55 protein-coding genes (2 of these 55 cut by a window edge) are annotated in these 57,671 nt (G+C 55.7%); 27 read left to right on the top strand and 28 right to left on the bottom strand.

The features are described from left to right. Both polA and HV242_RS24585 read left to right on the top strand, forming a co-directional pair. A protein-coding gene (polA, locus tag HV242_RS23375) for a DNA polymerase I (RefSeq protein WP_041162918.1) crosses the window boundary here: on the top strand, positions 1-901 show its final stretch. Its footprint begins 1,892 nt before the window's first position; the window shows 901 of its 2,793 coding nt (coding positions 1,893-2,793); its start codon lies beyond the left edge, outside the window; the stop codon is at positions 899-901. A gap of 166 nt (positions 902-1,067) precedes the next feature. Continuing rightward, entirely contained in the window at positions 1,068-1,115 is a 48-nt protein-coding gene (locus HV242_RS24585; RefSeq protein ID WP_071892919.1) for a spot 42 RNA, inhibition of DNA synthesis, read from the top strand. 98 nt (positions 1,116-1,213) lie between these two features. Here the strand turns inward: HV242_RS24585 and yihA are convergent, their stop codons facing one another. Further along, on the bottom strand, positions 1,214-1,843 hold the full coding sequence (gene yihA, locus HV242_RS23370; RefSeq protein ID WP_014172255.1) for a ribosome biogenesis GTP-binding protein YihA/YsxC: 630 nt from the start codon (positions 1,841-1,843) through the stop codon (positions 1,214-1,216). A 578-nt stretch (positions 1,844-2,421) separates the two neighbouring features. On the opposite strand from yihA, the gene yihI reads away from it, so the two are divergent. Together yihI and hemN are read left to right on the top strand one after the other, a co-directional pair. Further along, positions 2,422-2,937 carry a Der GTPase-activating protein YihI gene (yihI, locus tag HV242_RS23365; protein ID WP_014172254.1) on the top strand — a complete coding sequence of 172 codons (516 nt, stop codon included), beginning with the start codon at positions 2,422-2,424 and terminating at the stop codon, positions 2,935-2,937. 188 nt (positions 2,938-3,125) lie between these two features. After that, a complete protein-coding gene (gene hemN, locus HV242_RS23360) occupies positions 3,126-4,499 on the top strand; it encodes an oxygen-independent coproporphyrinogen III oxidase (protein ID WP_050737758.1) in 1,374 nt (457 codons plus the stop codon). Positions 4,500-4,563: 64 nt separating this feature from the next. Here the strand turns inward: hemN and HV242_RS23355 are convergent, their stop codons facing one another. From HV242_RS23355 to glnA, 4 genes are all read right to left on the bottom strand, one after another. Next, entirely contained in the window at positions 4,564-4,674 is a 111-nt protein-coding gene (locus HV242_RS23355; RefSeq protein WP_032670298.1) for a YshB family small membrane protein, read from the bottom strand. 110 nt (positions 4,675-4,784) lie between these two features. After that, the gene (gene glnG / locus HV242_RS23350; RefSeq protein ID WP_020883985.1) at positions 4,785-6,197 is read right to left on the bottom strand and encodes a nitrogen regulation protein NR(I); all 1,413 of its coding nucleotides are present in this window, start codon (positions 6,195-6,197) and stop codon (positions 4,785-4,787) included. 11 nt (positions 6,198-6,208) lie between these two features. Then, positions 6,209-7,258: a nitrogen regulation protein NR(II) gene (gene glnL / locus HV242_RS23345; RefSeq protein ID WP_014172250.1), complete on the bottom strand. Its 1,050-nt coding sequence runs from the start codon at positions 7,256-7,258 to the stop codon at positions 6,209-6,211. Positions 7,259-7,443: 185 nt separating this feature from the next. Then, the gene (gene glnA / locus HV242_RS23340) at positions 7,444-8,853 is read right to left on the bottom strand and encodes a glutamate--ammonia ligase (protein WP_014172249.1); all 1,410 of its coding nucleotides are present in this window, start codon (positions 8,851-8,853) and stop codon (positions 7,444-7,446) included. 387 nt (positions 8,854-9,240) lie between these two features. Between glnA and typA the strand changes: the two genes are divergently transcribed. Then, positions 9,241-11,064 carry a ribosome-dependent GTPase TypA gene (typA, locus tag HV242_RS23335; protein ID WP_014172248.1) on the top strand — a complete coding sequence of 608 codons (1,824 nt, stop codon included), beginning with the start codon at positions 9,241-9,243 and terminating at the stop codon, positions 11,062-11,064. Positions 11,065-11,147: 83 nt separating this feature from the next. Here the strand turns inward: typA and ompL are convergent, their stop codons facing one another. From ompL to yihU, 7 genes are all read right to left on the bottom strand, one after another. Further along, entirely contained in the window at positions 11,148-11,834 is a 687-nt protein-coding gene (ompL, locus tag HV242_RS23330; protein WP_032680058.1) for a porin OmpL, read from the bottom strand. 74 nt (positions 11,835-11,908) lie between these two features. Beyond that, complete coding sequence (locus HV242_RS23325) at positions 11,909-13,333, bottom strand: MFS transporter (protein ID WP_050737756.1); 1,425 nt, start codon at positions 13,331-13,333, stop codon at positions 11,909-11,911. Positions 13,334-13,376: 43 nt separating this feature from the next. Then, entirely contained in the window at positions 13,377-14,759 is a 1,383-nt protein-coding gene (locus HV242_RS23320) for an MFS transporter (protein ID WP_050737755.1), read from the bottom strand. Positions 14,760-14,804: 45 nt separating this feature from the next. Then, positions 14,805-16,829, bottom strand: a complete 2,025-nt coding sequence (locus tag HV242_RS23315; RefSeq protein ID WP_050737754.1) for an alpha-glucosidase — start codon at positions 16,827-16,829, stop codon at positions 14,805-14,807. A gap of 16 nt (positions 16,830-16,845) precedes the next feature. Beyond that, positions 16,846-18,087, bottom strand: coding sequence for a sulfoquinovose isomerase (gene yihS, locus HV242_RS23310; RefSeq protein ID WP_032680059.1), 1,242 nt, complete (start codon positions 18,085-18,087; stop codon positions 16,846-16,848). 14 nt (positions 18,088-18,101) lie between these two features. After that, positions 18,102-18,977 (bottom strand): sulfofructosephosphate aldolase, encoded by an 876-nt coding sequence (gene yihT, locus HV242_RS23305; protein WP_050737753.1) that lies wholly within the window; start codon positions 18,975-18,977, stop codon positions 18,102-18,104. Positions 18,978-18,994: 17 nt separating this feature from the next. After that, complete coding sequence (yihU, locus tag HV242_RS23300; RefSeq protein WP_050737752.1) at positions 18,995-19,885, bottom strand: sulfolactaldehyde 3-reductase; 891 nt, start codon at positions 19,883-19,885, stop codon at positions 18,995-18,997. A 155-nt stretch (positions 19,886-20,040) separates the two neighbouring features. Between yihU and HV242_RS23295 the strand changes: the two genes are divergently transcribed. The 6 genes from HV242_RS23295 to fabY all read left to right on the top strand — a co-directional run bounded on the left by HV242_RS23295 (position 20,041) and on the right by fabY (position 24,789). Beyond that, entirely contained in the window at positions 20,041-20,937 is an 897-nt protein-coding gene (locus HV242_RS23295; RefSeq protein WP_050737751.1) for a sugar kinase, read from the top strand. 34 nt (positions 20,938-20,971) lie between these two features. Next, positions 20,972-21,772, top strand: coding sequence for a DeoR/GlpR family DNA-binding transcription regulator (locus tag HV242_RS23290; protein WP_050737750.1), 801 nt, complete (start codon positions 20,972-20,974; stop codon positions 21,770-21,772). Positions 21,773-21,894: 122 nt separating this feature from the next. Then, positions 21,895-22,494, top strand: a complete 600-nt coding sequence (gene yihX / locus HV242_RS23285) for a glucose-1-phosphatase (protein ID WP_014172238.1) — start codon at positions 21,895-21,897, stop codon at positions 22,492-22,494. Continuing rightward, positions 22,488-23,369: a virulence factor BrkB family protein gene (locus HV242_RS23280; RefSeq protein ID WP_014172237.1), complete on the top strand. Its 882-nt coding sequence runs from the start codon at positions 22,488-22,490 to the stop codon at positions 23,367-23,369. The genes yihX and HV242_RS23280 overlap by 7 nt, the downstream gene beginning before the upstream one ends. Further along, the gene (gene dtd / locus HV242_RS23275) at positions 23,366-23,803 is read left to right on the top strand and encodes a D-aminoacyl-tRNA deacylase (protein ID WP_050737749.1); all 438 of its coding nucleotides are present in this window, start codon (positions 23,366-23,368) and stop codon (positions 23,801-23,803) included. Before HV242_RS23280 ends, dtd begins: the two co-directional genes overlap by 4 nt. Positions 23,804-23,847: 44 nt before the next feature. After that, positions 23,848-24,789, top strand: a complete 942-nt coding sequence (fabY, locus tag HV242_RS23270; protein WP_020883976.1) for a fatty acid biosynthesis protein FabY — start codon at positions 23,848-23,850, stop codon at positions 24,787-24,789. A 28-nt stretch (positions 24,790-24,817) separates the two neighbouring features. Here the strand turns inward: fabY and HV242_RS23265 are convergent, their stop codons facing one another. The 5 genes from HV242_RS23265 to fdnG all read right to left on the bottom strand — a co-directional run bounded on the left by HV242_RS23265 (position 24,818) and on the right by fdnG (position 31,521). Continuing rightward, positions 24,818-25,732 (bottom strand): alpha/beta hydrolase, encoded by a 915-nt coding sequence (locus HV242_RS23265; protein WP_050737748.1) that lies wholly within the window; start codon positions 25,730-25,732, stop codon positions 24,818-24,820. A 265-nt stretch (positions 25,733-25,997) separates the two neighbouring features. Then, complete coding sequence (gene fdhE / locus HV242_RS23260; protein ID WP_014172233.1) at positions 25,998-26,927, bottom strand: formate dehydrogenase accessory protein FdhE; 930 nt, start codon at positions 26,925-26,927, stop codon at positions 25,998-26,000. Next, a complete protein-coding gene (fdoI, locus tag HV242_RS23255; protein ID WP_044867284.1) occupies positions 26,924-27,559 on the bottom strand; it encodes a formate dehydrogenase cytochrome b556 subunit in 636 nt (211 codons plus the stop codon). The genes fdhE and fdoI overlap by 4 nt, the downstream gene beginning before the upstream one ends. Continuing rightward, complete coding sequence (gene fdxH / locus HV242_RS23250; RefSeq protein WP_014172231.1) at positions 27,556-28,458, bottom strand: formate dehydrogenase subunit beta; 903 nt, start codon at positions 28,456-28,458, stop codon at positions 27,556-27,558. Before fdxH ends, fdoI begins: the two co-directional genes overlap by 4 nt. A gap of 12 nt (positions 28,459-28,470) precedes the next feature. Beyond that, positions 28,471-31,521 carry a formate dehydrogenase-N subunit alpha gene (gene fdnG, locus HV242_RS23245; protein WP_088202997.1) on the bottom strand — a complete coding sequence of 1,017 codons (3,051 nt, stop codon included), beginning with the start codon at positions 31,519-31,521 and terminating at the stop codon, positions 28,471-28,473. A 383-nt stretch (positions 31,522-31,904) separates the two neighbouring features. On the opposite strand from fdnG, the gene fdhD reads away from it, so the two are divergent. Further along, a complete protein-coding gene (fdhD, locus tag HV242_RS23240) occupies positions 31,905-32,741 on the top strand; it encodes a formate dehydrogenase accessory sulfurtransferase FdhD (RefSeq protein WP_020883973.1) in 837 nt (278 codons plus the stop codon). A gap of 114 nt (positions 32,742-32,855) precedes the next feature. Further along, positions 32,856-33,068, top strand: coding sequence for a YdgH/BhsA/McbA family protein (locus tag HV242_RS23235; RefSeq protein ID WP_008501827.1), 213 nt, complete (start codon positions 32,856-32,858; stop codon positions 33,066-33,068). Between the two features lie 40 nt (positions 33,069-33,108). On the opposite strand, the gene HV242_RS23230 is transcribed toward HV242_RS23235, so the two are convergent. After that, positions 33,109-33,432, bottom strand: a complete 324-nt coding sequence (locus HV242_RS23230) for an AzlD domain-containing protein (protein ID WP_040018299.1) — start codon at positions 33,430-33,432, stop codon at positions 33,109-33,111. Further along, complete coding sequence (locus tag HV242_RS23225; protein ID WP_040018298.1) at positions 33,432-34,091, bottom strand: AzlC family ABC transporter permease; 660 nt, start codon at positions 34,089-34,091, stop codon at positions 33,432-33,434. The genes HV242_RS23230 and HV242_RS23225 overlap by 1 nt, the downstream gene beginning before the upstream one ends. A gap of 104 nt (positions 34,092-34,195) precedes the next feature. Here HV242_RS23225 and HV242_RS23220 point away from each other — a divergent pair, with 104 nt between their 5' ends. The 4 genes from HV242_RS23220 (at position 34,196) to HV242_RS23205 (ending at position 39,295) form a co-directional block, all read left to right on the top strand. Continuing rightward, a complete protein-coding gene (locus HV242_RS23220; protein ID WP_014172225.1) occupies positions 34,196-34,744 on the top strand; it encodes a helix-turn-helix domain-containing protein in 549 nt (182 codons plus the stop codon). A gap of 17 nt (positions 34,745-34,761) precedes the next feature. Beyond that, complete coding sequence (locus tag HV242_RS23215; RefSeq protein WP_063858708.1) at positions 34,762-35,757, top strand: LacI family DNA-binding transcriptional regulator; 996 nt, start codon at positions 34,762-34,764, stop codon at positions 35,755-35,757. A gap of 104 nt (positions 35,758-35,861) precedes the next feature. Beyond that, positions 35,862-37,985: an alpha-galactosidase gene (locus tag HV242_RS23210; protein ID WP_063858709.1), complete on the top strand. Its 2,124-nt coding sequence runs from the start codon at positions 35,862-35,864 to the stop codon at positions 37,983-37,985. A 44-nt stretch (positions 37,986-38,029) separates the two neighbouring features. Then, the gene (locus tag HV242_RS23205) at positions 38,030-39,295 is read left to right on the top strand and encodes an MFS transporter (protein ID WP_044857714.1); all 1,266 of its coding nucleotides are present in this window, start codon (positions 38,030-38,032) and stop codon (positions 39,293-39,295) included. 37 nt (positions 39,296-39,332) lie between these two features. Here the strand turns inward: HV242_RS23205 and rhaM are convergent, their stop codons facing one another. The 4 genes from rhaM to rhaB form a co-directional block, all read right to left on the bottom strand. Next, a complete protein-coding gene (rhaM, locus tag HV242_RS23200; RefSeq protein ID WP_032679248.1) occupies positions 39,333-39,647 on the bottom strand; it encodes an L-rhamnose mutarotase in 315 nt (104 codons plus the stop codon). Between the two features lie 27 nt (positions 39,648-39,674). Then, complete coding sequence (rhaD, locus tag HV242_RS23195; protein WP_014172220.1) at positions 39,675-40,505, bottom strand: rhamnulose-1-phosphate aldolase; 831 nt, start codon at positions 40,503-40,505, stop codon at positions 39,675-39,677. Between the two features lie 109 nt (positions 40,506-40,614). After that, positions 40,615-41,874, bottom strand: a complete 1,260-nt coding sequence (gene rhaA / locus HV242_RS23190; protein ID WP_181616875.1) for an L-rhamnose isomerase — start codon at positions 41,872-41,874, stop codon at positions 40,615-40,617. Then, positions 41,871-43,340, bottom strand: coding sequence for a rhamnulokinase (gene rhaB, locus HV242_RS23185; protein ID WP_063858711.1), 1,470 nt, complete (start codon positions 43,338-43,340; stop codon positions 41,871-41,873). The genes rhaA and rhaB overlap by 4 nt, the downstream gene beginning before the upstream one ends. A gap of 302 nt (positions 43,341-43,642) precedes the next feature. Between rhaB and rhaS the strand changes: the two genes are divergently transcribed. Further along, a complete protein-coding gene (gene rhaS, locus HV242_RS23180) occupies positions 43,643-44,479 on the top strand; it encodes an HTH-type transcriptional activator RhaS (RefSeq protein WP_041162912.1) in 837 nt (278 codons plus the stop codon). Between the two features lie 73 nt (positions 44,480-44,552). Continuing rightward, entirely contained in the window at positions 44,553-45,401 is an 849-nt protein-coding gene (gene rhaR, locus HV242_RS23175; protein ID WP_072126549.1) for an HTH-type transcriptional activator RhaR, read from the top strand. On the opposite strand, the gene rhaT is transcribed toward rhaR, so the two are convergent. Next, positions 45,402-46,436, bottom strand: coding sequence for an L-rhamnose/proton symporter RhaT (rhaT, locus tag HV242_RS23170; RefSeq protein WP_020883962.1), 1,035 nt, complete (start codon positions 46,434-46,436; stop codon positions 45,402-45,404). Between the two features lie 289 nt (positions 46,437-46,725). On the opposite strand from rhaT, the gene sodA reads away from it, so the two are divergent. Together sodA and yiiM are read left to right on the top strand one after the other, a co-directional pair. After that, a complete protein-coding gene (gene sodA / locus HV242_RS23165; protein WP_014833772.1) occupies positions 46,726-47,346 on the top strand; it encodes a superoxide dismutase [Mn] in 621 nt (206 codons plus the stop codon). Between the two features lie 70 nt (positions 47,347-47,416). Beyond that, the gene (yiiM, locus tag HV242_RS23160; protein ID WP_040018289.1) at positions 47,417-48,091 is read left to right on the top strand and encodes a 6-hydroxyaminopurine reductase; all 675 of its coding nucleotides are present in this window, start codon (positions 47,417-47,419) and stop codon (positions 48,089-48,091) included. Between the two features lie 54 nt (positions 48,092-48,145). Here yiiM and cpxA read toward each other — a convergent pair whose 3' ends face one another. Then, positions 48,146-49,519: an envelope stress sensor histidine kinase CpxA gene (gene cpxA / locus HV242_RS23155; RefSeq protein ID WP_010436910.1), complete on the bottom strand. Its 1,374-nt coding sequence runs from the start codon at positions 49,517-49,519 to the stop codon at positions 48,146-48,148. Then, positions 49,516-50,214 carry an envelope stress response regulator transcription factor CpxR gene (gene cpxR / locus HV242_RS23150; protein ID WP_014172213.1) on the bottom strand — a complete coding sequence of 233 codons (699 nt, stop codon included), beginning with the start codon at positions 50,212-50,214 and terminating at the stop codon, positions 49,516-49,518. Before cpxR ends, cpxA begins: the two co-directional genes overlap by 4 nt. Positions 50,215-50,364: 150 nt before the next feature. On the opposite strand from cpxR, the gene cpxP reads away from it, so the two are divergent. From cpxP to HV242_RS23120, 6 genes are all read left to right on the top strand, one after another. Further along, positions 50,365-50,871: a cell-envelope stress modulator CpxP gene (cpxP, locus tag HV242_RS23145; protein ID WP_020883960.1), complete on the top strand. Its 507-nt coding sequence runs from the start codon at positions 50,365-50,367 to the stop codon at positions 50,869-50,871. Between the two features lie 153 nt (positions 50,872-51,024). Then, a complete protein-coding gene (gene fieF, locus HV242_RS23140) occupies positions 51,025-51,918 on the top strand; it encodes a CDF family cation-efflux transporter FieF (protein ID WP_020883958.1) in 894 nt (297 codons plus the stop codon). Between the two features lie 173 nt (positions 51,919-52,091). After that, positions 52,092-53,054, top strand: coding sequence for a 6-phosphofructokinase (gene pfkA / locus HV242_RS23135; protein ID WP_014172210.1), 963 nt, complete (start codon positions 52,092-52,094; stop codon positions 53,052-53,054). Between the two features lie 209 nt (positions 53,055-53,263). After that, positions 53,264-54,253: a sulfate ABC transporter substrate-binding protein gene (locus tag HV242_RS23130; protein ID WP_050737744.1), complete on the top strand. Its 990-nt coding sequence runs from the start codon at positions 53,264-53,266 to the stop codon at positions 54,251-54,253. Positions 54,254-54,362: 109 nt separating this feature from the next. Continuing rightward, positions 54,363-55,106: a CDP-diacylglycerol diphosphatase gene (locus HV242_RS23125; protein ID WP_025202751.1), complete on the top strand. Its 744-nt coding sequence runs from the start codon at positions 54,363-54,365 to the stop codon at positions 55,104-55,106. Between the two features lie 73 nt (positions 55,107-55,179). Continuing rightward, positions 55,180-56,484, top strand: coding sequence for an SLC13 family permease (locus HV242_RS23120; RefSeq protein WP_044866137.1), 1,305 nt, complete (start codon positions 55,180-55,182; stop codon positions 56,482-56,484). 34 nt (positions 56,485-56,518) lie between these two features. Here the strand turns inward: HV242_RS23120 and tpiA are convergent, their stop codons facing one another. After that, the gene (gene tpiA / locus HV242_RS23115; protein ID WP_014172206.1) at positions 56,519-57,286 is read right to left on the bottom strand and encodes a triose-phosphate isomerase; all 768 of its coding nucleotides are present in this window, start codon (positions 57,284-57,286) and stop codon (positions 56,519-56,521) included. Positions 57,287-57,397: 111 nt separating this feature from the next. Beyond that, on the bottom strand, positions 57,398-57,671 hold the end of the coding sequence (locus HV242_RS23110; protein WP_044866136.1) for a DUF1454 family protein. The gene runs 323 nt beyond the window's last position; 274 of the gene's 597 nt are visible here — the last part of the coding sequence; its start codon lies off the right edge, out of view; the stop codon is at positions 57,398-57,400.

Raw genomic sequence — 57,671 nt, 5'->3', positions numbered from 1 at the left:
GTACCGTGGTCTGGCGAAGCTGAAGTCTACCTATACCGATAAACTGCCGCTGATGATCAACCCTAAAACGGGCCGCGTGCATACCTCGTATCATCAGGCTGTGGCGGCGACCGGTCGTCTCTCCTCGACCGATCCAAACCTGCAGAACATCCCGGTACGCAATGAAGAAGGCCGTCGTATCCGTCAGGCGTTTATCGCGCCAGACGACTACCTGATCGTCTCGGCCGACTACTCGCAAATTGAGCTGCGTATTATGGCGCACCTGTCACGCGACAAGGGGCTGCTGACGGCCTTTGCGGAAGGAAAGGATATCCACCGTGCAACGGCGGCTGAAGTCTTTGGGCTGCCGCTGGACAGCGTGACTCACGAGCAACGTCGCAGTGCTAAGGCGATCAACTTCGGTCTGATCTACGGCATGAGCGCCTTTGGCCTTTCGCGCCAGCTCAACATTCCGCGTAAAGAGTCGCAGAAGTATATGGATCTCTACTTCGAGCGTTATCCGGGCGTGCTGGAATATATGGAACGCACCCGTGCGCAGGCGAAGGAGAAAGGCTATGTCGAAACCCTGGATGGCCGTCGCCTTTATCTGCCGGACATCAAATCAAGCAACGCCGCACGTCGTGCCGGTGCAGAACGTGCTGCCATCAACGCCCCGATGCAGGGGACGGCGGCAGATATTATTAAGCGTGCGATGATTGCGGTTGATGCCTGGCTGGAAAAAGAGAAGCCACGCGTGAAGATGATCATGCAGGTACACGATGAACTGGTATTCGAAGTCCACAAAGATGATCTGGACGCTGTGTCGAAGAAGATCCACGAACTGATGGAAAGCAGCATGACGCTTGACGTGCCGTTGCTGGTGGAAGTGGGCAGCGGTGAAAACTGGGATCAAGCTCACTAAGGGTTCTGCCAATAACGCGCTTTTTATGTAAGTTAGCAACATAACAAAGTGCGTTTTGTGACGATCATTAGAATTCCCTATGTAAAGAATGAAAAAAAACTACAAAAAGTGCTTTTTCTACAGCAAAAAAAGGGGTAGAGTTATTCGCGTAGGGTACAGAGGTAAGATGTTCTATCTTTCAGACCTTTTACTTCACGTAATCGGATTTGGCTGAATATTTTAGCCGCCCCAGTCAGTAATGACTGGGGCGTTTTTTATTGCGGCAAAGAAAAATCCAGGCAAAAAAAAGCGCGGACATCGCCGCGCTCAGTATTACTCTTCTTCCGCTTCCGTCGCGGGTTCCAGCTCGTTGAACCAGCTATCGAGCTTCTGACGCAGCTTGTCGACACCCTGCTTTTTCAGCGAGGAGAACGGCTCCACCTGTACGTCGCCGTTAAAAGCCAGCACCGCTTCGCGAACCATATTCACCTGCGCTTTACGCGCGCCGCTCGCCAGTTTATCCGCTTTAGTCAGCAGTACCAGCACGGCTATCTCACTTGAGACAGCCCAGTCGATCATCTGCTGATCGAGATCTTTCAGGGGATGGCGGATATCCATCAGCACCACCAGACCTTTCAGGCACTGGCGTTTTTCCAGGTATTCACCCAGTGCGCGCTGCCATTTGATCTTCATCTCTTCCGGTACTTGCGCGTAACCATATCCCGGTAAGTCGACCAGGCGTTTGCCTTCTGCCACTTCAAACAGGTTAATCAGCTGAGTACGGCCAGGTGTTTTTGAGGTACGCGCCAGGCTCTTCTGATTGGTCAGCGTATTCAGAGCGCTGGATTTCCCCGCGTTAGAGCGGCCAGCAAAAGCCACTTCAATGCCAGTATCAGAAGGAAGGTGGCGGATGTCGGGCGCACTGGTGACAAAATGCGTCTGTTGGTAGTTCCAGGTAGTCACGTGGTCGTCTCCAAAATCGTAATCTGAGGGGGATTATACCTGAATGCCGGCAAAAGACTTTTTTGATTGCACAGTGCCTGTAGGTTAAAACCCTGGCGGTTGTGAGAGATCGGCTATGAATACTATGGGAGATTTCAGAGAATTCGCAGGCGTTAAAAAATCCAAATTGTTTTAAATCATAAGCTTATTCTCGGGTAATTATCTGAAAATCCGTTTTTGTGCCGTTTCGTTGCTTGTCAGTTTAACTGAACAGGGTAAAGTGTGCGTCAGGGCGAGGAAGCCAACAGGAAACAGACTTAAGGATTAGGGTCAGGAGCGCCAGGAGGCGAAGACGCAGGATTGTCAGGATGACCAACGCCTGGAGGCGTTTTAACAGGAAACGGAACCGTATCACGGATGGTATTAGCCAAGGGATAAACAGGGTTTGTTGTTGGCAAACACGGAATGTCTGACCCGTTAAGGGTTGTGAGTCAGGAAAAAAGGCGACAGATTGCTCTGTCGCCTTTTTTCTTTGCTTGCTTTCTGCTAGATTTCGCCGCAATTCTATACTGAAGAAAACGACTTAAAGATAAAACATCATGAAAAAACCGACCTCCGCTGCGGGCGCTAAACGCCCTGCAAAAGCACACCGCAAAACGCGCGAAGAACTGAACCAGGAATCGCGCGATCGCAAACGCGATAAAAAACATCGCGGTCATGCTGCGGGTAGCCGTGCAAACGGTGGTGATGCGTCTGGCGCTTCTGCGAAAAACAAGCAGCAGAAAGACCCACGTATTGGCAGTAAAACACCTGTTCCACTGGGCGTGACAGACACCCCGGTCACTAAGCAGCACAAACCAAAGAGCGAGAAACCTATGCTTTCACCGCAGGCTGAGCTGGATTTGCTGGAGAACGATGAGCGCCTGGACGCGCTGCTGGAACGTCTTGAAGAGGGTGAAACCCTGACCGCCGAAGAGCAGTCATGGGTTGATGCCAAACTGGACCGCATTGATGAGCTGATGCAGAAGCTGGGTCTGTCTTACGACGATGACGAAGACGAAGAAGAAGACGAAAAGCAGGAAGATATGATGCGTCTTCTGAAGGGTGGAAACTAACATTTGCATCCGGCAGGGACGATAGTCCTGCTAATAACCCTTCCGGTTATATGTTATCTGGTGTGGTTATTCGTTAAACTACGGCGGTTGTCGCGGCGACAGAAGTGGCTGCGCACCCGAGTGATGGCCCGCGATGGGGCCAGAACGGGCCGCCGTATGCGAACGCGACACCAACGGAAGGAGTGAGCATGTCTGTACCAACTATCGACTGGGATTTGGCCCTAATCCAGAAATATAACTATTCCGGGCCGCGTTATACGTCATACCCCACCGCGCTGGAGTTCTCCGATAGTTTCGGCGAAGCGGCGTTTCAGCAGGCTGTCGCGCGCTACCCCGAGCGTCCGCTGTCGCTCTATGTCCATATTCCGTTCTGCCACAAGCTCTGCTACTTCTGCGGCTGCAATAAAATCGTTACCCGTCAGCAACATAAAGCCGATCAGTATCTGGATGCGCTGGAGCAGGAGATTCTGCACCGTGCCCCGCTGTTTGCCGGCCGTCACGTCAGCCAGCTTCACTGGGGTGGGGGGACGCCAACGTATCTGAATAAAGCGCAGATCAGCCGTTTAATGACGCTCCTGCGCAACAACTTCCGTTTTAACGACGATGCTGAAATCTCGATCGAGGTCGATCCGCGCGAAATTGAGCTGGATGTACTGGATCACTTACGCGCTGAAGGTTTCAATCGCCTGAGCATGGGCGTGCAGGACTTCAACAAAGAGGTGCAGCGGCTGGTGAACCGTGAGCAGGATGAGGAGTTTATCTTTGCCTTACTCAACCACGCCCGCGATATCGGCTTTACGTCGACCAATATCGACCTGATTTACGGCCTGCCTAAGCAAACGCCGGAGAGCTTCGCCTTCACGCTGAAACGCGTGGCCGAACTCAACCCGGACCGCCTGAGCGTCTTTAACTATGCGCATCTGCCGACGCTGTTTGCCGCTCAGCGCAAAATCAAAGATGCCGACCTGCCTTCTGCCCAACAGAAGCTGGATATTCTGCAGGAAACCATCGCCTCGCTGACCGAAGCCGGTTATCAGTTCATCGGCATGGATCACTTTGCTCGTCCGGATGACGAGCTGGCTATTGCCCAGCGCGAAGGCGTACTGCATCGAAATTTCCAGGGCTACACCACCCAGGGCGACACCGATTTGCTGGGGATGGGCGTCTCCGCCATCAGCATGATCGGTGACTGCTACGCGCAGAACCAGAAAGAGCTGAAGCTTTACTATCAGCAGGTAGATGACGCGGGCAACGCGCTGTGGCGCGGTATCGCGTTAACGCGCGATGACTGCATCCGTCGTGACGTGATTAAGGCGCTCATCTGTAACTTCCGTCTTGATTTCAGCGAGGTGGAAGCGCAATGGGATCTGCATTTCAGCGATTACTTTGCTGATGACCTGAAGCTGTTAGCGCCTCTGGCAAAAGATGGGCTGGTGGATGTTTCAGAACGTGCAATTGACGTGACACCCAAAGGGCGCCTGTTGATTCGTAATATCTGCATGTGCTTCGACGCCTATCTGCGTCAGAAAGCGCGTCTGCAGCAGTTCTCACGCGTCATTTAAGACGTGCCAACATATTTGGCCGGGTAAGGCGAAGCCGCTACCCGGCTTTTTTGTTAGCGACTCTCTAGCTAAACAGCCCAACCAGCGCCGCGCACAGCACAGCAGCAACGGCTGTTTGTGGCGTGTGGCTTTCAGCTGCTCCACTTGAGAGCATATTCACTAATGTTTCCAGCATGATGATTACCCTCACTTTCCGGGCACGATCATACAAAAATCATTGATACAGTAAAGCGCAAAATAGCAGCAATTTGCGCTCAATTAATAACCTTTACACAAGGGTAAAGATCACTCCATGCCCAGCTCTTTCAGCTTACGCGTCAGGGTATTACGTCCCCATCCCAGCAGGCGTGCCGCTTCCTGCTTATGGCCCTGTGTATGGCGGAGTGCGGTGGTCAACAGCGTGCGCTCCATCTCGGGCTGGGCTTCAGACAGCAAGTTTTGATGACCGGAACGCAGCGCGCGATCGGCCCACTGTGCCAGCAGCGTCGCCCAGCTGTCCGGCAATGCATGTCCGGTGCTGCTTTCTGGCGCAGTCGCTTCAAACAGTTCAGCCGGTAAATCCTGAATCAGGACTTCCTGTCCGGCGGCCATTACGGTCAACCAGCGACAGGTGTTTTCCAGCTGACGCACGTTGCCCGGCCATGCCAGGCGGGTGAGGGCGGCATCGGTTTCCGGGTGCAGCTGCTTGGCTTCCACGCCCAGCTCGCGGGCAGCGACCTGCAGAAAATGGCGCGCCAGGCGGGGAATATCTTCACGGCGTTCACGTAGCGGTGGCAAATGAACGCGGATCACGTTCAGGCGATGGAATAAATCCTCACGGAATTTACCTTCCTGGACGCGCTGCTCCAGATTCTGGTGCGTCGCGGCAATAATGCGTACATCGACCTTCACCGGCGCATAGCCACCTACGCGATAAAACTGTCCGTCGGCCAACACGCGCAGCAAACGGGTCTGGACATCCAGCGGCATATCGCCGATTTCATCCAGGAAGAGTGTTCCACCGTCAGCCTGTTCGAAGCGACCCTGGCGAATGGTATTCGCGCCGGTAAAAGCCCCTTTCTCATGGCCAAACAGTTCGGATTCAATTAAATCCTTTGGGATGGCGGCCATATTTAGAGCGATAAACGGTGCTTTTGCCCGCGGGCTGTGGCGATGTAAGGCATGCGCTACCAGCTCTTTACCGGTTCCCGATTCACCGTTAATCAGTACGCTGATGGACGAGCGTGACAGACGGCCAATGATACGAAACACATCCTGCATGGCTGGCGCTTCGCCAATGATGTCCGTCGTGGGCCCGAAGTCAGGCGTGTGACGAGGCTGCTGCTGCTCCTGGTAGTGGCTGATCGCGCGCTCAACCAGGGCGACCGCTTCGTCGATATCAAACGGTTTGGGCAGGTAATCGAACGCCCCTTGCTGATAGGCGCTCACCGCGGCGTCCAGATCGGAATGCGCCGTCATTATGATGACCGGAAGCATAGGATGGCGTTGTTTGATCTGCTTTAAAAGCGCCAGCCCGTCCATTCCCGGCATGCGAATATCCGAAAGCAGCACATCCGGCGTTTTGGTGGTGAGTGCGTCGAGCACTTCGCTGCCGCTCTCAAACGTCGTGCAGCTTAATCCTGCCCCTGTGAGCGCGCGTTCAAGCACCCAACGGATGGAGCTATCGTCATCGACTACCCAGACTATCCCTCGTTGCATAAACGTCACCTTTATTTTTTAATCGGCAGGAAAACCGAAAACTCGGTATGTCCCGGCCAACTGGTAAATTCAATTTTTCCAGAGTGTTGATCGATCAAACTACGGGCAATGGATAACCCCAGGCCGGTACCGCCTTCGCGACCGCTGACCATCGGGTAGAACAGGGTGTCCTGAAGATGCGACGGAATACCCGGCCCGTTGTCCTCAACGTCGATGCGAGCAGCCAGACGATAGCGCACGCCGTGCAGTGTGAGCTGGAACGCGGTGCGGGTGCGCAAAATAATTTCGCCCCCTTCCGGCCCCAGCGCCTGCAGGGCATTACGCACAATATTCAGCAAGACCTGCTCAATCTGATCCGGGTCGTGCGCCAGTTCCGGCAGGCTTGGGTCGTAGTCACGGACCAGCGTGACGTTCTCCGGCAGCTCCATCGAGACGAGTTTCACAACCCGCTCAGCTACTTTATGAATACTTTCTGAGACATGCATGCCGGGCTGTTGTGGCCCGAGCAGACGGTCAACCAGGTTACGCAGGCGGTCTGCCTGCTCAATAATGACGTTGGTGTACTCCGCCAGCGCAGGGTCGGGCAGCGCTTTGGTCAGGAGTTGTGCCGCACCGCGTAAGCCACCCAGCGGGTTCTTGATTTCATGCGCCAGGCCTCGCACCAGGTCACGGGCGGCAATTTGCTGAGCATGCTGAAGTTGTTCCTGGCTCAGGCGGCGCTGATTATCCATCGGCGCCATTTCAAGCAGGATCAGCCCTTCTGGAAGCCGTTGTGCGGTAAGCGATAAAATATGTGAGCGCCCGTCGATCACCAGCGTGACTTCGTTATCGGTAAAGCCCTGACCGGCCTGCAGACTTTCCTGCATCAGGCCAATATTCAGCGAGAAATAGCTCAATAATTCCGGAAGCGGGGTGCCAAACAGTTTGCGTGAGCTCTGGGCGAGCAGCTGCTGCGCCGCCGGGTTGGCGTAATGTACGGCCAGCTCGTCGTCGACCAGCAAAATACTGTTAATTAAAGAATTGAGGATCTGCCCAGCATCGGGCAGCGTGCCAGTTGCCATTCAGCAGTCTCCTGGAGTTGGTTGCACTAATTTAGTGCAGTATAGCTTTTTCGTCGTAAAAAGCGCGTGAAATCAGTTTGTTGGTGGAGAAAAAAGCCCATCCGGAGATGGGCTGAAAGTTTCCACGGCAACAAATAAAAGCTTGTGAGATCGCGCGTAAAAGGGCGCGCGAAACTCATTGAAACTTAAACGCTGTAGTACAGTTCGAACTCAACCGGGTGTGGCGTCATACGCACACGGTCGTTCTCTTCAGTACGCAGGGCGATGTAAGCATCGATAGCGTCGTCAGTGAACACGCCACCCGCAGTCAGGAACTCGCGGTCTGCGTCCAGCGCCTGCAGGGCTTCTTCCAGAGAGCCTGCAACCTGTGGGATCTCTTTCGCTTCTTCTGGCGGCAGGTCGTACAGGTTTTTGTCCATGGCTTCGCCTGGGTGGATCTTGTTCTTGATACCGTCCAGACCCGCCATCAGCAGTGCTGCGAAGCACAGGTATGGGTTAGCAGCTGGATCCGGGAAGCGAACTTCGATACGACGCGCTTTAGGAGACGCTACCACAGGGATACGGATAGAAGCAGAACGGTTACGCGCAGAGTACGCCAGCATTACCGGTGCTTCGTAGCCTGGGACCAGACGCTTGTAGGAGTTAGTGGTTGGGTTCGCCAGGGCGTTGATCGCTTTAGCGTGTTTGATTACGCCGCCAATGTAATACAGAGCCTGCTCAGACAGACCGGCATATTTGTCGCCAGAGAACAGGTTGGTTCCGTTCTTGGACAGAGACATGTGGCAGTGCATACCGGAACCGTTATCGCCAAACATTGGTTTTGGCATGAAGGTCGCGGTTTTACCGAAACGGTGCGCAACGTTGTGCACAACGTATTTGTAGATCTGAATTTCGTCTGCTTTTTTGGTCATGGTGTTGAAGCGGGTTGCCACTTCGTTCTGACCCGCAGTCGCCACTTCGTGGTGGTGAGCTTCAACCACCAGGCCCATCTCTTCCATAACCAGACACATGGTGGAACGGATGTCCTGAGCGGAGTCGACCGGAGGAACCGGGAAGTAACCGCCTTTAACGCCAGGACGGTGACCTTTGTTACCACCTTCGTATTTGGTGGAGGAGTTCCATGCACCTTCGATATCGTCGATGGCAACGTGGGAGCCAGAAATAGAGGCACCGAAACGGATGTCATCAAACAGGAAGAATTCTGGCTCTGGCCCGAACAGTACGGTGTCTGCGATACCGGTTGAACGCAGGTACTCTTCAGCGCGTTTCGCGATGGAGCGTGGGTCGCGGTCGTAGCCCTGCAGTGTGCCTGGCTCGAGGATGTCGCAACGGATGATCAGGGTTGGTTCTTCGAAGAACGGATCAATGACCGCAGTGGAAGCGTCAGGCATCAGAACCATGTCAGATTCGTTGATACCTTTCCAGCCGCCAATGGAGGAGCCGTCAAACATTTTGCCTTCTTCAAAGAATTCGGCGTTTACCTGATGAGCAGGAATAGTGACGTGCTGTTCTTTACCTTTGGTATCGGTGAAGCGCAGATCAACAAACTTCACTTCATGTTCGTTCAGCATCGTCAAAACGTGTTCAGCGGACATACTTAACTCTCCAGATTGGTCATTGTCGTCGTGGTAACGAGGTCTTCAATTTCTGTCTTGGGCTGGCTGTGTGCCATTTTTTTGCCGTATTTTTATAAAGCGAAATCTGTGCCAACTTTTAAAACACCCCAAAAAGGCGTTATCATGCGCACCATAGTGCAAAAGTGCTGCACCACAATGGTTATGTTGCACCAGTATAGTGCTTCAGTGTGAACACTGAGCACCATATTGGTGCAATTTTCGTTAAAGTGCCCTTTTTACGCTCCGTGAAAGCGATCACAAAGCATCTCTGCAATACTTGTTTGCGGGGGATGTTTGTGATCCTGTTTTGTAGTGCGATTAATCCGTGTACAATAACGCGCTATTTCTAATGCCTGAGGCAAAGTTGTGATCGAAAATTTGCGTAACATCGCCATCATCGCGCACGTCGACCATGGTAAAACCACCCTGGTTGATAAGCTGCTGCAGCAGTCCGGTACGTTTGATGCTCGTGCCGAAACTCAAGAGCGTGTGATGGACTCCAACGATTTGGAGAAAGAGCGTGGGATTACTATCCTCGCGAAAAACACCGCTATCAAATGGAATGACTACCGTATCAACATCGTTGATACCCCAGGGCACGCCGACTTCGGTGGTGAAGTTGAGCGCGTGATGTCCATGGTGGATTCCGTGCTGCTGGTGGTTGACGCATTTGACGGCCCAATGCCGCAAACGCGCTTCGTGACCAAAAAAGCATTTGCCCATGGCCTGAAACCTATTGTTGTTATCAACAAGGTTGACCGTCCGGGCGCGCGTCCTGACTGGGTTGTTGATCAGGTGTTCGACCTGTTCGTTAACCTCGACGCGACCGACGAGCAGCTGGACTTCCCTATCATTTACGCTTCGGCGCTGAATGGTATCGCGGGTCTGGATCACGAAAATATGGCGGAAGACATGACTCCGCTGTATCAGGCGATTGTCGATCACGTACCGGCTCCGGATGTTGATCTTGATGGTCCGCTGCAGATGCAGATCTCCCAGCTGGACTACAACAACTACGTTGGCGTTATCGGTATCGGCCGCATCAAACGCGGTAAAGTGAAGCCGAACCAGCAGGTTACTATCATCGATAGCGAAGGCAAAACCCGTAACGGTAAAGTGGGCAAAGTGCTGACTCACCTGGGTCTGGAGCGTATCGACAGCGAACTGGCTGAAGCGGGCGACATCATCGCGATTACCGGTCTGGGCGAGCTGAACATCTCTGACACCATCTGCGACCCGCAGAATGTGGAAGCGCTGCCAGCCCTGTCCGTTGATGAACCAACGGTAACCATGTTCTTCAACGTCAACACCTCTCCGTTCTGTGGCAAAGAAGGTAAATTCGTTACCTCTCGTCAGATCCTTGACCGCCTGAACAAAGAGCTGGTGCACAACGTTGCGCTGCGCGTTGAAGAAACTCAGGATGCTGACGCATTCCGCGTTTCTGGTCGTGGTGAGCTGCACCTGTCTGTTCTGATCGAAAACATGCGTCGTGAAGGTTTCGAAATGGCGGTTTCCCGTCCGAAAGTTATCTTCCGCGAAATCGACGGCCGTAAACAAGAGCCGTTCGAGAACGTAACGCTGGACGTTGAAGAGCAGCATCAGGGTTCTGTTATGCAGGCTCTGGGTGAGCGTAAAGGCGACCTGAAAAACATGAATCCAGATGGCAAAGGCCGCGTACGTCTCGACTACGTGATCCCAAGCCGTGGTCTGATCGGTTTCCGTTCAGAGTTCATGACCATGACGTCCGGTACCGGTCTGCTGTACTCCACCTTCAGCCACTACGACGACGTGCGTCCGGGTGAAGTTGGTCAGCGTAACAACGGCGTTCTGATCTCCAACGGTCAGGGTAAAGCGGTTGCGTTTGCGCTGTTCGGTCTGCAGGATCGCGGTAAGCTGTTCCTGGGTCACGGTGCTGAAGTTTATGAAGGCCAGATCATCGGTATTCACAGTCGTTCTAACGACCTGACTGTAAACTGCCTGACCGGTAAGAAACTGACCAACATGCGTGCGTCCGGTACTGACGAAGCAACGGTTCTGGTTCCACCGATCAAGATGACCCTGGAGCAAGCTCTGGAGTTCATCGATGACGACGAACTGGTAGAAGTGACCCCACTGTCTATCCGTATCCGTAAACGTCACCTGACCGAGAACGATCGTAAACGTGCAATGCGCGGTGCGAAAGAAGAGTAATACGGTCAATCCGTAGGCCGGGTAAGCGCATGCGCCACCCGGCACGTAAAAAGCCGCTGAGCGATCAGCGGCTTTTTTTATTATCAGAACGAATACCTTAACCCCAGGCGGATACGGTACTGCTCGCGGTTGTAATCATTCCATCTGTCCAGCCACTGAAGCTCGAGATAGGGCAGCCAGTTTTTATCGATTTTATAGCTAAATTTGTGGGTGATTTCCCAGTGATGGTCTTTGCCATTTTTGCTGTGGTAATCGTTCACGCGCTGGAAAAAATGCGGTTCAAAGGTATAGAAAAACGCATCCGTGACCTTGAAATTCCAGTAGTTAGCGAATTCGTGGGTGTCGTTTTTATCCATCTGGCCATTGTAGTCCGGCGTATCGTAATTGTTGTGGTTATAGCGATAACGGAAGGTCAGGTTAAACCAGTCGAGAAATTTATAATTGGTATCCAGATAGATAGCGCCTCCGGACCCGGCGCTGCTGTCATTCAGTAAACCGCCAGGCTGAAAGGTGAGTTTATCGGTCGGTTTAAAAAGCGGATACCACCCTTCAATTTCGTTATAGCTGTGCTTAAGTTCGTCCCATTTGCCCACGTTATAGGCGTTAGTGAACATCAGCCCCGCGCCGTTATCGAAGTTATAGCCGGCACGCAGGATCACTTCGTGCAGTTCAGAGGCCGTATTATAGGCTTCGCGCGTTTCGACATAGGCGCTGGCAACTGCCGAGCAGGACACAGACGACACAACCAGTGCAGTAACGATTCTTTTCATAATCAGTCCATGTATGAGGTACAGAAAGGCCCCCCTCCTGTTACACAGGAAGGGAATCAGGGCCGGATTTATTGTTATAAAGTGACTGCTGACGCTTTATTGTTGGTGGTTAACTCAGGGGGTTTTGCGGGTTGTTTTTTCCGTTTTCCAATCTCCTCAATAATAAAGGCGAAGCGTGCTTCGTTGAGTTTATAAAAGAGTCCCATGGTTATCGCGGCAACGATCGCCAGGCCGCACGGCCAGAGAAAAATTAGCTGACGGAGCCCCAGTAGCGTGCCCGGACTCTGCACGGCATGTGGAATGTAGCCAATCTGCGTCAACATAATGCCCGGCAGGAAACCGGCGAGGGCGGCGGAGATTTTGCGCGAGAAGGTATAACCGGTATAAACCGACCCTTCGGCGCGAATGCCTGTTTTCCACTCGCCATAATCCACGGTATCGGGCACCAGCGCCCAGTTGAGGCTGTTTACGAATGCCGTACCGAAAAAGGCCATGCAGGAAAAGAGCACAAAGAGCAGGGAGCTGGTTCCCCAGAGGAAGTTCATCACGTCGCCCACGGCCCACAGCGTCAGCCCGCCAAGGTAGACCGGCTTCTTGCCGAAGCGCTTAACCGCGCCAGGCACCAGAAACACGCCAACCAGAATGCAGCCCATACTGAAAAAACCCATCCACGACAGCAGATGCAGATCGTTTAGCACGTACTGGGTGTAGTAGACCTGAATCGCCAGTTTGATATTAAACGCAGCGAGGGTGCAGAGGTTGGCGATACACAACACCAGCAACGGCGGGTTGCGGAAAATGGCACAGAAGGATTTCAGGATGCCGGGCTTATGATGATCGGGCGTAACCTCCACATAGCGCTCTTTCACACCGCTGTAGCACCACCACATGCAGAACAGACCGCCGGTGACGAACACCAGTGCGGCCACCAGATAGCCGAGAGAGGGCTGGCTGACAAACAGCGCCTGGATTGGCATAAACCCCACGGTACAGAGCAATAAACCAACCGTTGCGCCGCCCTGGCGCCAGGCCGCAAGCTGCGCCCGCTCGTTCGGATTTTTAGTGATGGCGGGAACCATCGCGCCGTAAGAGCAGTTCATCAGGCTATAACAGAGGCCAAACATCATGAAGAGCAGGGTGGCAATAGCGGTTTTCACCGTCAGGCTAAAATCGGTGGCCACAAACTGCGCCGTGGCCACCAGGGCAACCGGCACCGAGGCATAAAGAATAAACGGCCTGAATTTGCCTCTGGCACCGATGTTACGCCGCGAATCCAGCAACACCCCGGTCAGCATGTCGGTGAATGCGGTAAAGAACTTCGCCACCAGGAAAATAATGCCGCCATAAAAAGCGGGCATGCCCAGTTCATCAGTATAAAACTTCAGCAGATACAGCGTGCCAATACAGAGCATCAGGTTAGAGCCAAAATCGCCCATCCCGTAGGCGCACTTTTCGCGCAGGCTCAGCTTCAGGATTAACGGATCACTCTTGTGTGTCATGGTCGATCCTCACAGCGCCCCGCAGGGCGCTCTCTCAAGTCAGTTATGCTGTACGTTTGCGCAGTTCAATTTCTTCCACGATGCGCACATACATCTTCTCGTTGAGGTTGTAGAAACAGCCCATCGCCACGATGGTGATGACGGCCAGCAGACTGGGGTAGATAAATATCAGTTGCCGCAGCCCTTCAACCGTTCCGGCGGATTGCACCACGTTTGGCACATAGCCGATTTGCGTGAGCATGATGCCGGGGAAGAAGCCGGCCAGCGCCTGTGAGACCTTCCGGAAGAAGGTAAAGCCGGTATAGACCGTCCCTTCGGATCGCACGCCGGTACGCCACTCGCCGTACTCCACGGTATCGGACACCAGCGCCCAGTTGAGGCTGTTCACAAAGGCTGAGCCGAAGAAGGCCAGACAGGAGAACGCCACAAAGCTCACCGAACCACCGCCAAAGAAGTAGTTGAGCAGGTCGCCTGCCACCCAAATCAGCAGCCCGCTGATATAGACCTTTTTCTTGCCGAAGCGACGCACCGCGCCGGGCATCATAAAGACGCCGATAAAAATGCAGCCCATGCTGAAAAAGCCCATGTAGGACAACAGAATAGGGTCGTTCAGCACGTACTGCGTGTAGTAAACCTGAATGGCGAGCTTGACGTTAAAGGCCCCCAGCGTGCACAGATTGGCGATGCAGAGAATAAACAGCGGTCGGTTACCGGCGATGGCGCGAAACGACTGCAGCAGGCCGGGCTTCTGGGCTGGATTGGCGGGCTGCATCTCAACGTAACGCTCGGTCACGCCCTTATAGCACCACCACATAAAGAACAGCCCGAACAGAGAGAAGAGGGTCGCGGCAAAGATATACCCAAGCTGGTCATTGCCTTCAATCAGGTTCATTACCGGCACAAACCCGACGGTACAGAGCAGCAGGCCAAGCGTGGCGCCGCCCTGACGCCAGGCGGCCAGCGAAGCGCGCTCGTCCGGGTTTTTGGTAATGGCCGGCACCATCGCACCGTAGGAGCAGTTCATCATGCTGAAGAACAGGCCGTAAAGCATGAACAGCACGGTCGCCATCACCGTTTTGCCGGTGATTTCAAACGGCGTGCCGACAAAGTTTGCGATGGCCAGTAACGTCACCGGGAACGCCGCATACAGCACGAACGGGCGGAATTTGCCCTTAGGACCGATCTTGCGTCGGGAATCGAGTATGATACCCGTGCCCATATCGGTGAAGGCGGTGAAGAACTTGGCAATCAGGAAGATGATCCCGCCGTAGGTACCAGGCAGGCCAAGAACGTCGGTGTAGAACTTCAGCAGATACAACGTGCCGATATCCAGAAGGATGTTAGAGCCGAGATCGCCCATCCCGTAGGCGAGTTTCTCTTTAAACGGCAGGCGTAGCGTTGCCGGATCGGAAGCGTGTTGACGCATTATTGTTCTCCATCTGCCCGCAGGTTTCCCCGCGGGCGAGCCTTATCAGATATGACGTAAGGTGCTAAACAGGTCTGCCCATTCGCTTTGCTGGCGATAAAACACCGGCGGTTTGCCGAGCGGAGCGTCAACGGTGATGTCACCGCCCTCATGCGTTTCACCCGTCCAGGCATTCACCCAGGTGTCCTCAGGCAAATAGAGCGTCCAGTCACGACGGCCTTCTTCATGGACCGGTGCCACCAGCAGATCGCGGCCAAACAGATACTGGTATTTCAGCGTGTAGCTGCGCGCATCGTTTTCGTAATGCAGGAACAGCGGACGCATCACCGGCAGGCCGCTTTTCGCGTTCTGCGCAACGGCGGCTTTGATGTAGGGCTTCAGGGTAGTGAAGACGGTCGTCATACGCGCAAAGTGGGCGATGGTTTCGCCGTCGCCATCAAACTGCCAGTTATCGCCAGGGCGGTTGCCCTCGTGGGTACGCATCATCGGTGTGAAGGCGCTGAAGTCGCACCAGCGCAGCAGCAGCTCTTTGCTGCGTTTCATCTCAAACAGCGTGGTATAACCGCCGATGTCGCTGTGATGCAGCCCGTGCCCGGTCATTGCCAGTGAGAGTGCCGCAGGAACCACTGACGCCAGACCGTCGTCCAGGCTCCAGTCGACGTTCTGATCGCCGGCCCACATCATCACCGAGTGTTTCTGGCTGCCGGTATAACCCGCGCGCATAAAGAACAGGATCTCGCCGAGCTTGCCGGTCTCTTCCAGCGCCTCGTAGTTACATTTCGCCCATAGCGCAGGCCAGGCGTTGTGCATGATTTCCGCGCTCACGCCGTTGTGCAGGAAGGTATCAGTCGGCAAATATTCACCAAAATCAGCCATCCAGCCGCCACAGCCCAGCGCTATCAGGTTCTTTTTGATGACCTCTTTGTACCAGTCGTAGGCTTCCGGATTCGTCAGGTCGATAACGCCCGCGTAGAACTCGCCGAACTCGACGTGATAGTCCTGCCCGTCGGCGTTTTTGGTCAGATAGCCGCGTTTCGCCGCCTCTTCACAGAGGTCTCTGTCGCTGGCCACGTAAGGGTTGATATAGGAGAGGAACTGCACGCCTTCCTGCTTCCACTGCGGGATACGTGTATCCAGCTGCGGATACAGATCGCTGTTCCACTTCCAGTTCCACATCACGCGTTTGCCAAAGGAGGTCATCCGGATGCCGGACCAGTCCTGCGCCCAGATACCGTTCACCTTCACTCCGCCGTTGCGCATGGTGTCGAGCTTTTGCTGGCACACGTCGGTGCCGCCCTGAACGCCCAGCGTTACCCCGTCGTAAACCCAGTCCGGCAGTTCGGGCTGACGACCCAGTAACCCGGTCAGTTTTTCCAGCAGATCGACATACGATTGCGCGCATTCGAAGCGCAGCGTGGCGTTATCCTCCCAGAAGGCCAGCTCGTGGAACCCCGGCGCGCTGAAGTCGAAATTCATATAACAGCTGTTATCCACGTGGCAGTAGTACTTCTGGGTACTCACAAAGGTGGGTTGCGGGAAGAAGGTCCAGTAGTAATCGCCGCCCGCGTTCTCTTTGCAGTCTGCCTGCCAGGTGACGTAGGTCTGCTTATTACGGCCCACGCCCTGCTCGCTGGTCCACAACGGGAACGGCTTGCCGCGCAGGTCGAAGTAGGAGAACTGCTCTCCGCAACCATAGATATGATCCTCGGGCTGGGCCGCCAGCCGCAGCCAGATGCGGTTATGGCAGGTGGCATCATTTTTGAGTTTCAGCTCCAGGCGTCCTTCGGCATCCACACCCACCAGTAGCGTGGCGCTGACGGCGTCACCCCGGGTAAAGCGAATCGCCCAGCCCGCATTTTGCGGCGCGACGGTGGCCTCGGTCAGGGCAATTTTTTCATTAAGTTTGTCTTTGATGCTGAAGTTGCCGCGAAACATCTCGATATCGGCTTCACCTGCGCCGATCCACAGGCACGGGGTGTCGGCGGTGTGGGACAGAATCAGACGATCCTGCCAGCTCAGGGTGAAACCATGTTCACTGCTTTTAAGAATAATATTGTGTAGGGTACGCATAAGATCTCCGTTTTTATTATTTGGCCTGGCTATCCAGTAATCCGGCGGCAACGGCCGGGGCTAACCCTGGCGCCAGCGGTAAGCGAGGGATCACCAGGCAATGCAGCAGATGATAAATATCCTGCTTGCCGTCCCAGACTTTGGTGGTCACTTCGTTATGGATATCCAGCTCCTGCCACCATGAACCGTTCTCGTAGTCGATCAGGTATTTGATGCAGTAATCCCACCATTTCTGATACCAGGCTTCGTACTGCGCCTCGCCGGTGACGGTATAGAGCGCATAGGCCGTTCCCATCGCTTCGACAATCGGCCAGCGCACGCGCTCGCGAACGATGGGTTTACCGTCCCAGCCAACGGAATAGACAAAACCGTCGGCACCATCGGGTGCCCAGGCGTCGCGGATTGTGGCGTGGAACAACCCTTTTGCATCTTCCAGCAGCCATGCGGGTGGTGTTTCAAAACGCGCTTCCAGCGCAGCGCGCAGGTGCAGCATCAGGCGGCCCCACTCGATCCAGTGGCCTGGCGTACCGCCGTAGGCGCGAAAACGGTGAGCGGGGTTATCAATGTTGTAATCGCGGATGGGGTTCCACTGTGTATCGAAATGCTCATTAACCCGGTACTCGCCCTTGCGTGCCACGTCGTGAATGATCACCGAGGCAATGCGCAGGGCGCGGTCGAGCCATTTACGGTCATGCGTCACGTCATACACAATCAGGAAGGCTTCGACAGCGTGCATATTGGCGTTGCCGCCACGGTACTCTTCGGTTTTGCTGAAGGCCTCATCCCAGGATTCCAGGCACATCTGTTCCTGTTCGCTCCAGAAATAACGCTCAATCACCTCAATGGCATCGTCTAGTAACTTGCGAGCCTGTGGATGGCCGGTGGTGACGGCGCTGGCTGCGCCCAGCAAAACAAAGAAGTGCTGATAGCCCTGCTTGGAGGCATCCATAACGCCTCCATCGTTAATACAGGCGTACCAGCCGCCATATTGCGGGTCACGCAGCGGACCATTCAGGGCGTTGATGCCATGCTCCACCAGGGCATATGCGCCGGGACGCCCCATGTTTGCCGCCACGGCATAAACGTGCAGCATACGGGCGGTGATCCACAGATGCGTGCCCATATCGCTGCGCACCTGACCGTTATTGCCCAGCCAGCCAAAGCCGGTCGGCACGGCGGCGTTTTTACCGAAATCGAGAATGCGGTCAGTCTCTTGTTCAAGCCAGCGGTTATGGCTCAGGGTGTTAAACCATTTCATGTTCGGGTCCTTTCTTAACGGCGAGCCATCATTTCGTCGACGATCTCACCCAAACGCTGCAGTTTCGGCACAGAAATATCACGGAGCATCAGTTCCGTGTCCGGCAGGCCAATCACTGATGACCAGACGGCGCGGCCGGCTAAAAAGCCGGATGCACCCGCCTGCATCGCAACACTCACCGCCCTTGGGAACAACTTATCGTCCACGCCGGATGAGAGGATCACCCACGGCATGGCGATGTTCTCGTTCAGTTTTTGCGAGGCAGTCAGCAATTCCTGCTGAGAGCCTTTGCCGAACAGAGGCATCTCCACTTTGTAGAGATCAGCTCCGCTGTCTCCCAGCTCTTTTGCCGCGTCGATAATGGCCTGTTCACGATTAAACGTCGCGCCGCGACGCGGCGGGCGGACTACCGGCTCAATAATGCTGAGCAGTCCATTGTTATGGCACAGCTGATTGAACGCCTTCACCATCTCCAGACGCTGCTGCGGATCTTCGTCGCTACGCCACAGCACCAATAGCTTCAGCGCTTTACCGCCATCGCGCCTGACCGCCTGAGCATCAACGTTTTTATCGATGACGACGCTGTCAACGGGGATCCCGTTTCCCGGAATAAATTCGTCTGCTGCCACAATCATCGCGCAGCTTTTGGCAACGGCCTTTTGCTCAACGATCTGCTGGTAGCAAAACTGCTGATCGACAAGAATGGCGGAGGCATACGGCGACAGAATTTTGGCCGCGTTGACCTTAAAGTCGGTGAGATGCCGATCGGTGACCGGCACCGGTGCGCCCGCCGCAGCAAACATCAGGCGCATCGCTTCGCGCTGGTCAACGGCCAGCATCGCAAAACCGCCGGAAGGTCGGGTGATATCTTTCAGGGTGTACATCGTCATTCCTCAGTCCTTTCGTATCAGTGTGTTTTTTTCAGCCCGGCGGATGCGCGAACCTGTTCAAGAATGGCTGTCCAGTCTTCGCGCCCGCGTCCGGCGGCTCGCGCCTGGTTGTAGACTTCACGGGAGGCTGCGCCCAGCGGCATCGGGACGTGGAGCTGGTTTGCCACGTCCAGCGCGATCCCCAGATCTTTATGCGCGAGGTCGATCATAAAGGCCGGTGTAAGATCGCCTTTGAGCACCTTGTTAGGCCATGAGGTGGTGAAGTGGCCTTTGCCTGCTGGCGTACCGCTCATAACGCTGAGCGCCACATCGAAAGAGAGGCCGAGGGCTTCACACAGCACGGCGGCTTCAGCGGACAGCGCGTTCAGGGCAATGCTCATGTAGTTGTTAATAAGCTTCACGCGGATGCCCATGCCTGGCCCACCTGCGTTTATCAGTTCATTGCCCATCGCTATCAACACCGGCGTGGCTCGTTCAACCTGCTGCGCGCTGCCGCCAGCCAGAAGGAGTAATGTTCCGGCGACGGCATGGTCCGATGTGCGTCCGACAGGCACATCCATCATGCTGAAACCACGTTCAGCCATGTCGCGGATCAGGGCATCGGTCTGTAGCGGGTGAATGGTGGACATATCAATGACCAGCGCTTCGCGGGATAACCCTTCGCAGACGCCCTGCTCACCAAACAAGACTGTGCGAACCAGGTCTCCGTTTGGCAGCATGGTGATGACAAATTCGGCCTCCTTTACTGCCTGTGCAGGCGTGGCTGCAGCCCGGGCTCCACGCGCCACCAGAGCCTGTATCGCCTGCGGGTTTACATCAAAAACGTGAAGCTGGTGGCCCTGTTTAAGCAGATTCGTTGCCATGGGCGCACCCATCTGTCCTAACCCGATAAAGGCAATTGCTGACATGCTTCTCTCCTGTCACATCGTGTCAATTATTGAGCGTTTGTGTTGTCTGTTTTTGATCGTATTTGTAATTTATAGTCAAAAAATTGACAGGGGTCACTTTTTAAACATTTCGTGAAATTAAAATGAGAGCATCAGAAAACGCAGAAGGAATCACCATGACTCGCATCGTTTGTGTCGGCATTACCGTGCTGGATCGCATCTGGTATCTCGATGATTTACCGAAAGAAGGTGGCAAATATGTCGCAAAAGACTATACGGAGGTGGGCGGCGGTCCTGCGGCGACTGCGGCGGTGGCGGCAGCGAAACTGGGGGCTGAGGTGGACTTTATTGGCCGGGTGGGTGATGACGATACCGGCAGAAGACTGCTCGCGGAACTGGAGTCCCTGGGGGTAAACACGCGCTATACGCGGATGGTGAAAGGAGCCCGTTCATCGCAATCGGCCGTGCTGGTGGATGGCCACGGGGAGCGTGTCATTGCTAACTACCCCAGCCCCGATCTCCCGACTACAGCGGCATGGTTGCAGGATATCGATTTTTCGCAATGGGATATCGTATTAGCCGACGTGCGCTGGCACGAAGGGACTAAACAGGCGTTCACCCTTGCCCGCCAGCAGGGTGTCAGCACGCTGCTTGATGCCGATGTCACCCCGCAGGATATTGCTGAGCTGGTTGCCTTAAGCGATCACGCGGCCTTCTCCGCGCCGGGTTTGCGGCGTTTAAGCCAGCTGGACGACACGGAAAGCGCGCTGAGAAAAGCACAAACGCTCACAAATGGACATGTCTACGTCACGCAAGGGCGTGAAGGGTGTTACTGGCTGGAGCAGGGCGCGCTTCGTCATCAGCCGGGATTTGCGGTCGACGTGGTGGATACCACAGGTGCAGGGGACGTCTTTCACGGCGCGCTGGCGGTGAGTCTGGCGCAGCAGGGGGCGTCACCAGACGCGGTACGTTTCGCGAGTGCGGTTGCGGCACTGAAATGTACCCGGCCCGGAGGACGGGCGGGTATACCTGACTGTGATCAAACCCGCTCTTTTTTGTCACTTTTTGTATAAAATGCGGGGCGTGATGGTTTTCAGAGGACAGCCCATGAGCCTTACCGAACTGACCGGCAACCCGCGGCACGATCAACTGCTTACGTTGATTGCTGACCGCGGCTATATGAACATTGATGAACTGGCGCAACTGCTGGACGTCTCAACGCAAACCGTGCGCCGGGATATCCGCAAGCTGAGTGAGCAGGGGCTGATCACGCGTCATCATGGCGGCGCGGGCAGGGCATCCAGCGTGGTGAACACCGCGTTTGAGCAACGTGAAGTCTCCTTGACCGAAGAGAAGCGGGCCATTGCCGAAGCGATTGCCGACTACATTCCCGATGGTTCAACCATCTTCATTACTATCGGGACGACGGTGGAGCACGTTGCCCGGGCGCTGCTCAACCATCATCATCTGCGCATCATCACCAACAGCCTGCGGGTGGCGCATATTCTGTATAAGAACCCGCGCTTTGAAGTGATGGTGCCTGGCGGTACGCTGCGTCCGCATAACGGAGGCATTATCGGGCCTGCAGCGACGGCGTTCGTGTCAGGCTTCCGTGCCGATTACCTGGTGACCAGCGTCGGAGCAATTGAACACGACGGCGCGATGATGGAGTTTGACGTTAATGAAGCCAGCGTGGTGAAAACCATGATGGCCCACGCGCGACATATTTTACTGGCGGCCGATCATACGAAATACCACGCCTCTGCTGCCGTTGAAATTGGTAACGTGTCGCAGGCAACCGCGCTCTTCACCGATGAGCTACCGGGATCTGCGCTGCACAATCATCTCAAATCCAGCAAGGTTGAAGTCGTTGAGGTGAATTCAGGCGACGAACAGCAGGCAGGCTAACCCTTCTTAATGGCCCGATATTCAGGCTCGGGCCTTTCCTTTCTGTAAGCTGAATCTGGCGCATAGCCAAACCTTATCTTTCCCGCTACAGTTACTTTTCCACGGCGAGCAGGAGATAAAAAATGCTTTATATCTTTGACTTAGGAAATGTAATCGTCGATATCGATTTTAATCGGGTGCTGGGCGCATGGAGCGACTTTAGCCGTGTCCCGCTGGCGACGTTAAAGCAGAGTTTCGCCATGGGCGAGACCTTCCATCAGCACGAGCGCGGCGAAATTAGCGATGAAGAATTTGCTGAACGTCTGTGTCATGAAATGGATGTGCCGTTAAGTTACGAGCAGTTTTCCCATGGCTGGCAGGCAGTATTCGTCGCGATCCGCCCGGACGTGATCGCCATTATGCATAAACTCCGCGAGCAGGGGCATCGGGTTGTGGTGCTGTCGAATACTAACCGTCTGCATACCACGTTCTGGCCTGACGAGTATCCTGAGGTGCAGGCGGCGGCCGATAAAATCTACCTCTCCCAGGAGATGGGGATGCGTAAACCCGAAGCGCGTATCTATCAGGCGGTTCTGCAGGCGGAAGGATTCACCGCGGCCGATGCGGTCTTTTTCGACGACAATGCCGATAATATAGAGGGAGCTAACCAGTTGGGTATCACGTCAATTCTGGTGACCGGAAAGGAGACGATACCAAACTATTTTGCGAAGCAGTTATGCTAAAAACCGTTCATCAAAAAGCCACGCATCATACTCGTCCGCTCAGGGCGTGGCTGAAACTGCTCTGGCATCGCATTGATGAGGACAACATGACCACGCTGGCGGGTAACCTCGCCTACGTGTCATTGCTCTCGCTTGTGCCGCTGGTGGCCGTCATTTTTGCGCTATTTTCCGCTTTTCCAATGTTTGCAGATGTCAGCCTGCAGCTTCGCCACTTTGTCTTTGCGAATTTTATTCCCGCCACCGGGGATGTCATACAGAACTACATTGAACAGTTTGTCGCTAACTCAAGCAAAATGACGGCGGTCGGGGCGTGTGGCCTGATCGTCACGGCGCTGTTATTGATGTACGCCATAGATAACGCGCTGAATGCCATCTGGCGGAGTAAAAAGGCGCGGCCCAAGGTTTATTCCTTTGCGGTGTACTGGATGATCTTAACGCTGGGACCCTTGCTGGCCGGTGCGAGTCTGGCTATCAGTTCGTATCTGCTTTCGCTGCGCTGGGCCAGCGATCTCAACGGCGTTATCGATAACCTGTTGCGTATCTTCCCGCTGATTTTATCGTGGCTCTCTTTCTGGCTGCTGTACAGCGTGGTACCGACCACGCGCGTGCCTAACCGCGATGCGGTCGTGGGCGCGCTGGTCGCGGCATTGCTCTTTGAACTGGGCAAAAAAGGTTTTGCCCTTTACATCACCATGTTCCCGTCTTATCAGCTGATTTATGGCGTGCTGGCGGTGATCCCCATTTTATTTGTCTGGGTCTACTGGACCTGGTGTATCGTCTTGCTTGGTGCCGAAATAACTGTCACTCTCGGCGTATACCGCGAACTTAAAAAAGCAGCAGAAGCTGAAAAACAACAAGAAGCAGACCAACCATGATTGCATTGATACAGCGCGTAACCCGTGCCAGCGTCACCGTGGAGGGAGAGGTGACGGGTGAAATTGGCCCAGGACTTTTAGTGTTGTTAGGTGTCGAAAAGGATGATGACGAACTGAAAGCCAACCGCTTGTGCGAGCGCGTGCTGGGCTACCGCATTTTCAGCGATGCGGAAGGTAAGATGAACCTGAACGTTCAGCAGGCGGGTGGCAGCGTGCTGGTGGTCTCCCAGTTTACGCTGGCGGCCGATACCGAGCGCGGCATGCGCCCGGGTTTCTCTAAAGGTGCCGCACCGGATCGTGCAGAAGCCCTTTACGAGTACTTTGTGGCGCGTTGTCGTCAACAGGACATGAATACGCAAACCGGACGATTCGCTGCAGATATGCAGGTATCGCTGGTGAACGATGGCCCCGTCACATTCTGGCTCCAGGTATGAGCCAACTGGCGGCGTGGCCGCGGGTAACAAGAGAGAGTACAGCTATGTATCACCTTCGAGTACCGCAAACGGAAGAAGAGTTAGAAGCCTATTACCAGTTCCGCTGGGAAATGTTACGCAAGCCATTACATCAGCCAAAAGGGTCTGAGCGCGACGCCTGGGATGCGATGGCTCATCACCAGATGGTGATGGACGAAGAGGGTAACCTCGTCGCCGTCGGGCGTTTGTACATCAATGCCGATAACGAAGCTTCAATCCGCTTTATGGCGGTTCATCCTTCCGTGCAGGATAAAGGCCTCGGCACCTTGATGGCGATGACCCTTGAGTCCGTCGCCCGTCAGGAAGGGGTTAAACGCGTCACCTGTAGCGCCCGCGAAGACGCCGTCGAATTCTTCGCCAAACTCGGTTTTGTTAACCAGGGTGAAATCACCGCCCCGCAAACCACGCCGATTCGTCACTTTTTGATGATCAAACCCATCGCTACGCTGGATGATATTCTCCATCGCGCCGACTGGTGTGGGCAGCTCCAGCAGGCCTGGTATCAGCACATCCCCCTGAGTGAAAAAATGGGCGTGCGTATTCAGCAGTACACCGGGCAAAAATTCATTACCACCATGCCGGAAATCGGCAATCAGAACCCCCATCACACCCTGTTTGCCGGCAGCCTGTTTTCACTCGCCACGCTGACCGGCTGGGGGCTAATCTGGCTGATGCTCCGCGAACGCCATCTTGGCGGCACCATTATTCTGGCCGATGCCCATATTCGTTACAGCGCGCCGATCAGTGGTAAGCCGAGCGCCGTTGCCGATCTTGGCGCACTTGGGGGCGATCTCGACCGCCTGGCGCGCGGGCGTAAAGCGCGCGTACAGATGCGCGTTGAGCTGTTCGGCGATGAAACGCCGGGTGCCGTCTTTGAAGGTACCTACATCGTTCTTCCTGCGAAGCCGTTTGGCGCGTTTGAAGAGGGTGGAAACGAAGAAGAGTAGGCTCCGTCGTCCCGGCATGATTGCCGGGCTAATTCCCCGCGCCGATCCGTCTGGCAATATCCCTCAGAAGATCGCGCGCAGACGGGCTGACCCCGCCAAGCTGGAAAAATCCATGGATAACCCCCAGCCACCGCTGAGCCGTACACGTGACGCCTTGCTCAGTCAGGCGCTGATATAGCGCCTCACCTTCGTCGCAAAGCGGATCAAACTCGGCAGTAATGATGTGCACGGGAGGCAGGCCGCTAAAATCCTTTCGCCAGAGCGGGCTCGCTTCAGGATGCTGGCGTTCCGTGTTGGCCAGATAGAGCTCATATCCGCTCAGCAGCGTATCGCGGGTAATGACGTAATCCGCGCCGTTACGGGTATAGCTTTCAAAAGAGGCCGTGGCATCCAGCATCGGGTAGATAAGAATGAGCTGCGCCGGCTGCCAGAGTCCGGAAGACGTGAGCCGCAGGGCCGTCACCAGTGCCAGATGGCCTCCCGCGCTGTCCCCGCACAGGGTGATACGGTTTTTATCCACGCCAAACATATCCGCGTATTGCCAGACCAGATGTGCGCCTCTTTCTGCATCATCATGGGCGGCAGGGTAGGTATGTTCAGGAGCAAGTCTGTACTGGATCGCAATGACGCGGCAGTTGCCATAAAACGCTAACTGGCGCAGTTGATTATCGTGAGTATCGAAGCCGCCGCTGATAAAGCATCCCCCGTGGTAGTAGATAACGGTCGGCAGCTTTTCAGCAGCATCTGGCGGAGAGAAGACGCGATATGTGATGCCTTCGAGGTTCAGCGTTTCTACGTCAACGCGCGTTTCTGTCTCACCGGCAAGCGCCGTGCTGGCAATATAGCCTGCTCTCCGGTCATCAATACTTTGGCTACGCGCAGAAGGACGTCCTGCTGCGATGAACGCCTGAACCAGCGTATCAATCCCTTTTTCGAGTGCCATGTGGGTCCCTTTAATCTGTATAAATATACAGTGTTATAACTCAGTTTGTTGTCGAGTGAAACAGGGAAAACGAGGCTGAAAACGATTCTGGAAAGCGGCTCGCAAAAGTAAACATGGATATTAAATTTGGCTTTAGTCCTGAATAACGCACGTGTAGTTTGCCTGCACAGTGATGCTGGAAGATATGCGAGAGGAAGGCGAGGATGTTTCAGTCAACCAGATACAGGCCGGGCAAACCAACGTTGCCCGGCACTGTGAGTGGGGATTACTCCCCTTCACCCGGGAACAGGAACGGGTTAATAGAGCTGCGGGCAAAGCCCTCTTGCTCCATTTTGGCGTCCAGAATCAGCGAGGCGAGATCGTCGGCGACGGCTTCGACTTTCGGGTCTTTTTCCTGATAAAGGATCTTCAGGTAGGTACCGCAGTCGCCGCAGCTTTCAGCTTTGACCGCCGCGTCTTCATTTTCCAGCGACCAGTAGTTGAGATCGCGCGTCTGCTCGCAGTTGCTGCATTTAATGCGCACCACGTGCCACTCGGTTTCACACAGGTTGCAGTGCAGATAACGCAGCCCCTGAGTGGTACCGATCTGCACCATGCTGGACACCGGCATTGAGCCGCATACCGGGCAGAATTGACGCGCTTCACCGTATTCGGCACGGGCTTTACCCGGGATCAGGCTGGCCATTTGCGCCCAGTAAAGCGACAACGCTGCCCAGATGAACGGCGCTTTGTCGCTGCTGACCAGGGAGAAATCGGACGCAAACAGCGCGCTCGCCATCTCTTCCAGCTCCTGATCGGAGGCTTTTTCCAGATTCTCAATGACCGCCAGCGCGGTACCGCTCATCTCGGGTTTCAGCTCGGCAATCAGGGAGTGCAGCAGCGTATGCCAGTGCTTATCGCGCGGCAGAACGTGGATATCCAGCGGAGGCTTACCCTGCTCGCTGGCCTCTTTGATGCGCGCGGTCAGGTCAATTTGCAGCGGGTGGTCGTACAGCACCACTTCCTGCGCATGGGCAACCAGCGCGGCAAAACGCAGAAAATCGCCCAGTGGGTTGTTCTCTGCCAGCTCGCGCAGACGCTCTGCGCGGCGGTTATAGAGGTTCTTGAGTCTGGGGAATAACAACGGCGGAATATAATCCGCCGTGCGTTTCTCGCTCGAACCCAGCTCATCTTGCGGGATTATGCGAATACTCATTCAGATGACTTTTCCTGTTTCTGGCGGACCTCTCGGTACCAGTGCGGGTGATGTTTCTTCGCCCACGTACTGGTTACCCAGCCTTCCACCATCGCGGTAATGGTGCCTTTCACCCAAAGGGCGGCGTAAATATGCACCATGATAACCACAATTAACGCCACTGCGGCAAATGAATGCAGCATCAGCGCGAATCGGATCACCGGGATTGAGAAAGCAGGCGCAAAATACGGACGCCAGATGATCACGCCGCTCACCAGCAACAGGACCAGGAAGATAATCGCCGCCCAGAATACGCACTTCTGGCCGAAGTTATAACGCCCGGTATCACCCACTTCCTCGTTGACGACGATCTTACGAATATTCTTCGCCCAAAAGATATCATCCCGATTGATTAGGTTATGGTGCCAGTATCGGAAAAACATGATGATGAACGACGCGAACATGATGACGCCAACAAACGGGTGCAGTATACGCGCCAGCTGTGGTGTCCCCATGATCTGCATCAGCCAGTTGAAGGAGGGGAAGAAGAACCCCAGCCCGCTTATTGCCGCCAGCATGAAGCAGAAGGCGGTGACCCAGTGGTTGATGCGTTCCGGCGCGGTATAGCGCACGATGGTGTCACGTTTTTTCATTTGCGCACCTCGTCTTTCTCTTCATGCAGGTTGTCGTCTTCCTCTTCCGCGCGGTTCGGACCAACACCGACATAGTGGAAGATGCTCGCTGCGAAGGTGGCAGCAAAACCCACCGCTGCCAGCGGTTTCCAGATGCCTTTCCAGAACTTCACGGTCGCGCTGATTTCCGGGTTCTCCGGCAGGCCGTGATACAGATTCGGCTTGTCTGCGTGGTGCAGCACATACATCACGTGCGTGCCGCCCACGCCGGCCGGATCGTACAGGCCTGCGTTGTCGTAGCCACGGGTTTTTAGTTCGCCCACGCGTTCAGCCGCCAGCGTTTTCATATCCTCTTTGGAACCAAAGTGGATAGCGCCCGTCGGACAGGTTTTCACGCACGCAGGCTCCTGGCCGACGTTTACGCGGTCTACGCACAGCGTGCATTTGTAGACGCGGTTGTCTTCCGGGTTCATGCGAGGGACATCGAATGGGCAGCCCGCTATGCAGTAGCCGCAGCCAATGCACTGCTCGGACTGGAAGTCGACGATACCGTTAGCATACTGAATGATAGCCCCTTCTGACGGACATGCCTTCAGGCAGCCCGGATCCGCACAGTGCATACAGCCGTCTTTGCGGATAAGCCATTCCAGTTTGTCGTTCTGTTCCACTTCCGAGAAACGCATCACCGTCCAGGACTTGGCGGTCAGGTCAGCCGGGTTGTCGTACACCCCGACGTTGTGACCCACTTCATCACGGAGGTCGTTCCACTCAGAACAGGCCACCTGGCAGGCTTTACAGCCGATACAGGTGGTCACGTCGATAAGCTTCGCCACTTCCTGCTGGTGGTCCCGCGCCTGAGGCGCGGGCGTGAAACCGTTAGTCGCGGAACGACGGATAATGTCTTGAGATTGATAAGCCATAAGTCGTCTCCGTTACACCTTTTCCACGTTCACGAGGAAGGCCTTAAACTCCGGCGTCTGCGTGTTCGCATCACCGACGAACGGCGTCAGGGTGTTCGCAATGAACCCTTTCTTCGCCACGCCCTCATAACCCCAGTGAATCGGAATACCGATGGTATCCACCTGCTGACCGTGAACGTTCAGCGTGCGAATACGCTTGGTCACCACCGCCTTGGCCTTGATGTAGCCACGGTTAGAAGAGACCTTCACGGTATCGCCATGGGCAATGCCGAGCTTGTTCGCCAGCTTCTCGCCGATCTCCACAAACTGTTCCGGCTGCGCGATAGCGTTAAGCAGCGCGTGCTTGGTCCAGTAGTGGAAGTGTTCGGTCAGACGGTAAGTGGTGCCCACATACGGGAACTTGTCTTTTTTACCCAGCGCGTCGAAATCGCCCTTAAAGATGCGGGCTGCCGGGTTAGAGACCACGTTCGGGTGCAGCGGGTTGGTGCCCAGCGGCGTCTCAAACGGCTCGTAGTGTTCCGGGAATGGCCCTTCCGCCATCTTATCGATAGCAAACAGGCGTCCCATCCCTTCAGGCTGCATGATAAACGGCCCGACATCGCTGCCTGGAGGGGCAGTACTGTAGTCCGGAATATCCACACCGCCCCATTTCGCGCCGTCCCATTTCAGCAACTGACGCTTCGGATCCCACGGATTACCCTGCGGGTCAGCGGAAGCACGGTTGTAGAGAATGCGGCGGTTCAGCGGCCATGCCCAGGCCCAGCCCAGCGTATTGCCGAGGCCTGACGGGTCAGCATTATCGCGGTTGGCCATCTGGTTACCTTTCGGCGTCCAGCTACCGGCAAAGATCCAGCAGCCACTGGCGGTCGTGCCGTCATCACGCAGGTGCGCGAAGGTACTGAGCTGATCGCCTTTCTTTGCCAGCACCGTCCCGGTAGCCGGGTCGATAACATCTGCCAGCGCTTTACCGTTGCTCTCCATCGCCACTTCTTCCGGCGCTGGGTTTTCCGGCGTCGAGTAGTTCCAGGTCATGTTCAGCACCGGTTCCGGGTTCGCACCGCCTTCTGCCGCATACATCTTACGCAGGCGTAAGAAGATACCGGCCAGGATCTCGCCGTCGTTCATGGCGATGCCCGGGGCGTCCGCACCTTTCCAGTGCCACTGCAGCCAGCGGCCGGAGTTCACGATGGAACCGTTCTCTTCCGCGAAGCAGGTAGAAGGCAGACGGAACACTTCAGTCTGAATCTTCGATGGGTCAACGTCATTCGACTCACCGTGGTTCTGCCAGAAGGTCGACGTCTCGGTGTTGAGTGGGTCAATCGTCACCAGGAACTTCAGTTTCGACAGCGATTCAACCACCTTGTTCTTGTTCGGGAATGAGGCGACCGGGTTAAAGCCCTGGCACAGATAGCCATTCACCTTGCCCTGATGCATCATCTCGAAGTACTGCAGAACGTCGTAACCTTTGTCCCACTTCGGCAGCCAGTCAAAGCCCCAGCTGTTTTCCGCTGTCGCTTTGTCACCGAAGAAGGCTTTCATCATCGAGACGAAGAACTTCGGATAGTTGCCCCAGTAGTTCACCTGACCTTCGAGCAGCGGTTTAGGCGTACTGGCTGTGAGGTAGGTTTGCAGGTCGGTCTGTTTTTCGCTTGGCAGGTTCATGTAACCTGGCAGGCTTTGAGACAGCAGACCAAGGTCGGTCAGACCCTGAATGTTGGAGTGACCACGCAGGGCGTTCACGCCGCCGCCTGCCATCCCCATGTTGCCGAGCAGCAGCTGAACCATCGCCATGGTACGGATGTTCTGCGCGCCGACAGAGTGTTGGGTCCAGCCGAGTGCGTAGAGGAACGACGCCGTTTTGTCTTTCGCGCTGGTTTCGGCGATAAGCTCGCACACCTTCAGGAAGTCTTCCTTCGGCGTACCACAGATGTTTTCGACAACGTCCGGCGTGTAGCGGGAAACGTGCTCTTTCAGCAGGTTCCACACGCAGCGCGGATGCTGCAGCGTCGTATCACGCTTCGCAAAGCCTTTCTCGTCCAGCTCATAGTTCCAGCTGGTCTTGTCGTATTTGCGTTTTTCGGCGTCATAACCGCTGAACAGTCCATCTTCGAAGTGGTAATCCTCACGCACGATCAGGCTGGCGTTGGTATAGGCTTCGGTGTATTCGCGGTTATATTTTTCGTTGGTCATCAGGTACAGCAATACGCCTGACAGGAAAGTGATGTCAGTACCTGAACGAATAGGGGTGTAGAAATCCGCCACTGACGCAGTACGCGTAAAGCGGGGATCGATCACAATCAGTTTCGCACCGTTGTGGATTTTGGCTTCCATCGCCCAGCGGAACCCGACAGGGTGCGCTTCAGCGGCGTTACCGCCCATCACCACAATAAGGTTGGCGTTCTTGATGTCGACCCAGTGGTTGGTCATCGCACCGCGACCAAATGTTGGAGCAAGACTTGCTACCGTTGGTCCGTGTCAGACACGCGCCTGGTTGTCGACCGCGAGCATACCGAGTGCACGCGTAAATTTCTGGGTTAAATAGCCGGTTTCGTTACTGGAAGCAGACGCACACAGCATCCCGGTGGAGAGCCAGCGGTTGACGGTGACGCCTTCAGCGTTCTTCGCAATAAAGTTGGCATCGCGGTCTTCTTTAATCAGTTTAGCGATGCGGTCAAATGCGTCTTCCCAGCTGATTTGCTGCCATTTATCGGAACCTGGCGCACGATATTCAGGGAATTTCAGGCGGCTTTCGGAGTGGATAAAGTCAACCAGGCCGGCACCTTTCGGGCACAGCGCGCCGCGGTTGACCGGATGGTCCGGGTCACCTTCGATATGGAAGATAGACGCTTTGGCGTTTTTAGCACCGTCGCCGAGGCTATACATCAACAGCCCGCAACCGACAGAGCAGTACGTACAGGTATTACGGGTTTCACGGGTGCGCAGCAGTTTATATTGCCGCGTCTCCGCCAGCGCTACACCGGGTGCAAAACCCAGTGCCGCCGCCGTGGTGCCTGCCATACCGCCAGCGCAGATCTTAAAGAACTGCCTTCTGCTGACCTGCATGGGTCACTCCTTGTTTCGACATTGCTTACATATGTAGTTTTGACTTCGCGGTTGAACAGTGACCGCAAAGGAGAAAAATTTGCGTTAATCCCTCAGTTCTACGAGGGATATCATCAGAATACCACAATGTCGGTACGCCTGTTCCAATGGCGTTAATACAAAGTGAACGTATTATCACTGTGTTGATTATAAAGTGTGACACGAGTCACATTATTGCCCCGGCATGTTAAAGGGCTGTATCACCGCCTCGGTTGCGCCTCTCCCAAATGAGTAGGTAAACTTGATGAGGATGGGTGCTGAAAAGTTGATCCATACTATGCGTATGGCCTGCGGTTTGTGATGCAATAGCAGGCTCACCTCCGTGGTTGTTCAGGAATACCGCTGTGTCTAAACAAAACCGTGTTACCCACTCGTCGCCACTGCCTGCCGGTATCGTGGAACTGTCGGTACACAGACCGCCCCACATTACCCACACCACGCCTGATTTTCTGGCGGAGGAAGTGCCCGTTGCTCTGGTTTACAACGGTATTTCCCATGTGGTGATGATGGCCTCGCCCAAAGATCTGGAGCTGTTTGCGATTGGTTTTTCCCTCTCGGAAGGCATCATTGAGCACCCGCAAGAAATTTACGGCATGGATGTGGTGAAGGCCTGCAACGGCCTTGAAGTGCAAATCGAACTCTCAAGCCGCCGCTTTATGGGGCTCAAAGAGCGGCGACGCGCGCTGGCCGGGCGTACCGGATGTGGGGTTTGCGGGGTAGAGCAGCTCAATGATATCGGTAAGCCTGTCGCACCTCTGCCGTTTACCCAGACTTTCAATCTGGCCCATCTCGACCATGCCCTTGAACATCTGAATGACGTGCAACCTGTCGGCCAGCTGAGCGGATGCACGCATGCGGCGGCATGGGTTCTGCCATCGGGCGATATTGCCGGGGGGCATGAGGATGTCGGCCGCCATGTGGCGCTGGATAAACTGATGGGCCGCCGGGCGCGCGAAAGCGACCTCTGGCAGCAGGGGGCGGCACTGGTCTCCAGCCGCGCCAGCTACGAGATGGTGCAAAAGTCGGCGATGTGCGGCGTTGAAATCCTTTTTGCCGTATCGGCCGCGACCACGCTGGCGGTGGAAGTGGCGGAGCGCTGTAATCTGACGCTGGTGGGGTTCTGTAAGCCGGGAAGGGCGACGATTTATACCCATCCGCAGCGTTTAATAGTTAATCAGTAAATTTGAAAAAGAATAGCAAATCCTTCCGCTTTCAGTTGTTCATGATGAGGTCTACTATTTATCTCATCAAGGCACGGTGCCTTAAACAAACAACTAATTGAAAGGGTTTATATCATGAAAAGCATCAAAACTTTTGTCGCAGTAATCGCTCTGGCTACGTCTTTCGGTTCTTTCGCTGCACAGACTGTGACCGCAACCGCCTCTACCATTGATGGCGCAGAAGCGAAAATTGCTGCACAGGCTCAGGAAGCGGGCGCGTCATCTTACAAAATTACGCAGGCGTTTACGGGTAACCGCGTACACATGACCGCTGAACTGAACAAATAAGCTGCCACACCGTCGAAAGAGCGCCCCAGGGGCGCTTTTTTTATTGGATACCCGCCAGGCGCAGCATTGCAGTCACGACCGCTGCCGCCACGATCACCACAATTAACGGCATTTTTCGCCATGCCAGAAACACTGCAAACGCCACGCCCAGTACGCGCGCCATACCGGCAAAATGCTCACCTTCATAGAAGGTGGTCGCCAGCGCGACGGAAAACAGCAAAACCGTTGCCGCATCTGAAAGCAGAGCCTGAGAGCGGTCTGACAGCGCCAGTCGGTTGCCGAGTTTTGCCCCGCCGAGACGCATTAAATAGGTTCCCACGGAAAGCACGGCGATACCGAGAATAAAGACCGTCATATTCCCCATTATTTTTTCCTCGCAGCAAGACCCAGTAAAGAGAGCAGAACCGGTAAACCCACCGGGGCAAACGGCACGGCGGCCAGTGACAATGCAGCACCGCTGCAGGCGCGGATCAGGGTAGTGCGATTTTTAAAAGCCGGCACCACTAACGCCAGTAAAATCGCCGGGAATACCGCATCCAGCCCGATGGTTTCAAGGTCCGGCAACAGTTTACCAACCATGGTGCCCAGCAATGTACCCAGCGGCCAGACGATCGCCACGCCTAAACCGCATAACCAGTATGCCGCCTTACGCTGTTCGGGCGTTTTTTGCGACAACCCGAACACCACGCTTTCGTCGTTCATAATGTGGCAACCCAGAAAACTCAGGCCACGTTTACCCACCAGTTCACGCACCGTCACCCCAAACGGTACATGACGTGCATTAACCAGTAATCCGGCAGCCGCCGCTGCCAGAGGGTTACCGCCGCTTGCCACAATGCCGATAAACATAAATTCAGAGGCACCCGCCAGCACGGTAATGGAGAGTAAAAACGGGACCCAGACCGGGAAACCGTAGGCCATTGCCAGCGAACCATAGGACATCCCGACGACGCCTACCGCGAGACACACCAGGATGATTGCTTTTATCGTGTCGCCTTTCAGGATTGAGAGATGATGCTTCATACAATTTTAGCCATATCGAACGTATTTCCATTATAATGAACGCATCAGAATCGTTTTTCAAGACGAACGATTCGTTCGATTTATAGAACAAAGGGGCCGTTTTTATGACGCAGCCAATCAGCGTGATCGCTAAAAGTCTGGTGCGAGAACGCCTGCGAACCGGACTTTCACTGGCGGAAATCGCGCGCCGTGCCGGGATCGCTAAATCCACGCTGTCGCAGCTGGAGTCCGGCAACGGGAATCCCAGCCTGGAGACGCTCTGGTCACTCTGTGTGGCGCTGGACATTCCTTTTGCCCGTTTGCTCGAACCGCAGCAGCCGACCACTCAGGTGATCCGCCGTGGAGAAGGAACGAAGGTGGTTGCCGGACAGGCCAATTATGAAGCCATTTTGCTGGCGGCGTGCCCGCCGGGCGCGCGTCGTGATATCTACCTGTTACTCACCCAGCCGGGTGCCGACCGCATTTCTCAGCCACATCCGGCAGGCTCAGTGGAGCATATTATTGTGACGCAGGGTAGAGCGCTGGTTGGTCTGATCGACGCGGCGGAAGAGCTTGGCCCGGGGGATTACATTTGCTATCCCGCTGACCAGCCGCATATCTTTAAGGCCCTGGAGCCGGATACGCACGCGCTTCTGGTGGCTGAACAAAATTAACGCAGATACGGAAAATCATGTCGCTTAAAGCCATTGCCAAAGAACTGGGGCTGTCTGTTACCACAGTCAGCCGCGCCCTTAACGGATATGACGATGTCTCCCGCGAGACGCGCGCCCGCGTCGAAGCGGAGGCGCAGCGCCGTGGCTACCGGCCAAACACCTTCGCGCGTCGCCTGAAGATGGGCAAAATCGACGCCGTGGGTCTGGTTTTTCCGGTGCATCCTGTTCCGCTCAATAACAGCGTCTTTATGGACATGGTCGGCGAAATTAGCCACGAACTGGCGCGACATGAAATCGATCTCCTGCTGATTGCCGATGACGATCTGGCGGATAAGCACAGCTATATGCGTATGGTGCAAAGTCGTCGCGTGGATGCGCTGATTGTGGCGCACACGCTGGATCATGACCCGCGGCTGGAACAGCTTCAGGCCGCCGGTTTTCCCTTTCTCGCGCTCGGGCGCAGCCAGCTGCCGCAGCCCTATGCGTGGTTTGATTTCGACAACTATGCCGGCACGTACAATGCCACCCGCTGGCTGATTGAAAAGGGGCATCGCCGCATCGCCTTGCTGGGTGAAAGCAACAATCAGGCCTTCATCACCCAGCGCCGCCAGGGTTTTCTGGATGCGCTACGCGAAGCCGGGTTATCCAGCGAATGGCTGCGCGCCATGCCGCCTTCGCGCCGCGTGGGTTACGCCACGACGAATGAACTTCTCTCCCTGCCGCAGCCCCCCACGGCCATCATTACCGACTGCAACACTCACGGCGACGGCGCGGCCATGGCGCTGGCGCAGCGGGGTCTTCTCTGCGGTGAAAGCGCCGTTTCGCTGGTGGTTTACGACGGCTTACCGCAGGACAGCATTGTCGATGTTGATGTGGCGGCGGTTATTCAGTCCACCCGCCAGGGCGTCGGGAAACAGATCGCTGACATGGTGCGTCAGTTGATTAACGGCGACGATATCGCTCAGCTACAGGTGCTCTGGCAGCCAGAGTTCTTCCCGGGCCAGACGGCCTAAACACAGCAAAATTCCAAAGCCGATCACAGATCCGAAACGTTTTGGTTTGTATCCGAAACGTTTCGGATCAACACTCAGATCATCCCGATGACAGGAGAGGTCTGATGCACGATTCCATTTTTCGACTCGAAAGTAAGGCGGTTGACCTGGTGATAACCACGCACCCGTTCGCCGAAATTCTCTACTGGGGGCCGCACCTTCACCACTTTTCACCGCAAGATGTGGTAAGTCTTGCTCGTCCGGTGGCGAACGGCAGGCTCGACGTTGACGCCCCGGTGACGCTGATGGCGGAGCTGGGACACGGTCTGTTTGGTTCGCCCGGTATTGAAGGGCACCGCCAGGGGCTGGACGGGTCGCCTGTCTTTAAAACCACCCATGTGCAGCACCAGGGACAAACCCTGACGTTAACGGCGGAAGATGAACATGCCGGGTTGCGTCTGACCAGCGAGCTGGAACTGGATGCAAGCGGGGTACTGGTGGTGCGTCACGGTTTAACTAACCTGCGGGCGCAGGCGTGGCAGATTGATCGTTTCGCCGTGACGCTACCGGTCGCTGAACGCGCGCAGGACGTGATGGCGTTCCACGGACGCTGGATCCGTGAGTTCCAGCCGCATCGCGTGAAGCTTGAACATGACAGCGTTGTGATTGAAAACCGCCGCGGCAGGACCTCTCACGAACACTTCCCGGCGTTGATCGCCGGTACGTCCTCATTTAACGAAATGCACGGCGACGTCTGGGGCGTGCATCTGGGCTGGAGCGGCAACCACCGCCTGCGTGCGGAAGTCAAAACCGACGGACGCCGCTATCTGCAGGCCGAAGCCCTCTACCTGCCGGGAGAAATGGCGATTGAAGAGGGGGAAACGCTCTGGACACCACGCCTGTATGCGAGCTACTCCGCACGGGGTCTGAACGGCATGAGCCAGTCGTTCCACCGGTATCTGCGCGAGAACGTTATCCGCTTCCCTGAAAACAAACCGCGCCCGGTACATCTCAATACCTGGGAGGGGATCTACTTCAGCCATGACCCGGCGTACATCATGCGCATGGCCGATGAGGCTGCGGCGCTGGGCGTAGAGCGTTTTATCATCGACGACGGCTGGTTCAAAGGCCGTAACGATGACCACGCGGCGCTGGGTGACTGGTACCTGGACGAGAAAAAATACCCGGACGGGCTGACGCCGGTGATTAACCATGTGAAAAAGCGCGGCATGGAATTTGGTATCTGGATTGAGCCGGAGATGATTAACCCGGACTCGGATCTGTATCGTGCCCATCCCGACTGGGTGCTGGCGCTGCCGGGCTACACCCAGGCAACGAGCCGTCATCAACTGGTGCTCAACCTGAATATTCCGCAGGCTTTTGATTATCTGGTCGAGCGCATGAGCTGGCTGCTGGGCGAACATGCCATCGACTACGTTAAGTGGGATATGAACCGCGAACTGGTACAGCCCGGGCACCACGGCAAAGCCGCCGCGGATGCGCAGACGCGGCAGTTTTATCGTCTGTTAGACGTGCTGGGCGAGCGTTTCCCGCACATTGAATTTGAGTCCTGCTCCTCGGGCGGCGGGCGAATCGACTATGAAGTCCTGACCCGCAGTCACCGCTTCTGGGCCTCTGACAACAACGACGCGCTGGAGCGCAATACCATCCAGCGTGGCATGAGCTACTTCTTCCCGCCGGAAGTGATGGGCGCGCATATCGGTCATCATAAATGTCACGCCACCTTCCGCCAGCACAGCATTGCTTTCCGCGGCCTGACGGCACTGTTTGGCCACATGGGACTGGAGCTTGATCCGCTCACCGTCGATGCTCAGGAGCGTGAAGGCTATCGCCATTACACCGCGCTGCACAAGCAGTGGCGGGAAGTCATCCATCACGGTACCCAGTGGCGCGTGGATATGCCGGATGCCAGCACGCTGGCGCAGGGTATAGTGAGTGAAGACAAAACGCAGGGGTTGTTTATGGTCAGCCAACTGGCCATGCCGGATTACACGCTCATGATGCCGCTGCGCATGCCGGGGCTCGACGCGCAGGCGCAGTACCGCATCACGCTGCTCGACCACCCCAACATTCGACTCACCGGTGAGGGCGGGCACACCATGCGCAAGCTACCGGCGTGGATGGAAACGTCCCAGACGGCCAGCGGTGAGTGGCTGATGCAGGCGGGGATCGCACTGCCGATTCTGGACCCGGAAACCGCCATTCTGATTGGCGTTGAACGCGTGTAAGGGTGATGGGCCGGGAGACTGGCCCTCCGTTGAGGATAAAAATAATGAACACAACAACCTGTACCCACAAAGACAACCCTAACTTCTGGATCTTCGGGCTGTTCTTCTTTCTCTACTTCTTCATTATGGCCACCTGCTTTCCGTTTCTGCCGATCTGGCTGTCGGATGTCATCGGCCTGAACAAAACCCATACCGGGATCGTGTTCTCCTGTATCTCGCTTTCGGCCATCGCCTTTCAGCCCGTGCTTGGGGTCATTTCGGATAAGCTGGGGCTGAAAAAACACCTGCTGTGGATTATCACGGTGCTGCTGTTTCTGTTCGCGCCGTTCTTCCTGTATGTCTTTGCGCCACTGCTGAAAACCAGTATCTGGCTGGGGGCATTGAGCGGCGGTCTGTATATCGGTTTTGTCTTCTCCGCAGGTTCAGGCGCGATTGAGGCCTACATCGAACGCGTGAGCCGTAACAGCGTGTTTGAATACGGCAAGGCGCGCATGTTCGGCTGTCTCGGCTGGGGGCTGTGCGCTTCAACGGGCGGTATTCTGTTTGGCATCGACCCGTCGTATGTCTTCTGGATGGGATCAGCGGCTGCGCTGCTGCTGATGCTGTTGCTGGTGGTTGCGAAACCGAAGCCAAACCAGACTGCGCAGGTGATGAATGCGCTGGGGGCCAACCAGCCGCAGATCACCGCCAGGACGGTCTTTAACCTGTTCCGTCAGCGCAGAATGTGGATGTTCATTCTGTACGTCATCGGTGTGGCCTGCGTGTATGACGTTTTTGACCAGCAGTTTGCCACCTTCTTTAAAACCTTCTTCGCAACGCCGCAGGAGGGAACGCGAGCCTTTGGTTTTGCCACCACGGCGGGGGAAATTTGCAACGCGATCATCATGTTCTGCTCGCCGTGGATCATCAACCGTATCGGCGCGAAGAATACGCTGCTGATTGCCGGGCTGATTATGGCGACGCGCATTATCGGCTCGTCGTTCGCCACCACAGCGGTGGAGGTTATTGCCCTGAAGATGCTGCACGCGCTGGAGGTTCCGTTCCTGCTGGTGGGGGCGTTCAAATACATCACCGGCGTGTTCGATACCCGTCTGTCGGCCACTATCTATCTGATTGGCTTCCAGTTTGCCAAACAGTCGGCGGCAATTTTCCTCTCTGCTTTTGCCGGGAATATGTATGACCGGATCGGTTTCCAGGAGACCTACCTGATGCTGGGCTGTTTTGTACTGGCGATTACGGTGGTCTCGGCCTTTACGCTGAGCAGTAAGCAGGAGATTGCGGCGCGCCGCGCTGCGGTGGAGGCAAACTAACGCAGGACGCTGCCGCGGATGCGGCAGCGTTAACGCTTTAGGGCAGGTAAAACACCGCTTTCAGTTCGGCACTCACCGGGCTGTTGTCGGGGTTCGAGGGCATTACCTCACCCATGTATTTCCACCAGCGCTGACAAACGTCGGTCTTTGCCACCGCGTTCCAGCGCGCTTCCGATTCAATCTCAACGCTCGCAAACAGCAGGTTACGCGCCTCATCGAGATAGATAGCGTAGTGGTGCGCACCATGGTCTTTTAATACCGCCTCCAGCTCTGGCCAGATGGGATTATGGCGACGCGCGTACTCGTCGTGCGCGTCAGGGTTCACCTGCATCACAAATGCTTTGCGGATCATCATGCCTCCAGCCGCTTTCGCGGGCCGCTATGGGTACAAATCCAGTGCCGACTGCATCGGCGTGACGCCAAAGCGTTTACCGAGTGCAATCAGCTCTTCCCGGGTGATGGTCTGCTTCATGCCGCCCATCGACAGAACCTTCACCAGCACCTCGGCGGACTTCTCGGCGGTATCAATCAGACCAAACGTTTCGTCGAGCGTCGGCCCGCTGCCGAATACCCCGTGGAACGGCCACAGCACCAGGGAGTGTGACTGCATTTCGATGGCGGTGGCCTGGCCGATTTCGTCGGTACCCGGCACCATCCACGGCAGAATGCCGACCCCGTCAGGGAAGACCACCAGACATTCGGTGCTGCCTTCCCACAGCTTCCGCGTGAGGTAATCGCTACTGTTTTCCAGCACGTAGGTCAGGGCGATCAGGTTAGTGGCGTGACAGTGCATGATCACCCGGTCTTTGCCGTGGGTTGCCTTGATACGCTCACAGTGAGAGAGGAAGTGCGCCGGGAGTTCAGACGTGGGCACTGCATCGTCCGTCAGCCCCCAGAGGATGTGATAGCCTGCGCCGTCGCTGTCCACTCTCACCACCCCGAGGTTGGCCTGCGGGTCGAGCTGCACGTTACGGAAGAATTTGCCGGAACCGGTGACGATAAACGGCGTACTGGCGAGCTGCGGCATTGGCTGGCTCAGAGCGATATAGCGCGGCTTCTGATGGAACTCGGCGGCGAACGGTTCAATGTCGGCATCATCCAGGCGCAGCGTCAGGTTACCGCCGTTGCGCTCGTCCCAGCCTTTCAGCCAGGCATCGGAGGTGGCTTTAATCATGCCCTGGACGAACCAGGCGTTAGTGATGGTCTGCATAGTGTTTCATTTCCCGTGATCGTGGTGAGCGTTTCCCTCACCCCGGCCCTCTCCCACAGGGAGAGGGGGTAAAAGTGGTCTCTTCCACAGGAAGAGGGTGAGGGCATATTTATCCGCGCTGACTCAGCACGTCTTTCTCATATATCCGCACGTTATCCAGCCACTGACTGCCCGCTGGGGTGTCGTTACGCTGGCAGTACATCTCCCACACCGCCTGCCATGGCAGGGTTTTCTGCTCTTCCAGCAGCACCAGGCGCGCGGTGTAATCGCCGTTCTCTTCCAGCTGTTTCAGGGCGCTGGTGGGCTCCAGCAGCGCACGCAGCAGGGCTTTTTTCATGTTGCGGGTGCCAATCACCCAGGCCGCGATGCGGTTGATGGAGGCATCAAAGAAGTCGAGGCCAATGTGCACGCGGTCAAACAGATCGTGGCGAATGATTTCGCTGGCGATGGCCTGGGTTTCGTCATCCAGCAGCACCACGTGGTCGCTGTCCCAGCGTACGGGACGGCTCACGTGCAGCAGCAGGCGGGGTACGTAGAGCATGGCGGCGGAGATTTTGTCGGAGATCACCTCCGTCGGGTGGAAGTGGCCGGCATCCAGGCACAGCGCGGTCTGGCGGCTGGTGGCGTAACCCATGTAAAACTCGTTCGAGCCCACGGTGTAGCTTTCCGCACCAATACCGAACAGCTTGCTCTCTACGGCGTCGATGTGGTGCGCCGGGTTCAGTTTTTCGCTGATGGCTTCATCCAGCGCCGCCAGCAGGCGTTGACGCGGGGCCAGACGGTCAACGGTGATGTCTTTCATGCCGTCCGGGATCCAGATGTTCATCACCGACGGCGTGCCGAGCTGCTCGCCAAAGTACGCGGAGACGCGGCGGCTGGCTTTTACGTGGTCAATCCAGAACTGGCGGATATCGTCGTTCGCGTGGGCAAGGGTAAAACCGTCGGCGCTCAGCGGGTGCGAGAAGCAGGATGGGTTGAAATCCAGGCCCAGCTGGTTGGCTTTCGCCCACGCTACCCAGTTTTTAAAATGCGCAGGTTTGATCTCGTTACGCGCGACCGACGTGTCAGATTCCAGATAGATAGCATGCAGGTTCAGCCGCTTAGGCCCCGGGATCAGGCTCAGCGCCAGCTCCAGGTCGGCGCGCAGCTCGGTGGCGTTACGCGCTTTGCCCGGATAGTTGCCGGTGGCCTGAATGCCCCCCGTCAGCGAGCCGCCCGGGTTTTCAAAACCGGCAACGTCGTCGCCCTGCCAGCAGTGCATGGAGACCGGCAGACGATCGAGCTGGCGCAGCGCCTCATCGACATCCACGCCGACGGCGGCGTAACGCTGTTTAGCCAGGTCCCAGGCTTGTTCAAGTTGAGTGGTCATGCGCAAAGCTCCTTAGTCAGTCGGTTTTGCTGAAACTGCGCCCGATAGCGGGCAATTTCATGGCAGGGATTGGGGATGAACGTGGTCAGCGTGGCGTTCGCCGAGACCACCGTGCGGAAATCGTCCACGCTGGTGAGTTCGTCCAGGGTCATGAGCTGAATGCCAATATTGCCGAGCGTCGACGCTTCAATCGGGCCCGCCACCACGGTGATCCCGCAGGCATCGGCGCAGAGCTGGTTCAGAAGCTGGTTCTGGCAGCCGCCGCCGACAATATGCAGCTGAGTGAACGGCCGGCCACGAAGGTCGGCCAGCTCGCTCAGGATCTCGGCATACAGCAGGGCGAGGCTGTCGAAAATACAGCGTGCCAGTTCTGCCGGTTTCGATGGCACGGGCTGCCCGGCGTCGACGCAGGCGGCCTGGATTTCGGCGCTCATGTCCGCCGGGTTGATAAAGCGGTCATCATTAGGATTGATCAGGAAACTGCAGGCTTTCAGTCTTTCGGTGTCGGCAATAAGCGCGGGCAGGTCGGTAATGTTCTGCTCTTTAAGCACGCGCTGGAGCAGCCACAGACCCATGATGTTCTTCAGCACGCGGTAGCGCCCCTCGGCACCGCCTTCGTTGGTGATGTTCGCGGCCAGCGCGGCATCGCTGGTGTAGGGAGTTTTGCTCTCAAAGCCCATCAGCGACCAGGTCCCGGAAGAGAGGTAGGCGGCGTCGTTACCGGCAAGCGGAGACGCAATGACGGCGCTGGCGGTATCGTGACTCGCAACCGCCACCACCGGGATCGCATTACCCTGCGGGCACATCCATTGCCCGATCACATTGCCAGGATGCGTCGGCGTACCGAACCAGGAGGGGGAAGCCCCGGTCCAGGCCAGCAGGTGTTCATCCCAGTTATCGGAGTTGATGTTCACCAGTTGCGTGGTGGTGGCGTTGGTGTATTCCCAGTTCATGTTGCCAGTCAGGCGGTAGCTGAAGTAGTCCGGGATCAGCAGTGCATGCGCCACGCGGGGAACCAGCGCCGGCTGCTGTTCGACCAGCGCGCGCAGTTGATAGAGCGTATTGAATGGCAGGAAATGAATACCGCTGCGGCCATAAATATTCTCTTTGCCAAGCCCGGCAATCGCACGCGCCATCAGGCCGTCGGTGCGGCTGTCGCGATAGGCTATCGGCAAACCAACGCGTTCACCGTTGCTGTCCAGCAGTACGTAATCGACGCCCCAGGTATCGATGCCGATACTGTCGATACGGATCCCCGCATCGCAGACCTTCTGCAGTCCGGTGCGGATCGCTGCCTCAAGGCTGTCGATATCCCATACCTCACAGCCGTCCTGCTTTTGCAGGCAGTTAACAAAGCGGTGCATCTCGCGAAGCGAAAGCGTCTGCCGCTTGCCGTCATAAGTGGCCAGCATTACACGGCCGCTGGATGCACCGAGATCGACAGCCACGCAATGGCGAAAAGTCATGGTTGTGTCCTTTCTTAAAGTCATTAGCGGTGAGTGTAAAAAAAGGAACCCATCACCACCTTCTCGCCAGTGACAGCGGTTTTCCGGGGCTGGCAAGAAAGCAAAGGTGAACGTGAGGGAGTTCACAGTTTCCAGGCGTGGCGGGGTTTGCAGGCAGTGTGACGCTTACCGCATTTCCTGATCTTTCAGCCTGTTTCTTGAAAAACGGACAGTTTTTGCGAGGTTTACGGTCGAAAATTTAAGGTGAGGGGGCGGGGCCTTAATTACTATTTTGAGAACATTTCTCATTGGTGGGGGCCGTTATGACCGTACTGCACAGCGTGGATTTTTTTCCTTCGGGTGGGTCGTCTGTCGCGATTGAACCGCGACTCCCTCAGGTGGCGTTTCCTGAGCATCATCATGATTTTCACGAAATTGTGATTGTTGAACACGGAACGGGGATCCATGTGTTTAACGGCCAGCCGTATACCATCAGTGGTGGGACGGTCTGCTTTGTGCGCGATCATGACCGGCACTTATATGAACATACCGACAACCTGTGCCTGACTAACGTGCTCTACCGTTCGCCCGATGCATTCCAGTTCCTGTCCGGGCTGAACCATCTCCTGCCGCAGGAGAAGGACGGCATCTATCCTTCGCACTGGCGGGTGAATCAGTCCACGCTGCAGCAGGTGCGTCAGCTGGTGAGCCAGATGGAACAGCGCGACGAGGGACAGGAGACTCACGTCATCGCCACGCGTGAGCTGTTGTTTATGCAGCTGCTGGTGCTGCTGCGGCGCAGTAGCATGGTGGCCGGGCTGGAGAATAACGATGCGCGTTTGACTCAACTGATGGCCTGGCTGGAAGACCATTTCGCCGAGGATGTCTGCTGGGAAACGCTGGCGGATGATTTTTCGCTGTCGCTCCGGACCTTGCATCGTCAGCTGAAACAGCAAACCGGGCTGACGCCGCAGCGCTATCTGAACCGTCTGCGCCTGATTAAAGCCCGCCATTTGCTGCGTCATACCGATGAGAGCGTCACGGATATCGCCTATCGTTGCGGTTTCGGCGACAGTAACCACTTTTCGACCCTGTTTCGCCGGGAATTTAGCTGGTCACCGCGCGATATTCGCCAGGGAAAGGACGCGTCACTGCAGTAACGCGAGGGTTGTCACCGTTTCCCATGGGCAAAAACGCTAATAATGTCAGGTTATTTGCTGTCGAGGTGGTGTCGTGGTTGCTCAGTTAATGCTTCGCAAAGTGGATTTTTTTGCCTCCGCCGGCCAGGCCGTCGCGGTGGCGGATCGCTATCCGCAAAACGTCTTTGCCGAGCACACTCATGAGTTCTGCGAGCTGGTGCTGGTGTGGCGGGGCAATGGCTTGCATATCCTCAACGACCGGCCCTACCGCATTACGCGTGGGGATCTGTTTTACATCCGTGCTGAAGACAAGCACGCCTACGCTTCGGTCAACGACCTGGTCCTGCAGAACGTGATTTACTGCCCCGACAGGCTGAAACTCAACGTCGACTGGGCGGCTTACATTCCGGGGTTTAATGATACGAAGTGCGCGGCGCACTGGCGACTGAGCAGTAACGGCATGACGCAGGTGCGACAGGTGATTTCTCAGCTGGAGCAGGAGAGCCAGAAAAGCGATCCTGAGGCTCACCAGATGGCAGAACTGCTTTTCGCCCAGCTGGTCATGACGTTGACGCGCCATCGCTACGCCATTGATAACCCGTCGGCTACCGTGCAGGAAGCCCTGCTCGATAAGCTCATTACCACCCTGGCGGGCAGCCTTAACAAAAGCTTTGTGCTGGAGAAATTCTGCGAGCAGGCGCAGTGCAGCGAGCGCGCGTTGCGCCAGCAATTCCGTACCCAGACCGGGATGACGGTGAACCATTATCTGCGCCAGCTGCGCATCTGCCATGCCCAGTACCTGCTTCAGCATACGGAACTGATGGTCAGCGATGTGGCGATGCGCTGCGGCTTTGAGGACAGTAACTATTTTTCGGTGGTCTTTAACCGCGAGGTGGGGATGACGCCGGTTCAGTGGCGTCATCGCAGTCGTAACGCGGCGTAATCAGTTCGCCATGCCGAGGCCCACAATGTTGGCCGCAATAATGATCACCACGCACCCCAGACTCAGCACGCCCACCGGGCGACGCCCGGCGTTGTTCCACTCTTTCAGAAGCAGACCCACCAGCCCACCGCACAGCACGTAGAAGCTCATGTGCAGCATCCAGCTCATATAGTCATACTGCGCCGGAATACTGGCGTGACCCCACGCGTAGAAGAAGAACTGGAGATACCACATCAGCCCGCCGAGCGCCGAGAGCAGCACGTTCCCGATAATCATCTGTTTAGCCAGCGAGAAGTCGGCTTTCAGTGACAAGGTCTTCACGTTTGCCAGACGGAAAAAACAGAAACCGAGGTTAACCACCGCTCCGCCACCCATGATCACCACATAGCTTGGCAGTGCCACGTACAGCGGGTCGACGCCCAGTGCGGCAGCGGCTTCATGCATCGGTTTGGCGGCGTTCATCGCGAATGACATGCCTGCGGAGAAGATCCCGCACATCACCGCCAGCAGCAGGCCTTTCTTCAGGTTGAACTCTTCGGCTCTGATGCCCATTTTGCGCTCTTTCAGCTGCCCTGCGCGGGTGACAATGCCCACGCCAATGACGGCCACCAGCACGCCCAGCAGCGTCATCTGGCCGCCTTTGGTGTTGATCAGCACGTCGACGTTACCGTTGAGGATCGGCGTCATCAGAGTGCCGACAATCAGCGTAATACCAATCGCGATGCCAATGCCCATCGACATGCCGAGGTAGCGCATGGTGAGGCCATAGTTAATGTTACCGACGCCCCACATGGCGCCAAAGAGAAAGACCGGCAGCAGGGTGGAGGCGTTAAAGGAGGAGAAGTAGCCCCAGAAATCCGGGAGCAGCATGGCGCTGATGGTCCAGGGAAGAATTATCCACGAGACCACACCGCCGACGGACCACATGGTTTCCCATGACCACTGTTTGACCTGTTTAAACGGGGCATAGAAACAGGCTGCACTGGCCGCGCCTATCAGATGCCAGAAAATACCCATCGTAATCGCATGATTCATGTTTACATCCTCATCGTTTTTATATGCCGGTGGCTTCCCACCGACTCGATGAGTGTAAAAATTAAGCAGTCGGGTAACCTTCGGAAGGTTGCCGCACTTTGGTTTTGAATGGCAATCAACGCGTTAACCGGGTGAGCAGACTCACAATTTCAGCAATAACCGAAAACCGAATAACCTTATAAAAACTACGGCATTGATAATCATTTTCAATATCATTTAATTAACTATAATGAACCAACTGCTTACGCGGCATTAACAGCTGTGCCGCCCGACAATAATGGAGAGGATTATGAGTTATACACTGCCATCCCTGCCGTATGCCTACGACGCACTGGAACCGCATTTCGACAAGCAGACGATGGAAATCCATCACACTAAACACCACCAGACCTATGTGAACAACGCGAACGCCGCGCTGGAAAGCCTGCCAGAGTTCGCTAGCCTGCCTGTTGAAGAGCTGATCACCAAACTGGACCAGCTGCCAGCTGACAAGAAAACCGTTCTGCGTAACAACGCAGGTGGTCACGCTAACCACAGCCTGTTCTGGAAAGGCCTGAAAACCGGTACCACCCTGCAGGGCGACCTGAAAGCGGCTATCGAGCGCGATTTCGGTTCTGTAGACAACTTCAAAGCGGAATTCGAAAAAGCCGCTGCGACCCGTTTCGGCTCTGGCTGGGCGTGGCTGGTTCTGAAAGGTGACAAACTGGCGGTTGTTTCAACGGCTAACCAGGACTCCCCGCTGATGGGTGAAGCAATCTCTGGCGCATCCGGTTTCCCTATCCTGGGTCTGGACGTGTGGGAACACGCTTACTACCTGAAATTCCAGAACCGTCGCCCGGACTACATCAAAGCCTTCTGGGACGTGGTGAACTGGGACGAAGCAGCAGCGCGTTTCGCCGCGAAAAAATAAGGTTGCATTGACGCCTGTGAGAAGCGAGTCTGATGACTCGCTTTTTTTGTATCTGCAGAAAGGAGCAGCGATGCATTTTCCGGTGAATGTCTTTACAGGCAAGGTAAGGGAGTACGACGGCAGCCGCCCGAGCGCCATCGCCAAAATTCAGGTCGACGGCGAGTTGACGTTAACCGACCTCGGGCTGGCGGGCGATGAGCAGGCCGAAAAGAAAATCCATGGCGGGCCTGACCGCGCGCTGTGCCACTATCCGCGGGAACACTATCAGCACTGGATAACCGAGTTTCCCGAACAGGCGGATATGTTTGTCGCGCCCGCGTTTGGTGAGAATCTCTCAACGGAAGGGCTGACCGAGAAAAACGTCTTTATCGGCGATATCTACCGCTGGGGCGATGCCCTGATTCAGGTGACGCAGCCGCGCTCGCCGTGCTTCAAACTAAACTATCATTTCGGCATCAGCGACATGTCTGCCCGACTGCAGGGCGCGGGTAAAACGGGCTGGTTATATCGGGTGGTGCTGGCAGGACAGGTATCGGCAGATGCGCCGCTGGTGCTGGCATCGCGCCTGAGTGATGTCTCGGTATATGACGCCTGCGCGATTGCCTGGCATATGCCGTTTGATGACGACCAGTACCATCGGCTTTTGTCCGCTGCGGGGCTGTCCACGAGCTGGACCCGAACGATGCAGAAACGCCGTTTAAGTAGCAAGATCGAAGATAATTCGCGGAGATTGTGGGGGAAATAGTTTCCCCGCAGGAGAGGCAAGCCGGGTCAGCGATACCGCCGCCCGGCTAAACGGCTACGAACGTTTATACAACGGCAGCCACAGCGTTAACCGCAACCCACCCAGCGGGCTGTCGTCGGCCTTCACCCAGCCTCGATGCTGCTGCATGGCGGTTTCCACAATCGCCAGACCCAGCCCCGTGCCGCCAGATTCACGGTCACGCGCCTCGTCGGTACGGTAGAACGGACGGAAAATCTGTTCGCGGTCTTCCGGGCTTACCCCAGGACCATCGTCATCAACGATGATGGTGATCCCGTCTTTATCCACCGAGAAGGCTACTTCAATCTTCGTGTGCGAATAGCGCAGGGCGTTACGCACGATGTTCTCCAGCGCACTTTCCAGCGTGTTGGGGTTACCGTACAGCGGCCATGGCCCCGGCGGGAAGTTGACGGTAAAAGATTTTCCCATCTGCTCCGCTTCGAACGCCGCGTTATCCAGCACTTCATGCCACAGGTGGTTGGCTTTCACCGTTTCGCTCACCAGCGCGTTTTTCTGCTGATTGCGCGACATGACCAGCAGGTCGTTAATCATGCTGTCCAGACGATGCGCTTCCGTTTCAATACGTTCCAGCTCTTTGCTCTCACCGCTGCGGCGACGCAGCAGCGCGGTACCGAGCTGTAAGCGCGTGAGCGGCGTGCGCAGCTCGTGCGAGATATCCGACAGCAGGCGTTGCTGTGCCGTCATCATGCGGTCGAGGGCGCTCACCATCTGGTTAAAACTGGTCCCGGCGGCAAGGAACTCCTGTGGACCGGCTTCCAGTTCAGGGTGTTGTCGCAGGTTACCCTGCGCCACTTCGTCCGCCGCGTTTTTCAGCTTACGCGCCGGTTTCGCCAGACTCCACGCCAGCCACAGCAGCAGCGGTGAGCTAACCAGCATGGTGACAATCAGCAGCAGCAGCGGACGGTCAAACAGCAGGTTGATGAAATCGGACTGGGAGTTGCTCGCCGGGCGGATCAGGTAAAGCTGGTAATTATCCTCGCCATCTCTGACGGAGAAGGGGCCCACCATCTCAACCCGACCGTATTTTTTCTTCTGAGGATGGTCGGCGTTATCCGCCTGACCAATGAAGTTACGGATGATCTGCATTTCATTGCGATCGGCGCCAATCACGCGCCCTTCGCTGGTCACCAGCAACAGGCGCTGGCCTGGCGGTGCCCATTTGTCGATAGCGCGAAACAGCCTGCGCCACCACATTAAATCGTTCGGCGGGTCGTTTGCCAGCTCGGCTTCCACGTGCTGCTCGATCATCACGCCCTGACGTTGCTCGCTGTCGAGAAGCTCCGTCATCTGGCGTGAGTCGAGTTTTGGCAACATCAAAACGAGCATTAAAACCAGTGCCAGCGTCAGCCAGAAAATGGCGAAGATGCGGGCTGTTAAGCTTCCTATCATGAAGCGGAAACCATCAGATAACCGCGACCACGCAGGGTTTTAAACCACGGGTGCCCGTCCTTGCGTTCCGGCAGCTTGCGGCGCAGGTTCGAGATATGCATATCGATGGCGCGATCAAACGGGGTGAGGCGTTTGCCGAGCACTTCCTGGCTCAAATGTTCACGCGATACCACCTGGCCGAGGTGCTGGGCCAGCAGGTACAGCAGGGTGAACTCGGTGCCAGTCAGTTCCAGCGTTTCACCGTCAAAACTCGCTTCCTGACGGCCCGGATTCAGGCTCAGGGAGTCGACTTCCAGCGTCGGTGAACTGTTGTCGCTGTTCTGCTGCTGTTCGCTCCAGTGAGAGCGACGCAGGATAGCGCGAATACGGGCAACCAGTTCACGGTCGTTAAACGGCTTTGGTAAATAGTCATCCGCGCCCAGCTCAAGGCCAAGTACACGGTCAAGTTCGCTGCCGCGAGCGGTCAGCATAATTACGGGCGTCTGGTGTGTCTGGCGAAGCTCTTTCAACGTATCAATGCCGTTTTTCTTCGGCATCATAACGTCGAGCAAAAGTAAATCGATGCTGTCGTCAAGGAGACTCAGCGCCTGCTCGCCATCATGGGCAACCAGAACGTTGAAACCTTCCATGTCGAGCAACTCCTTTAAAAGGGATGTGAGCTCTCGGTCATCATCAACTAACAGGATTTTATTCATTGTTTAAATACCTCCGAGGCAGAAATTACGACATCAAGGCTATCTAATCCATGACTTTACGTTGTTTTACACCCCCTGACGCATGTTTGCAGCCTGAATCGTAGACTGTCTCTCGTTGAATCGCGACACGAAAGATTTTGGGAGCAAGTGATGCGCAAAGTTACCGCTGCCGTCATGGCCTCAACGCTGGCGTTCAGTACATTAAGCCAGGCCGCTGTAGCTATCCCCGGCGATAACGGGCCCTCAACGGAGGGGGCAACGCAGCACAGCAGCCAAAGCCATATGTTTGATGGCATAAGTTTAACCGAACATCAGCGTCAACAGATGCGAGATCTGATGCAGAGGGCACGACACGACCAGCCCCCTGTTAATGTTAGCGAAATGGAGACAATGCACCGCCTTGTCACCGCAGAAAAATTTGACGAAAGCGCTGTACGCGCTCAGGCCGAAAAAATGGCACAGGAGCAGGTTGCCCGCCAGGTAGAGATGGCGAAGGTCCGCAACCAGATGTTCCACCTGCTAACGCCCGAGCAGCAAGCGGTTTTGAACACAAGACATCAGCAGCGAATGGACCAGTTGCGTGAGGTTGCACGGATGCAGCGAAGCTCAGAAACAACGTTTTTCAGTAGCAATAGCAGTACCCGTAGTAACCAGTAAACCCTGTTTTCCTTGCCATAGACACCATCCCTGTCTTCCCCCACATGATGTGGGGGTTTTTTTTGCCCTTCATTCTGCTTTGTTAACCGTTTATTCATCCTTTGACTCCCCATGCTTCCGTTATACTAGCGGCATGACATGACAGGAGCGTTTATGAATCAATCCTATGGAAGACTGGTAAGTCGGGCAGCAATTGCAGCGACCATCGTGGCTTCAAGCCTGTTAGTGATTAAAATTTTTGCGTGGTGGTATACCGGCTCAGTCAGTATTCTCGCGGCGCTGGTGGACTCGTTGATGGATATTGCCGCCTCGCTGACGAACCTGTTGGTTGTGCGTTACTCACTGCAACCGGCAGATGAAGAACACACGTTTGGGCACGGTAAAGCCGAGTCGCTGGCCGCGCTGGCGCAAAGCATGTTTATTTCCGGCTCCGCGCTGTTTCTGTTTTTAACCGGTATTCAGCATCTCGTCTCGCCGTCACCGATGAACGATCCCGGCGTGGGCGTGGTCGTGACGATTGTGGCACTTATATGCACACTTGTTCTGGTAACGTTCCAGCGCTGGGTTGTTCGCAAAACGCAAAGCCAGGCAGTACGGGCGGATATGCTTCATTATCAATCTGATGTTATGATGAATGGCGCTATTCTTATTGCGCTCGGTCTGGCCTGGTATGGCTGGCATCGGGCCGATGCGTTGTTTGCGTTAGGGATTGGCATCTATATTTTATATAGCGCCTTACGGATGGGGTATGAAGCGGTGCAATCGCTTCTGGACCGCGCCCTCCCGGACTCAGAACGTAATGAAATTTTTTCTATCGTGACCTCCTGGCCTGGTGTCAGAGGTGCACACGATCTTCGAACGCGGCAGTCAGGGCCGACCCGCTTTATTCAGATTCATATTGAAATGGAAGACAACCTGCCACTGGTTCAGGCTCACGTTATTGCTGAGCAGGTCGAGCAGGCGATTTTGCAGCGTTTTCCTGGTTCAGACGTCATTATTCACCAGGATCCCTGCTCGGTTGTACCCGGACATGTTGAGCTTTCGTAATTGGTTGTAAAAAAGTGAGCCAGGCCAGCATTTTGTGTATAAATTACCGCCATTTGGTCTGACCTGAATCAATTCAGCTGGAAGTGATTGATATACTATTTGCAGTATTCGTTGGTCGATAAATTCTTCCGGCAACAGATTTCAATTTTGCATTCCTAAGTTCAGAGGTAGTCATGATTAAGAAAATCGGTGTGTTGACAAGCGGCGGTGATGCGCCGGGCATGAACGCGGCAATTCGTGGGGTTGTCCGTTCAGCGCTGACGGAAGGCCTGGAAGTTTTTGGTATCTATGATGGTTATCTGGGCCTGTATGAAGATCGCATGGTTCAGCTCGACCGTTACAGCGTGTCCGACATGATCAACCGTGGCGGTACCTTCCTCGGTTCTGCGCGCTTCCCGGAATTCCGTGATGAACACGTCCGTGAAGTGGCTATTGAGAACATGAAAAAACGTGGCCTCGACGCACTGGTTGTTATTGGTGGTGACGGCTCGTACATGGGTGCAAAACGTCTGACTGAAATGGGCTTCCCGTGCATCGGGCTGCCGGGTACGATCGACAACGACATCAAAGGCACTGACTACACCATCGGTTATTTCACCGCACTGGGCACCGTTGTTGAAGCGATTGACCGCCTGCGCGACACCTCTTCTTCCCACCAGCGTATCTCCATCGTGGAAGTGATGGGCCGTTATTGTGGTGACCTGACGCTGGCTGCGGCCATCGCCGGCGGTTGTGAGTTCGTGGTGGTTCCGGAAGTGGAATTCAGCCGTGAAGATCTGGTGGCTGAAATCAAAGCGGGTATCGCAAAAGGCAAGAAACACGCCATCGTAGCCATCACCGAGCATATCTGTGACGTTGACGAGCTGGCGAAGTACATCGAAACCGAAACCAAACGTGAAACGCGCGCTACCGTTCTGGGCCACATCCAGCGTGGGGGTTCCCCGGGTCCATACGACCGCATCCTGGCATCACGTATGGGTGCATACGCCATTGAACTGCTGCTGCAGGGTCATGGCGGTCGTTGCGTGGGTATTCAGAACGAAAAACTGGTTCACCATGACATCATCGACGCCATTGAAAACATGAAGCGTCCGTTCAAGGGTGACTGGCTGGACTGCGCAAAAAAACTGTACTGAGCGGTGACTTTCCCCCGGTCGCGCTGAGTTAACCGGGTCTGCAGTCCACACTCATAAAGACCGGGTAAGGCGATATCGCCGCCCGGTTTTTTTATGCCTGCCCGTTTTTTATTCCTCTACGTTATAGCCAATCTTTTTTTATTCTTTAATCATTGGTTAGCTTTCTGGCACGCTGCAAGCATCAAAACATTACACAAGAGATCCGGGCGATGAATAAATGGGGCGTGGGGTTAACATTATTGCTGGCATCGACCAGCGTTCTGGCTAAGGACATCCAGTTACTGAACGTGTCATACGACCCGACGCGTGAGCTGTACGAGCAGTACAACAAAGCCTTCGCGGCACACTGGAAACAGGAAACCGGCGACAACGTGGTGGTGCGTCAGTCGCATGGTGGCTCCGGTAAGCAGGCGACCTCAGTCATCAACGGGATTGAAGCCGACGTGGTTACCCTGGCGCTGGCCTATGACGTCGACGCCATCGCCGAGCGTGGGCGTATCGATAAAAACTGGATCAAACGCCTGCCAGACAACTCAGCGCCTTACACCTCGACCATTGTTTTCCTGGTGCGTAAGGGCAACCCAAAACAAATTCATGACTGGAACGATCTGGTTAAGCCGGGCGTTTCCATTATCACCCCGAACCCGAAAAGCTCGGGTGGCGCACGCTGGAACTACCTGGCGGCCTGGGGCTACGCGCTGCATCACAACAACGGTGACCAGTCCAAAGCCCAGGCGTTCGTGAAAGCGCTGTATAAAAACGTTGAGGTGCTGGACTCTGGCGCACGCGGTGCCACGAACACCTTTGTTGAGCGTGGGATTGGCGACGTGCTGATCGCATGGGAAAACGAAGCCCTGCTCGCCACCCACGAACTGGGTAAAGACAAGTTCGAGATCGTTACGCCAGGCGAATCTATCCTCGCCGAACCTACCGTTTCTGTGGTTGATAAAGTGGTTGAGAAGAAAGAGACCAAAGCGGTGGCGGAAGCGTACCTGAAGTATCTCTACTCGCCAGAAGGCCAGGAAATTGCGGCGAAAAACTACTATCGTCCACGCGATCCGGCAGTGGCGAAGAAATATGAAAGCGTCTTCCCGAAACTGAAGCTTTTCACCATTGATGAAGAGTTCGGCGGCTGGGCGAAAGCGCAGAAAGAGCACTTCTCTAACGGCGGAACTTTCGACCAGATCAGCAAGCGCTAAACGTTAGCAGGACAGGCACGGTGACCCGGCGCGAGAAATCCGCCGGGTTTTTTATTTGGTCATCATTTTGCGTTACTCTTTCGCCACTATCGAAAACAGGGAACGCATTGTGAAAAAAATACTATTACTGATTCTGGTTGTCATCATTCTTGCCGCGGGTGGCTGGTACTGGATGAAAGCGGGTAATCCGAATGCGTTGCGTCATATCGTTCTCGACCAGTGTCTGCCGAATCAACTCCAGCACCGTAACCCGGCCCCGTGCGCGCAGGTAAAGCCTGATGCGGGTTATGTGGTGTTTAAAGACCGCAACGGGCCGCTGCAGTATCTCCTGATGCCGACTTACCGTATCAAAGGAACCGAAAGCCCGCTGTTGACCGAGCCGAATACGCCCAACTTCTTCTGGCTGGCCTGGCAGTCACGCAACTTTATGAGCATGAAGCGCGGGGCCGAGGTGCCGGACAGCGCAATTTCGCTCACCATTAACTCCCCGACAGGCCGTACGCAGAACCATTTTCATATCCATATCTCCTGCCTGCGCCCGGACGTGCGCGAGAAGCTTAATGCTGCGCAGGGGCAAATCAGTACCCAGTGGTTACCGTTCCCGGGCGGGCTGGAAGGGCATGAGTACCTCGCCCGTCGCGTGACGGAAAATGAGCTGGTACAGCGCAGTCCGTTTATGATGCTGGCTGAAGAGCTGCCGGAAGCGCGTGACCATATGGGGCGCTTCGCGCTGGCCATGGCGCAGCAGTCGGATGGATCGTTTGTCTTACTGGCGACCGAACGTAACTTGCTGACCCTGAATCGCGCGTCGGCTGAGGAATTGCAGGATCATCAATGCGATATCCTGAAGTGACCTCACCATAAATAGCGTTTACTCGTCCTGCCTGTCGCCGTAGACTTGCTGAAAAAAACGACAGGAGACAGGAATGTCGCTCTGGTTAACGCATCCTCTGTTTGTGCCCTCATTGATAGTCGGCGTCACCATCGTGCTGTGGGCGACGTCGCTATTGCCGGAATTTATCACCGCGCTGCTGTTTTTCACGGCGGCGATGGCCGCCAGAATCGCCCCGGCGGAGGTGATTTTTGGTGGTTTTGCCTCGTCTGCATTCTGGTTAGTGTTTAGCGGCTTCGTGCTGGGTGTGGCAATCCGTAAAACCGGTCTGGCGGACAGGGCCGCACGGGCGCTGTCGGCAAAACTCACGGATTCGTGGGTATTGATGGTGGCAAGCGTAGTGGGACTGAGCTACGCGCTGGCGTTTGTGATGCCGTCGAATATGGGCCGTATCGCGCTGCTGATGCCGATTGTCGCCGCCATGGCCAAAAGGGCCGCCATCCCCGACGGTTCCCGCGCGTGGTATGGCCTGGCGCTGGCCGTCGGGTTCGGAACCTTCCAGCTCTCGGCGACCATCCTGCCTGCCAACGTGCCGAATCTGGTGATGAGTGGCGCCGCGGAGGGCTCGTACGGGATCCATCTGAACTATGTCCCATATCTGCTGCTGCATACACCCGTCCTCGGGATCCTGAAAGGGGGCATTCTGATCGGCCTGATCTGCTGGTTGTTCCCCGGCAGCCCGAAACCGGCCACCGATCTTACGCCGTCTGAACCGATGGGCCGGGATGAAAAGCGTCTCGCCTGGCTGCTGGCGGTGGTGCTGGGGATGTGGGTGACAGAGAGCTGGCACGGCGTTGGACCGGCGTGGACGGGTCTTGCGGCGTCGGTCATCGTCATGCTGCCACGCGTCGGGTTTATCACCGGTGAAGAGTTTTCTGCGGGAGTGAACATGCGCACCTGCATTTACGTGGCGGGGATTCTCGGGCTGGCGATTGTAGTGACCCAAACGGGTATCGGTTCCGCGGTGGGGGAGGCGTTATTGCGGATTATGCCGCTTGATGCCAACAGACCGTTCACCAGCTTCCTGGCGCTTACCGGTATTACCACGGCGCTCAACTTCATTATGACCGCGAACGGTGTACCGGCGTTGTACACCACGCTGGCACAGAGTTTTTCGGACGCCACCGGTTTCCCGCTGTTGTCGGTGATCATGATTCAGGTACTGGGGTATTCCACGCCGCTGCTGCCGTATCAGGCGTCGCCGATTGTGGTGGCAATGGGTTTAGGGAAGGTGCCTGCAAAGGCGGGGATGTTGCTCTGTCTGGCGCTGGCGATTGCAACGTATCTGGTGCTGCTGCCGCTGGATTATCTGTGGTTTAGCGTGCTGGGGAAAGTGTAATTTCCCTCCCCGGTGGGGGGAGGGAAGTCGGTTTTTACGCCTGTTTAGCCGCTTCTGCTGCTTTAACGATCACCGCGAAAGCGTCAGCTTTCAGGGATGCACCGCCAACCAGCGCGCCATCGATGTCTGGCTGGGTGAACAGCTCAGCAGCGTTGGATGCGTTAACGGAACCGCCGTACTGAATAATTACCTGCTCAGCCACTTTCGCGTCCGCTTTAGCAATGTGGTCACGGATAAATTTGTGAACCGCCTGTGCCTGCGCAGGGGTCGCTGATTTGCCGGTACCGATCGCCCAGACTGGTTCGTACGCGATAACCGCGCCTTCGAATGCTGCAGCACCCTGCGTTTTCAGCACGGCGTCGATCTGACGAGCACACACTTCTTCCGTTTTGCCTGCTTCGTTTTCGGCTTCGGTTTCACCGATGCACAGAACCGGGATCAGACCCTGCTCTTTCAGCACCGCGAATTTCTTCGCGATAAATTCGTCGGATTCTTTGTGGTAAGTGCGACGCTCAGAGTGGCCGATGATGATGTATTTCGCGCCGATATCTTTCAGCATTTCAGCAGAGGTTTCACCGGTGAATGCGCCTGACAGGTTAACGTCAACGTTCTGTGCGCCCAGAATGATGTGGCTGCCGTCAGCGGCATGTTTAGCCAGATCCAGGTACATATCCGGCGGAGCGATAGCAACCGCGCAGCCCGTCACGCCCGCCAGCTCTTTACGCAGGTTCGCAACCAGTTCGTTTACCATGTGGCGGCTGCCGTTCAGTTTCCAGTTACCCATCACTAAAGGATGTCGCATTTCAATTCTCCACGCTAAATTAGCGAATTAAGGAATATGGCCGCCCTGTCGGGCAGCATGGTCTGTGAATCAGTATAGAGATTTTCCCTCGAAAGGCTTTGCTTTTTGTCATTAATTCGCCCCGCCGAGTGTGTCTGATAGTGCCAGCTTAATCGGTTCAACAGCGAAGGTCAGTCCTTTTTCGCCGTTATCTGCCACCACATAGCGTATGGCCCCTTCGGTATCGGCGTAGTAACGCTTATTTTTACCGGCGGTGAGAAGTTTTTGCAGCTTTTGCTGGCTTTGCTTTTTGGTCAGCGCGGGCGAAAAAGCCTGCAGTATCGCGCTCATGTACTCGAGCGCTTTTGCCTTAGCGGCTTTCTGCTCTGGCCCCTGAATCGGCAGC

Source organism: Enterobacter sp. RHBSTW-00593 (assembly GCF_013784105.1).
GTDB classification, from domain to species: Bacteria; Pseudomonadota; Gammaproteobacteria; order Enterobacterales; family Enterobacteriaceae; genus Enterobacter; species Enterobacter ludwigii.
Note: the sequence above shows the minus strand (reverse complement) of the source record. Positions and strands in the feature narration are given on the sequence as shown.

Bases quoted from the DNA above. Each gene is read 5' to 3' on its own strand.
- yihI (WP_014172254.1), top strand. From the start codon at position 2,422: ATGAAAAAACCGACCTCCGCTGCGGGCGCTAAACGCCCTGCAAAAGCA.
- hemN (WP_050737758.1), top strand. From the start codon at position 3,126: ATGTCTGTACCAACTATCGACTGGGATTTGGCCCTAATCCAGAAATAT.
- HV242_RS23355 (WP_032670298.1), bottom strand. From the start codon at position 4,674: ATGCTGGAAACATTAGTGAATATGCTCTCAAGTGGAGCAGCTGAAAGC.
- glnG (WP_020883985.1), bottom strand. From the start codon at position 6,197: ATGCAACGAGGGATAGTCTGGGTAGTCGATGACGATAGCTCCATCCGT.
- glnL (WP_014172250.1), bottom strand. From the start codon at position 7,258: ATGGCAACTGGCACGCTGCCCGATGCTGGGCAGATCCTCAATTCTTTA.
- glnA (WP_014172249.1), bottom strand. From the start codon at position 8,853: ATGTCCGCTGAACACGTTTTGACGATGCTGAACGAACATGAAGTGAAG.
- ompL (WP_032680058.1), bottom strand. From the start codon at position 11,834: ATGAAAAGAATCGTTACTGCACTGGTTGTGTCGTCTGTGTCCTGCTCG.
- HV242_RS23325 (WP_050737756.1), bottom strand. From the start codon at position 13,333: ATGACACACAAGAGTGATCCGTTAATCCTGAAGCTGAGCCTGCGCGAA.
- HV242_RS23320 (WP_050737755.1), bottom strand. From the start codon at position 14,759: ATGCGTCAACACGCTTCCGATCCGGCAACGCTACGCCTGCCGTTTAAA.
- HV242_RS23315 (WP_050737754.1), bottom strand. From the start codon at position 16,829: ATGCGTACCCTACACAATATTATTCTTAAAAGCAGTGAACATGGTTTC.
- yihS (WP_032680059.1), bottom strand. From the start codon at position 18,087: ATGAAATGGTTTAACACCCTGAGCCATAACCGCTGGCTTGAACAAGAG.
- yihT (WP_050737753.1), bottom strand. From the start codon at position 18,977: ATGACGATGTACACCCTGAAAGATATCACCCGACCTTCCGGCGGTTTT.
- yihU (WP_050737752.1), bottom strand. From the start codon at position 19,885: ATGTCAGCAATTGCCTTTATCGGGTTAGGACAGATGGGTGCGCCCATG.
- HV242_RS23295 (WP_050737751.1), top strand. From the start codon at position 20,041: ATGACTCGCATCGTTTGTGTCGGCATTACCGTGCTGGATCGCATCTGG.
- HV242_RS23290 (WP_050737750.1), top strand. From the start codon at position 20,972: ATGAGCCTTACCGAACTGACCGGCAACCCGCGGCACGATCAACTGCTT.
- yihX (WP_014172238.1), top strand. From the start codon at position 21,895: ATGCTTTATATCTTTGACTTAGGAAATGTAATCGTCGATATCGATTTT.
- HV242_RS23280 (WP_014172237.1), top strand. From the start codon at position 22,488: ATGCTAAAAACCGTTCATCAAAAAGCCACGCATCATACTCGTCCGCTC.
- dtd (WP_050737749.1), top strand. From the start codon at position 23,366: ATGATTGCATTGATACAGCGCGTAACCCGTGCCAGCGTCACCGTGGAG.
- fabY (WP_020883976.1), top strand. From the start codon at position 23,848: ATGTATCACCTTCGAGTACCGCAAACGGAAGAAGAGTTAGAAGCCTAT.
- HV242_RS23265 (WP_050737748.1), bottom strand. From the start codon at position 25,732: ATGGCACTCGAAAAAGGGATTGATACGCTGGTTCAGGCGTTCATCGCA.
- fdhE (WP_014172233.1), bottom strand. From the start codon at position 26,927: ATGAGTATTCGCATAATCCCGCAAGATGAGCTGGGTTCGAGCGAGAAA.
- fdoI (WP_044867284.1), bottom strand. From the start codon at position 27,559: ATGAAAAAACGTGACACCATCGTGCGCTATACCGCGCCGGAACGCATC.
- fdxH (WP_014172231.1), bottom strand. From the start codon at position 28,458: ATGGCTTATCAATCTCAAGACATTATCCGTCGTTCCGCGACTAACGGT.
- HV242_RS23235 (WP_008501827.1), top strand. From the start codon at position 32,856: ATGAAAAGCATCAAAACTTTTGTCGCAGTAATCGCTCTGGCTACGTCT.
- HV242_RS23230 (WP_040018299.1), bottom strand. From the start codon at position 33,432: ATGGGGAATATGACGGTCTTTATTCTCGGTATCGCCGTGCTTTCCGTG.
- HV242_RS23225 (WP_040018298.1), bottom strand. From the start codon at position 34,091: ATGAAGCATCATCTCTCAATCCTGAAAGGCGACACGATAAAAGCAATC.
- HV242_RS23220 (WP_014172225.1), top strand. From the start codon at position 34,196: ATGACGCAGCCAATCAGCGTGATCGCTAAAAGTCTGGTGCGAGAACGC.
- HV242_RS23215 (WP_063858708.1), top strand. From the start codon at position 34,762: ATGTCGCTTAAAGCCATTGCCAAAGAACTGGGGCTGTCTGTTACCACA.
- HV242_RS23210 (WP_063858709.1), top strand. From the start codon at position 35,862: ATGCACGATTCCATTTTTCGACTCGAAAGTAAGGCGGTTGACCTGGTG.
- HV242_RS23205 (WP_044857714.1), top strand. From the start codon at position 38,030: ATGAACACAACAACCTGTACCCACAAAGACAACCCTAACTTCTGGATC.
- rhaM (WP_032679248.1), bottom strand. From the start codon at position 39,647: ATGATCCGCAAAGCATTTGTGATGCAGGTGAACCCTGACGCGCACGAC.
- rhaD (WP_014172220.1), bottom strand. From the start codon at position 40,505: ATGCAGACCATCACTAACGCCTGGTTCGTCCAGGGCATGATTAAAGCC.
- rhaA (WP_181616875.1), bottom strand. From the start codon at position 41,874: ATGACCACTCAACTTGAACAAGCCTGGGACCTGGCTAAACAGCGTTAC.
- rhaB (WP_063858711.1), bottom strand. From the start codon at position 43,340: ATGACTTTTCGCCATTGCGTGGCTGTCGATCTCGGTGCATCCAGCGGC.
- rhaS (WP_041162912.1), top strand. From the start codon at position 43,643: ATGACCGTACTGCACAGCGTGGATTTTTTTCCTTCGGGTGGGTCGTCT.
- rhaT (WP_020883962.1), bottom strand. From the start codon at position 46,436: ATGAATCATGCGATTACGATGGGTATTTTCTGGCATCTGATAGGCGCG.
- sodA (WP_014833772.1), top strand. From the start codon at position 46,726: ATGAGTTATACACTGCCATCCCTGCCGTATGCCTACGACGCACTGGAA.
- yiiM (WP_040018289.1), top strand. From the start codon at position 47,417: ATGCATTTTCCGGTGAATGTCTTTACAGGCAAGGTAAGGGAGTACGAC.
- cpxA (WP_010436910.1), bottom strand. From the start codon at position 49,519: ATGATAGGAAGCTTAACAGCCCGCATCTTCGCCATTTTCTGGCTGACG.
- cpxR (WP_014172213.1), bottom strand. From the start codon at position 50,214: ATGAATAAAATCCTGTTAGTTGATGATGACCGAGAGCTCACATCCCTT.
- cpxP (WP_020883960.1), top strand. From the start codon at position 50,365: ATGCGCAAAGTTACCGCTGCCGTCATGGCCTCAACGCTGGCGTTCAGT.
- fieF (WP_020883958.1), top strand. From the start codon at position 51,025: ATGAATCAATCCTATGGAAGACTGGTAAGTCGGGCAGCAATTGCAGCG.
- pfkA (WP_014172210.1), top strand. From the start codon at position 52,092: ATGATTAAGAAAATCGGTGTGTTGACAAGCGGCGGTGATGCGCCGGGC.
- HV242_RS23130 (WP_050737744.1), top strand. From the start codon at position 53,264: ATGAATAAATGGGGCGTGGGGTTAACATTATTGCTGGCATCGACCAGC.
- HV242_RS23120 (WP_044866137.1), top strand. From the start codon at position 55,180: ATGTCGCTCTGGTTAACGCATCCTCTGTTTGTGCCCTCATTGATAGTC.
- tpiA (WP_014172206.1), bottom strand. From the start codon at position 57,286: ATGCGACATCCTTTAGTGATGGGTAACTGGAAACTGAACGGCAGCCGC.